The organism is Enterobacter sp. K510 (genome assembly GCF_055804875.1).
Genome location: NZ_JBNRLQ010000003.1, coordinates 336,616 through 394,286, shown reverse-complemented (window position 1 = coordinate 394,286; position 57,671 = coordinate 336,616). Strand labels below are relative to the sequence as shown.

Sequence of the window (57,671 nt, the reverse complement as noted above, 5' to 3'; positions counted from 1 at the left end):
CGCCAAACACAATATCGGCGACCTGCGCCACTTCCTGCGCGCTGGCGGCGGCATTGATGCCGTATTGATCGTGCAGCGCAGCGACTTTATCGGGAGAGGGGGTATACACCCAAATCTGGCCCGGCAGCACCTGGCCGCTGGCGATCAAACCGCCGAGGATCGCTTTACCCATGTTGCCGCAGCCGATAAAACCAATTTTTTTGTCCATCACGTCACTCCCTGGTTTTTTATTGATTGGGTTTATAGCTTAACGTGGATCCGCGCACAGGGCTAAAGCTTCCTTGTAGTCTTTGCGGGCAGAGACGATTCAGGCGAGAATAAGGCGTAATCGTTTATCAGGAGTCAATATGGTGATTTGGGTGGATGCCGATGCGTGTCCGAACGTAATCAAAGAAGTATTATTTCGCGCCGCTGAGCGCACGCAAACCCCGCTGACGCTGGTGGCGAATCAGTCGCTGCGCGTGCCGCCGTCACGCTTTATCCGTACCCTGCGGGTGGAGGCGGGCTTCGACGTGGCAGATAACGAAATCGTGCGGCTGTGCAATCCCGGCGATCTGGTGATCACCGCTGACATTCCGCTGGCGGCGGAAGTGATCGCTAAAGGCGGTGCAGCGCTGAACCCGCGCGGCGAACGCTATACCGAAGCCACCATTCGTGAACGCCTGACGATGCGTGATTTTATGGATACCCTGCGCGCCAGCGGCGTACAGACCGGCGGGCCGGATTCGCTCTCTCAGCGCGATCGTCAGCACTTTGCCGCCGAACTGGATAAATGGCTGCTGGAGGTTAAGCGCCGCCGTGAAAGCAATCAGGGCAGCTGAAAGCTTGTCAACGGACGACGCATTCAGTAAGGTGGGCGTGCCATTTTATCTTTACACTTTAAAGTGCAATTTTTCTCGCTAAAATCACTGTTACCGCTGTTTTAAATTTCTCTGTAATTATTTATTTACATTTGCTGGCAGCAGATAAGCATTTTTGTTACATCATATCTCGTTCTGCATTGGGCGGAACCAGGGGGATCACCAGGTCATGACGTTACCCATCTTTCTAACTGGCGCACGCGGTTGCGGAAAAACCACCATCGGCGTTCAGCTCGCCCGGGTCCGCGACTGCCAGTTTGTCGATACCGATCGCGTATTACAGGATCAGGCGCAAATGACCGTCGCCAGTATCGTTGAAAAAGAGGGCTGGTCAGGATTTCGCGCACGGGAAACCGCCACCCTGCAAAGCGTCACCGCGCCATCGACAGTGATCGCCACCGGCGGCGGGATTATCCTCAGCGAATTTAACCGTCAGTTTATGCGCGAACAGGGCATCGTGATTTATCTCTGCGCCCCGGTGGACGTACTGGCGCAGCGCCTTGAAGCCACGCCGAAAGCCACTCAGCGCCCGACGCTGACCGGTAAACCCATCAGCGAAGAAGTGAGCGATATTCTGGCCGAGCGCGATGCGCTTTATCGCGAGGCGGCGCACTATGTGGTTGATGGCGCTCAGGATCCGGAAAGCGTAGTGGCAGAAATCCAGACGGTATTATTACTGGCGCGCGCAAGCTAAACCTGATGCGCTACCTTTGGCTATACTCCAGGTACGACTGATAAAAACTGATAAAAAAGGAAGTGCTATGCCAACAAGACCGCCGTACCCAAGAGAAGCGCGTATCGTGACCGTTGAAAAAGGAAATCAGGAAGAAACCGTGACCTGGTATCAGTTACGATCCGATCACCCTAAGCCCGATTCGCTGATCAGCGAGCATAATACCGAGCAGGAAGCGCTGGATGCCAAGCGCCGCTACGAAGATCCTGATAAATCCTGATCCCTTTCCCCCGCGCCGCGGGGGAAATTTTATAAACCTTTCGGGAAATAACAGACGTTTATGTAAGCGTTTACAAAAATAGTCACGCTCCGGTCATATCTGCTGCTACGCTTTTTTCTGCGACGATCATTGCCGGTTTTACTCCCGCCCTCTGGCGTGAGCAATTGTCAGTCCTGAATAACTGAAGTGAAGAAGGCGGAAAGAACCATGAGTGCGACTCTGGCCATCCTCACCATTGGTGTGGTGCCCCTCAATGCTGTGCTGCCGCTCTTAACTGAGCACATTGCTGAAGATCAGATCACCCACGTTAGTTTGATGGGCAAGATGGATCCTGAAGATGCCCTTGAAGATTACGCCGCCGCGCCGGGCGAGGACGAGATCCGCGCACTGCTGAACAATGGCGAGGTGGTAAAAGTCTCGCGCCAGAAGGTGAAGCGCGATCTGCAAAGCGTCATCGAACTGCTCGATAAGCAGGGCTATGATGTCATCCTGCTAATGTATAACGATAAAATCGAAGGGCTGAAATCCCGCAACGCTATTTTGCTGGAGCCGCAACGCATTATTCCGCCGCTGGTCGCCTCCATTATTGATGGTCATCAGGTGGGCGTGCTGGTGCCGATGGCAGAGATGCTTGGCGAACAGCAGCAAAAATGGCAGGCGCTTTCAAACGAGCCGCTGTACGCCATTGCCAGTCCACAGGACACTATCGGCTCGCAGCTGGTGGACGCAGGTAGAACGCTCATCGATCAGGGCGCTGACGTGCTGATGCTCGACTGCCTCGGTTTTCACCAGGCGCACCGTGATCTGCTGCAAAAATCCCTCGACGTTCCCGTTCTGCTCTCTAACGTGCTGGTCGCCCGTCTTGCCTCTGAGCTGCTGATGTAACAGCGATTTTACGTGACAGTCATAAAGCCTGGCCCCTATAGTGGATTTCCATACACTACACAGATAAGGGCCAGTCTATGCTTCAGAGTAATGAATACTTTTCCGGTAAAGTGAAATCCATTGGTTTTACCAGCAGCAGCACTGGCCGTGCCAGCGTCGGCGTGATGGCGGAAGGCGAATACACCTTCGGAACCGCCCAGCCGGAAGAAATGACGGTGGTCAGCGGCGCGTTAAACGTGCTGCTGCCTGGAGAAACGGAGTGGAAAACCTATGCGGCGGGTGAAGTGTTCAATGTGCCCGGCCACAGCGAATTCCATTTACAGGTGGCCGAGCCGAGCGCTTATCTTTGCCGCTATCTGTAATGCAGCGATCTGTCCCCTCAGGCGAGGGGGCAGATCGACAGGATCAGCGCTGCGCTTCGCCGCCTAATCCTTCCACCAGATTCTGAATTAACGCCGCCAGTTCCCCGGTCATCAGGATAAAGTCAGCATCAAAGCGCTGGGCATAATCCTCGCGATCAATGTCTTCATTCTGATCGCGCAGCTCATCGGAAAACTTCAGGCGTTTGATAGAGCCATCGTCGCACATCATAAACTGAATACGCTGCTGCCAGTCGAGCGCAAGCTTAGTGACCAGCTTTCCGGCTTCAATATGCACGGCGATTTCATCGCAGACGAGATCCTGCTTTTTACAGCGGATCACGCCGCCATCTTCAAGGATCGCTTTCAGTTCGGCTTCATCCTGCAACTGGAATCCCTGCGCCGCGCTGCCGGAGCGTACCCATTCGGTCAGCGTCAGTTCAATTGGATTTTCCAGCGTCAGCGGCACCACCGGCAGGGAGCCGAGGCTTTTACGCAGCAGCGCCAGCGTATCTTCCGCTTTTTTGGCGCTGGCGCAGTCCACCATGATCAGGCCGTTAACCGTATCGATCCACATCATCGTCTGGCTGAAGCGGCTGAAGGCGCGCGGCAGCAGCGAATGCAGCACTTCATCTTTCAGCGAATCTTTTTCGGTCTTCTTCAGCTTGCGGCCCTGATCGGCTTCAAGTTTGGCAATTTTGGCTTCCAGCGCCTGTTTGATCACCGGCGACGGCAGGATCTTTTCTTCTTTGCGGGCGCAAATGATGATCTGGCCATTATTGGTATGGGTCAGTGCATCACTGTGCGAACCCATCGGCGGCACCCAACCGGTTTTCGCCATATCCTGGCTACCGCAAGGTGTAAAGGTTAGCGCGGCTAACTGTTTTTCCATCTCTTCAGCGCGCAATGAAACATCGCGGCTAAGACGGTAAACCATCAAATTTTTGAACCACAGCATGATAATTTTCACGGCCTTGTCGTTAAATGCAGCGGGCATGATAACGAATTGTCACTTTCGATGCATTGCTAATACGGGGCAGGGATCCTACTCTGTTGATATTCCGCGAAAAACAAGGAGATTTCCGTGCGTATAGGAATTGATTTAGGTGGTACAAAAACAGAAGTGATTGCGCTCAGCGACAGCGGCGAACAGCTGTTCCGCCACCGTCTGCCAACGCCAAAAAACGACTACGGGCAGACGATTGAAACCGTTGCCACGCTGGTTGAGCTGGCCGAAAAGGAGACCGGGCAAACCGGCACCGTCGGCATGGGGATCCCCGGCTCCATTTCGCCCTATACCGGGATGGTAAAAAACGCCAATTCCACCTGGCTTAACGGTCAGCCCTTCGATAAAGATCTCAGCAAGCGGCTTAACCGTGAAGTACGGCTGGCGAACGACGCCAACTGCCTGGCGGTATCCGAAGCCGTCGATGGCGCAGCGGCGGGGGCGCAAACCGTCTTCGCGGTGATCATCGGCACCGGCTGCGGTTCCGGCATCGCCCTTAACGGCCATTCACACATTGGCGGCAACGGCACTGCGGGGGAGTGGGGCCACAACCCGCTGCCGTGGATGGACGAGGACGAACTGCGCTATCGCGATGAAGTACCGTGCTACTGCGGTAAACAGGGCTGTATCGAGACCTTTATTTCTGGCACCGGTTTTGCCACCGATTACCACCGCTTAAGCGGACAGTCGCTGAAAGGCAATGAGATCATCCGGCTGGTGGGCGAGCAGGATCCTATCGCCGAACTGGCGCTGAGCCGCTACGAACTGCGGCTGGCGAAATCACTGGCGCACGTGGTGAATATCCTCGATCCGGACGTGATCGTGCTGGGCGGCGGCATGAGCAATGTCGATCGTCTGTACAAAACCGTGCCAACGCTGGTGAAAAACTGGGTATTCGGCGGTGAATGCGAAACGCCGATCCGCAAAGCGGTACACGGCGATTCCAGCGGCGTGCGTGGCGCGGCCTGGCTGTGGCCGCAAAATTAATTACTGCACGGCAGCCGCCCCATGACCTTTCAGGCGGCTGTAGAACACCAGTGAGATCATGGCCGATAACGACAGCAGAGCTGCCGGTAAGGCCACATACTGATACGTCAGCCCGGCGGTCAGCATCATCCCGCCGCAAAACGCCCCTACCGCGCTGCCCAGATTAAAGGCCATTTGTCCACCTGCCGCTCCCAGCATTTCACCGCCTTTGGCGTTTTGCAGCAGCAGGATTTGCAGCGGCGCAGACAGGGCAAAGAGTCCGGCGCAGCTGATAAAGGCCAGGCTCAGGGACGCGGTTTTGTTCCACGCGAAGAAGAAGATCAGCGCCAGCGCAATGGCAATCACCAGATCGGTCGTCATGGCGATGCGCAGCGGCGTAAACCAGCGCGACAGCTTGCCGCTCAGCATATTACCCAGCACCATCCCCAGTCCCACCAACATCATGATCGCCGGCATGGTGGTTTCTGCGTAGCCGGAGACGAAGATCATCAGCGGTTTGATATAGCTGAACCAGGCGAAAACCCCGGCGTTGCCGAACAGGGTGGCGGCAAAAATCAGCCAGGGCGCAGGGGATTTGAGGAAGCGAAACTGCGCGGAGAGGGTAGTTTTGGCCTCGTCAGCGATATCCGGGATCCACATCAGGATCGACACCATCACCGCAATGTTAAAGGCCGCAATCAGCCAGAAGGTATAGCGCCAGCTGAATTCATGGCTCAGCCAGGTGCCAATCGGCACGCCGATCAGATTGGCAATGGTCATGCCGGAGATCATCCCTGCGACGGCGGCGGTAACGCGTCCCGGCTGCGCGACTTTGGTGAGAATGATCGCCCCGACGCCAAAAAACGCGCCGTGGGGAAAACCGGACACCAGTCTGCCAATCGCCAGCATTACATAGGACGAGGAGAGGGTGAAAATCACGTTGCCCGCCAGACACAGCAGCGCCAGAAACACCATGATATGTTTCAGCGAAAAGCGGTTAGAGAACAGGGCGATGATCGGCGCGCCCAGCACCACCCCCAGCGCATACCAGGAGATCATATGGCCCGCGGCGGGAATGCTGATCTGCACATCCTTCGCCAGCTCCGTCAGCACGCCCATAATGCCGAACTCTGCCATTCCCAGCCCGAACGTCCCGAGCGCCAGCGAAACAATGACTTTTTTGATACTACCCGACACGGCAATCATCCTTAAGAAAAACCCCCGCCCGGCTGGACGAGGGGAAACGCCTTATTCTACGGCCCAGGCTTTATCCAGCTTGCTGTAACCCAGCCCGTTAATTTTACGTACTTTGATCTGCACCGGGATGCGCTCTTTCATCGCCTCGACATGGCTTATCACGCCGATGGTTTTGCCGGTGGCGTTAAGGGCGTCCAGCGCATCCAGCGCGGTGTCCAGCGTTTCGCTGTCCAGCGTGCCGAACCCTTCATCAAGGAACAGCGAATCAATACGCGTTTTATGGCTGACCAGATCCGACAGCGCCAGCGCCAGCGCCAGGCTGACGAGGAAACTCTCGCCGCCGGACAGGGTACGGGTATCGCGCACCGCGTCCGCCTGCCAGGTATCCACCACTTCCAGCTCCAGCGCTTCGCTGGCCTTGCGCTTGAGCAGGTATCGCCCGTGCAGGCGGGTGAGCTGATTATTCGCCAGCCACACCAGATTATCGAGCGTCAGCCCCTGGGCGAATTTACGGAATTTATCGCCTTCTTTCGAACCGATCAGCGCATTGAGATATGCCCAGTCTTCCACATTTTCCGCGTTTTGCTGGATGCTCTGCATCAGCGCTAACTGCCGCTGGCGGTTTTCGGCGTCCTGTTTCAGCTGCTGGCGGATCTCGCCCTGGCGGGTGGTGTTTTCCCGCAGCTGCTGTGCCACTGCTGAAAGCTGCGCGACCAGCGCGTCGATATCGGCGTCGTCCGCCAGCGTCGGTGGACGGGACGCCAGATGCTGCGCCAGCGCGCTTTCGGCCTGGCTATAAAGTGTGCTTTGCTGCTGATGCGCCCGCTCAAGCTGCTGCTGACGCTGCTCCAGCGCCTGCCGCTGCGCATCGTCCAGCAGCGCGCCCAGGAAAGCGGCCTCGTCCGCAAAAGGACTGGCGGCCAGCGCCGCGCTGAACTGTGAGCGCGCCTGTTCCTGCTGTCTGTCGAGCTGATGTATCTGCTCCTGCAACAGGCGCAGCTGGCCTTCCAGTGTACTGGCCTCGCTGTAAAGCGTCTGCCAGTTGCCCAGCGCGGCGGCGTGTTGGTGCTCCGGAAGGGGCGGCGGCGTGGTGCCGTCATCGGCGAGCGTTGCCAGCAGGCTGTCGAGGCGGCTCAGTTGTTCCCGCAGCTGTGGCAGTTTGTCATGCTGCTGCTGCCAGCGCTGCGACTCTTCCTGCCGCGCCGCCAGCCAGGCCGCTTCGTCGCTCACCGCCGGGCGCGTCAGGCCTAGCTGAGCCAGCGCGGTATCCAGCGCGTCGCGCTGCCGGGCGATCTCCGCCGTCAGCTGCGCATCCCGCTGTTGTTCTTTATGCAGCCTTGCTTCCAGGGTTAAGCGTTCATTCAGCTGGCGCAGCTGCTGCTCATGCTGATCCTGCTCCGCCAGCCAGCCGCTCACGTCGTCCTGCGGCGTCAGCGCGATGTTCAGCGCCGCGCACTGCTGCTGCCAGCGGGCGTGAAGCGTGGCGCTTTCCTCCTGAATCGCGGTAAGGGCCGCGGCGAGTTTGTCCCGGTGCTGACGCTGGGTATCAAGCTGGCCTTTCAGGGCAAAACCCTGTTCGCGCAGGCTTTCCACCTCTTTTTTCAGCGCCGCCAGCCGCTGCTGATTTTCGCCCGGCTGCAATGCCTGATAGGCCGCCACGGCAGGATGCGACGTGGATCCGCACAGCGGGCAGGGGGTGTCCGGTTGCAGGTTCGCGCGTTCCGCTTCGAGGCGCAGGATCAGCTTTTCCTGCTCCACCAGCTTTTCCACATCGCTTTCATGCTGGCGCTTGTCTTTATATTGCTGACGAATAGCCCCAAGCCGCAGATCCCAGGCGGCGATCTGCGTGTCCATCTCCGCCAGTTCCTGCTGCTGTTGCGCCTGACGTTTTGCCAGCGCAACAAACTGCGGGTGCAGCATTGCCAGCTGTTGACGCCCGCTGCGGCCCGCTAAGTGCTGTTGTAAATGAGCGCTTACTTCTTCCAGATTCAGATTCAGCGGGGAAGGCGGCAGGGCGGCGAGCGCCTGTTCTGTTGTACGGATTGTATTTTGCAGCTCCGCCCGCTGTTTTTCATCCCGCTGCTGCTGGGCAAAGGTCAGACGCCAGCCCGCCAGTTCCGCGCTCCATAAGCGAAAATGATCGTTTTCGCTGAGCCACTGCTGCACCTGCGCCACATCGTTTTTCAGGGTGGTAGCGGTAATATTCGCCAGTTGCCAGGTCTGTTGCAGCCCGGTGCGCACCTGTTGTAAGCGAGTATTCACATTTTCGTGCTGGCCCTGCGCGAGGCGTAACGCCTGCTGGCGCTCCTGTAACTGCTGCCAGTGGGGACGTAATTTTTCCGCAGGCAGGGCGCGGGTCAGCTTTTCCAGTTCCGGGGCGGCGGCCTCTAATGCCGCATGCGCGGCGGTCAGCGCCTCGTGCGCCCGCTGGCGTTCGCCGCTCAGCCGGTGGCTTTCACTCAGCCACTGATGATGTCCCTGCGCCTGCTGCTGCCCGGCGAGCAGCTGTTTTTCTTCGTCAGTAAGTGCCTGCAAACCTGCGCTGAGCGTCTGTGCCTGTTCGTCGCTTAACAGCTGCACGCCGTCGGCCTGGGCCTGGAGTTTTTCCAGCTCCAGTCGTGCGGTTTTATGCTTTTCGAAGACCATCGCGGAGATCTGACCGTAGATCTCGGTGCCGGTCAGCTCTTCCAGTAGTTCGGCGCGCTCGCGGGGTTTGGCATTGAGGAAGGCCGCAAACTGGCCCTGGGAGAGCAGCATCGAGCGGGTGAAACGACCATAGTCCAGCCCGGTCAGGGTGGCGGTCAGATCCAGTTTGTCTTTCACTTTATCGGCAAGGATTTTGCCATCGGCGCACAGCGCCAGCTCCACGCGCGGCGCCTGCAAATTACCGTCCGGTTGATTGCGGGCGCGGTTCTGGCTCCAGAAAGCGCGGTAAGCCACGCCTTTGACCTCAAACTCCACTTCCGCCAGACATTCAGCGGTATCGCGGGTCATCAGATCGTTTTGCGACTGGGAGACGCTGCTCAGACGCGGCGTTTCGTGATACAGCGCCAGACAGATGGCGTCGAGCAGGGTGGTTTTGCCCGCCCCCGTCGGCCCGGTGATGGCAAACAGCCCATTACTGGCGAACGGCTCGGCGGTGAAATCGATTTTCCATTCCCCTTTCAGGGAGTTGATATTTTTCAGGCGCAGACTGAGGATCTTCATGCGTCGTCTTCCTCCGTCAGGGCGTCAACGGTTTGCGCGAACAGCGTCTGTAATCGCGCGTTTTGCGCCTCGTCGAGGCTTTCCAGCGCCAGCCGACGCTCAAAGACTTCTTCCACCTTCAGTTCACTCAGGGTTTCGCGCAGTTCGCTCGCCAGCAGGCGTTCGCGCTGCTCCCGGCTGCGGCGCACCAGCAACACTTCCACCGGCAGATCCCCGGTAAGCGCCTGGATTTTCCGTTGCGCGTCCGCCAGGTATTCATCGGTGGTGATTTCAATATCCAGCCACACCGGCGGGCTGACCGGCTGGTCGCGCCATTGCTCAAGCTGTTCGCCAATAGCCGCCAGATCGCCTTTGATCACCGCCAGTTGCTGAGTAACCGGCACCGTCAGCGGCGTCACCTCCGCCAGCCTGCCGTCGCTGAAGGTCACCAGGTTGACGCTTTTCGGCCTGCCGGTTTCATCAAAACTTAACGCGATGGGCGAGCCGCAATAACGGATATGTTCCTGACCGCCCACCAGCTGCGGACGGTGAATATGGCCGAGAGCAAGATAATCCACCGGCGGGAAGTTCTGTGCCGGGAAAGCGTCCAGCGTGCCGATATAAATGTCACGTACCGCGTCACTTTTGCTGGCTCCGACGGTGGTCAGATGGCCGCTGGCAATAACCGGCAGCCTCTGCTCCCCGCGCAGGGCACAGGCTTCTTCATACTGCTGCTGGTAATACGCTGTGATGCTGGTCAGCAAAAGCTGTTGTTTCTGGCTGCCCGATAACCCGGCCTGGCTTAACACGATGTCGCGCGGGCGTAAAAACGGCACCGGGCAGAACACCGCGCCCGGCGTGCCGTCCCGGCGTTTGAGCATAAAGGGCGCGCTGCCAGCGGTGGCGACCACAGTGGTATTTAAAAAGGCGAGAATTTCGCGGGATTCGTTAAGCGTGGCGACGGAATCGTGGTTACCCGCCAGCACCACCAGGTGACAGCCGGTTTGCTGCAAATTCACCACAAAGCGGTTGTAGAGTTCGCGGGCGTAGCTCGGCGGCGAGCCGGTATCAAAAATGTCGCCTGCGACAATAATCACATCCACCTGCTGTTCTTCCGCGGTTTTCAGCAGCCAGTCAAGAAAGGCGGCATGTTCAGCGGCCCGGCTTTTGCTGTAAAAGTTTTGACCCAGGTGCCAGTCAGAGGTGTGAAGAAGACGCATAACGATCCCATGGCAAAAAAGCGTGAAGCCGATTATAAACGTTAAGCGGCGTGAAGATAGTTATCGGTTTTTTCACGAGTGTCATAAAACAATGGCTTGAGTCATCAGGCAGTCATCATTTTCATAAATCTGTCATAAATCTGACGCATAATGCCACCGCAACATATACTGGCGACTTAATAAATACAGGGCAAATTATGGCGAGACGCATTCTGGTCGTGGAAGATGAAGCTCCAATTCGTGAAATGGTATGCTTTGTCCTCGAGCAAAACGGCTTCCAGCCTGTCGAAGCGGAAGATTATGACAGCGCGGTGAACCAGTTGAATGAACCCTGGCCCGATCTCATTTTGCTCGACTGGATGCTACCGGGCGGTTCCGGTATTCAGTTTATCAAACATGTGAAGCGTGAAGCCCTGACCCGTGATATTCCGGTGATGATGCTTACCGCCCGCGGCGAGGAAGAAGATCGCGTACGTGGTCTGGAAACCGGGGCGGATGATTACATCACCAAGCCGTTCTCGCCAAAAGAGCTGGTGGCGCGTATTAAAGCCGTGATGCGCCGCATCTCGCCGATGGCGGTGGAAGAGGTGATCGAAATGCAGGGCCTGAGCCTGGATCCCACTTCCCACCGCGTGATGACCGGCGAAAATCCCCTCGATATGGGGCCTACCGAATTTAAGCTATTACACTTCTTTATGACCCATCCGGAGCGTGTCTACAGCCGGGAACAGTTGCTGAACCATGTGTGGGGCACCAACGTTTACGTTGAAGATCGCACGGTTGACGTGCATATTCGCCGCCTGCGTAAAGCGCTGGAACATAGCGGCCACGATCGTATGGTACAGACCGTCCGCGGCACGGGTTATCGTTTTTCGACCCGTTTCTAACATCTGAAGGGAGTGTGACGCGTGCTGGAACGGCTGTCATGGAAAAGGCTGGTGCTGGAGCTGGTGCTGTGTTGCATCCCGGCGCTGGTGCTCGGCGCCATATTTGGTTATCTGCCGTGGTTTTTGCTGGCGGCCGTCACCGGATTACTGGTCTGGCATTTCTGGAACTTACTGCAACTCTCCTGGTGGCTCTGGGTGGACAGAAGCATGACGCCGCCGCCGGGCCACGGTAGCTGGGAGCCGCTGTTATACGGGCTGCACCAGATGCAGATGCGTAACAAAAAACGCCGTCGCGAACTGGGCAGCCTGATCAAACGCTTCCGCAGCGGCGCGGAGTCGCTGCCGGACGCCGTGGTGCTTACCACCGCAGAAGGCGTGATCTTCTGGTGTAACGGTCTGGCGCAGCAACTGCTGGGCCTGCGCTGGCCGGACGATAACGGCCAGAACATCCTTAACCTGCTGCGTTATCCCGAATTCACCCAGTACCTGAAGCGTCAGGAATTCCTTAAGCCCCTCAATCTGGTGCTGAATAATGGCCGCCATCTGGAAATTCGCGTCATGCCCTACAGCGATCAGCAACTGCTGATGGTGGCGCGTGATGTCACGCAGATGCATCAGCTGGAAGGCGCGCGCCGTAACTTCTTCGCCAACGTCAGCCATGAACTGCGCACGCCATTGACGGTATTGCAGGGCTATCTGGAGATGATGCAGGAGCAGACGCTGGAAGGCGCGCCCCGTGAAAAAGCGCTGCATACCATGCGCGAGCAGACCTCACGTATGGAAGGGCTGGTGCGCCAGCTGCTGACGCTCTCTAAAATTGAAGCCTCGCCGGTGCAACTGCTGAACGAAACCATTGATGTGCCGATGATGCTGCGGGTGGTGGAGCGGGAAGCGCAAACCCTCAGCCAGCAAAAGCAGACTATTGAGTTCCACATCGACAGCTCGCTGAAAGTGCTGGGCAGTGAAGATCAACTGCGCAGCGCCATCTCCAACCTGGTGTATAACGCGGTCAACCATACGCCGCCCGCCACCCATATTGTGGTGAGCTGGAAGCGCGTACCCCACGGCGCAGAATTTTGCGTTGAAGATAACGGACCGGGGATCGCGGCCGAGCACATTCCGCGCCTGACGGAGCGTTTCTACCGGGTGGATAAAGCGCGATCCCGGCAGACCGGCGGCAGTGGGCTGGGGCTGGCCATCGTTAAACATGCGGTCAATCATCACGACAGCCGCCTCAATATTACCAGCACGCCAGGGCAGGGCACGCGTTTCAGTTTTATTCTGCCGGAACGTTTGATCGCCAAAAACAGCGCCTGACGCCCCGACTGTCAGCTTATCTTTCCGCAGGCCAGCTAATGCTGGCCTGTTTGCGTTCCGGTTCACCTTTTTCTGACCGATTATTGTACGGCTGATGATTTTTTGTTCGCATGATAAGCCATGTGTTTTTCTTATACATAGCGTTTTGAACTGGTAACCATATAGGTAGCAGCAGATCCATCTGGTTTTACGATCCCGTCTTGCCTTTAAACGTTATAAGCGTTTAAATTGCGCCCCTGATACTGTCATACCGACTGTATTTGCGTGGTAAATCGAAAAACTATTCTTCGCCACGTCATGCGGGAAGCATATCCCGCTGAAATTGAGAGAAATTGCCGTCGTATTGTTCCAAAGGCACTGGCGAACATTTCATCGTTTCCAACACCACATCCACAGGCAGCACACGTTTATGACTCATCGCTTAAAACCACGAGACATCATGGCTCTGGGCTTTATGACTTTCGCCCTCTTTGTCGGCGCAGGTAACATTATTTTTCCGCCAATGGTCGGTTTGCAGGCGGGTGAACACGTCTGGACGGCGGCGTTCGGCTTTCTGATCACCGCCGTAGGCCTGCCGGTGCTGACTGTAGTCGCGCTGGCGAAAGTGGGCGGCGGCGTGGACAGCCTCAGTATGCCGATCGGCAAAGCGGCGGGCGTGCTGCTGGCCACCGTCTGCTATCTGGCGGTCGGGCCGTTGTTCGCTATTCCGCGTACCACAACCGTCTCTTTTGAAGTGGGGATCGCCCCGCTGACCGGCGATGGCGCGATGCCGCTGATGATTTACAGCCTCGTCTATTTTGCGCTGGTGATCCTGGTATCGCTCTATCCGGGCAAACTGCTGGATACCGTGGGTAACTTCCTCGCGCCGATGAAAATCATCGCCCTGACGGTGCTGTCCGTTGCCGCGCTCGTCTGGCCGGCAGGCCCGATCAGCAGCGCGATGGATGCCTACCAGAATGCCGCGTTCTCTAACGGCTTTGTGAACGGCTATCTCACCATGGATACGCTGGGCGCGATGGTCTTTGGCATCGTCATCGTTAACGCCGCCCGTTCGCGCGGCGTGACAGATTCCCGTCTGCTGACCCGTTACACTATCTGGGCTGGCCTGATTGCCGGTGTGGGTCTGACGCTGCTGTATCTGGCGCTGTTCCGCCTCGGCTCTGACAGCAGCACGCTGGTAGAACAGTCTGCCAACGGCGCGGCTATTCTTCATGCTTACGTTCAGCACACCTTTGGCGGCGCAGGCAGCCTGCTACTGGCGGCGCTGATTTTCCTCGCCTGTCTGGTGACGGCGGTTGGCCTGACCTGCGCCTGCGCGGAGTTCTTCGCCCAGTATCTGCCGTTCTCTTACCGTACGCTGGCCTTTGTGCTTGGCGGCTTCTCGATGCTGGTGTCTAACCTTGGCCTGAGCCACCTGATCCAGATTTCCATACCGGTGCTGACCGCCATTTATCCGCCGTGTATCGCACTGGTTGTATTAAGCTTTACCCGTTCATGGTGGCATAATTCGTCGCGCATCATCGCGCCGGCGATGTTCATCAGCCTGGCCTTTGGTATCCTTGACGGTATCAAAGCTTCCGCCATTGGCGGTGTGTTGCCAGCCTGGACCCAGCGTTTACCGCTGGCGGAGCAGGGGCTGGCATGGTTAATGCCAACGATTGTGATCGTGGTACTGGCCGTGATCTGGGATCGTGCCGCAGGGCGTCAGGTGACTTCCCGCGCACACTGATCAACGGTTGCTTGTCATAACCACGGGGCTTACCATCCCGTGGTTTTTTTATTTTTGTTATGGCACGGGAAACAATGGAAAGTACTAACAAGCTAAAGCGGGGGTTAAGCACCCGACACATCCGCTTTATGGCGCTCGGTTCGGCAATAGGCACGGGCCTGTTCTATGGTTCGGCGGACGCCATCAAAATGGCCGGGCCGAGCGTGCTGCTCGCCTATATTATCGGCGGCGCGGCAGCCTATATCATCATGCGCGCGCTGGGCGAAATGTCGGTACATAACCCGGCGGCCAGTTCGTTCTCACGCTATGCCCAGGAAAACCTCGGCCCGCTGGCGGGCTACATTACCGGCTGGACCTACTGCTTTGAGATCCTGATTGTCGCCATCGCCGATGTCACGGCGTTCGGCATCTATATGGGCGTCTGGTTCCCGACGGTGCCGCACTGGATCTGGGTGCTGAGCGTGGTGATGATTATCTGCGCCGTCAACCTGATGAGCGTGAAGGTATTCGGCGAGCTGGAGTTCTGGTTCTCGTTTTTTAAAGTCGCCACTATTATCGTGATGATCGCGGCGGGCTTTGGCATCATCATCTGGGGCATTGGCAACGGCGGCGAACCGACCGGCATCCACAACTTATGGAGCAACGGCGGCTTCTTCAGCAACGGCTGGCTCGGCATGGTGATGTCACTGCAAATGGTGATGTTTGCTTACGGTGGCATCGAAATCATCGGCATTACCGCCGGGGAAGCGAAAGATCCACAGACCTCTATTCCGCGCGCCATCAACTCCGTGCCGATGCGTATCCTGGTGTTTTATGTCGGCACGCTCTTTGTGATCATGTCCATCTACCCGTGGAACCAGGTGGGCACCAACGGCAGCCCGTTCGTACTGACCTTCCAGCATCTGGGCATCACCTTTGCCGCCAGTATCCTCAACTTTGTGGTGCTGACCGCGTCGCTGTCGGCGATTAACAGCGATGTGTTTGGCGTCGGCCGTATGCTGCACGGCATGGCCGAACAGGGCAGCGCGCCGAAGATGTTCGCGAAAACCTCGCGCAACGGCATTCCGTGGGTGACGGTGGTGGTCATGACGGTGGCGCTGCTGTTCGCGGCCTGGCTGAACTACATCATGCCGGAGAACGTCTTCCTGGTGATCGCCTCGCTGGCGACCTTCGCCACCGTGTGGGTGTGGATCATGATTTTGCTGTCGCAGATCGCTTTCCGTCGCCGTCTGCCGCCGGAAGAAGTGGCGGCGCTGAAGTTTAAAGTGCCGGGCGGCGTACCCACGACCATCGCCGGTCTGCTGTTCCTGGTGTTTATTATCGCGCTGATTGGCTGGCATCCGGAAACCCGCATTTCGCTGTACGTGGGCTTTGCGTGGATTGCGCTGCTGCTTATCGGCTGGATGTTTAAGCGCCGTTACGACCGCAAAACCGCCTGATCTCCTGAACTTTTGCCGGGTGAGCGTCCTGCCGCCCGGCAATGCCGCAGCATCTCCTCCTCCCCCATGCTCCTCCCCCAATTATCAGCAGTATGATGAGTGAACTTTCACTATGCTGTGGCAAGGTGGCGTCATTTTTCAGCAAGGGGTAAAGCGATGTTGAACGCCTGGCATCTTCCGGTAGCGCCGTTTGTAAAACTCAATAAAGATCAGCTTTTTATAACCTTTTGGCTGGCGGGCAACGATTTGCCTGCGCAGGTTAAACTGCGCACGGAAAAGGACAACGAAGAGACGTCCATCCTGATGCACCCGCTGCGCAGTGCACCGTACCCCGGCGTAACCGCCTGGCGCGCCGCCATCGACGTGTCCGAAGGACAACCGCGCCGTCGCTACAGCTTTAAACTGCTGTGGGCGGATCGCCAGCGCTGGTTTACGCCGCAGGGCTTCAGCGATTTCCCGCCCGCACGGCTGGAGCAGTTTGCCATCGATTGCCCGGATAATGGCCCGCAGTGGGTGGCGGATCAGGTGTTTTATCAGATCTTTCCCGATCGCTTTGCCCGCAGCCAGCCGCGTACGCCGGAGCAGGACAACGTCTATTACCATCACGCCGCCGGGCAGGAGATCGTGCTGCGCGACTGGGATGAACCCCTCACCGGTGAGGCGGGCGGATCGACTTTTTACGGCGGCGATCTGGATGGCATCAGCGAAAAGCTGCCCTATCTGAAAAAGCTTGGCGTCACGGCGCTGTACCTCAACCCGGTGTTTGTCGCCCCCAGCGTACACAAATACGATACTGAAGATTATCGCCACGTCGACCCGCAGTTCGGCGGCGATCAGGCCCTGCTGCGGCTGCGTGCTAACACGCAGCGCGAAGGCATCCGTCTGGTGCTCGACGGCGTGTTTAATCACAGCGGCGACTCCCACGCCTGGTTTGACCGGCATAATCGCGGCACCATCGGTGCCTGCCATAATCCGGCCTCCGAATGGCGGGAATGGTACAGCTTTTCCGACGACGGCCACGCCCTCGACTGGCTTGGCTATGCCAGCCTGCCAAAGCTGGATTATCAGTCGGCCTCGCTGGTGGAGGAGATTTACAAAGGCGAAGACAGCATTGTGCGCCACTGGCTGAAAGCGCCGTGGAATATGGACGGCTGGCGGCTCGATGTGGTGCATATGCTGGGTGAAGCAGGCGGCGCGCGTAATAACCTGCTGCACATCAGCGGCATCACTCAGGCGGCGAAAGAGACGCAGCCGGAAGCCTATATTGTGGGTGAGCATTTTGGCGATGCGCGGCAATGGTTGCAGGCGGATGCCGAAGACGCGGCGATGAACTACCGGGGCTTTACCATTCCGCTGTGGGGCTTCCTCGCAAACACCGATATTTCCTACGATCCGCAGCATATCGATGCCGCCACCTGCATGGCGTGGATGGATAACTACCGCGCCGGGCTGTCGCATCAGCAACAGTTGCGCATGTTTAACCAGCTCGACAGCCACGATACCTCGCGTTTTAAAACGCTGCTTGGCAAGGACATCGCGCGGATGCCGCTGGCGGTGGTCTGGCTGTTCAGCTGGCCTGGCGTGCCCTGTATCTATTACGGCGATGAAGTGGGGCTGGATGGCAACAACGATCCCTTCTGCCGTAAGCCGTTCCCGTGGGACAAAGAAAAACAGGACGCCACGCTGTTTGCCCTCTATCAGCAGATGGCGACGCTGCGCAAGAAAAGCCGCGCCCTGCGCCACGGCGGCTGCCAGGTGCTGCATGCGGAAGGCGACGTGGTAGTCTTTGTGCGCGTCTTCCGGCATGAACGCGTGCTGGTGGCGATCAACCGCGGCAAGGCCTGCGAGGTGGTGCTGACGGATTTACCACTGGTGGACGTCCCGGCCTGGCAGTGCAAAGTGGGCACCGGCACCATCGAGGATAATGTGCTGTCGCTACCGGCGATCTCCGCCACGCTGTGGCGCAATCGCTGAACCCGTTGCAACATTTTTATCAGCATTGAAAAGAAATGTAATATCCTTTCGGGAGTGATCACCGAACCGAAGGTAAAACCATGGATGAGCTTTTGCTGGTTGCCGGTCTTGTTCTCTTTTTTGCGCTGATTGTCGCCCCTGCGCTGGCGGTCAGAGCCTGGCGAAAAAGCAGCGATACGCAGCGGGAACTGGGCGTATTGCGTGAACGGCTGACGGCGCTGGAGCAGCAGCTGGCGGGGCAGGCAAGTGCGCCTGCGCCGCAGCCGCTGCCTGAACGGATAGCGGAGCCGGAACCTGTTCCTGCGCCTGTCATTATACCTGCGGCACCACCGCCCGCTGTCGATCCCTGGGCGGCGAGCGTGCCGGAGCCTGAGCCGGTTGCCGTCACCCCGGCGGCGGTCAGCAAACCCGTATCCGCAGAACCGCGCGGCGGCATGATCACCTCGCTGGTGGGCTGGTTTATGCGCGGCAATCCGCTGGCGAAACTCGGCATTCTGCTGCTGTTCTTCGGGCTGGCGTTTCTGTTCCGCTATTCCGTCGAGCGCGATCTCTTCCCGCTGGAACTGCGTCTGTGCGTGGCGGCGCTGGCGGCGGTGGTGCTGCTGGCGCTCGGCTGGCGACTGCGCCACAAACAACCTGTTTATGCGCTGATTTTGCAGGGCGGGGCCACCGGCGTGCTCTATCTGACGGTATTCGGCGCGTTCCGGCTCTGGCAGATGCTGCCGATGGCGCTGGCCTTCGCCTTGCTGCTGCTGATCTGTGCGGTAAGCGTCGGGCTGGCGGTGTTACAGCGTGCGCTAAGTCTCGCGATGCTCGCCAGCCTCGGCGGTTATCTTGCGCCGTTGCTGCTCTCCACCGGCGGCGGCAGCCACATCGGGTTGTTCTCTTTCTACCTGTTGCTCTCCTGCGGCATTCTGGCTATCAGCGTCTGGCAGCACTGGCGGGTGCTGAATCTGCTCGGTCTGCTGTTTACCTTTGGCGTCGGCGGCCTGTGGGGACTGTTTAGCTACCGACCGGAGTTCTACCTCAGCTGCCAGCTGTTCCTGATCGCCAATATTCTGCTGTTTGGCGTCCTGAGCGTTGGACTGTCGCTGCGGGCGCAGGGCGGCAGTAAGCGCATTATTGACGGCGTACTGCTGTTCGCGCCGCCGTTGCTGGGATTTGGTATGCAGTACGCCATCACGCAGGATTTCGCCTATGGACCGGCGTTTTCCGCCCTCGGCTTCGGCGCGTTTTATCTGCTGCTGGCGTGGCTGGTACTGCGCCGTAAACCTGAACTCGGGCGACCGCTGGTGCTGGCGGCGCTTGCGCTCGGCGGGGCTTTTGTCACGCTGGCCATCCCGCTGGCGCTTTCCGCCCGCTGGACGTCAATGGCCTGGGCGCTGGAAGGGCTGGGCATTCTGTGGCTTGGCGTACAGCAACAGCAACGGCGGATGAGCTACAGCGGCACAGGTTTACTGTTGCTGGCAATGGGCAGCGCCCTGTGGGCGATGCAGGATCTGCTTCCGGCGCTGTCGCAGCTGATGATTTTTGCGGTGCTGAGCCTGACATGGATCGCCGCCGCCTGGCTGTGGCGCGGCCTGAACTCGCAGGGCAGCCACGGCCTGCTGGCAGGCGGTATTCTCTTCTGGCTGCTGGCGCTGCACGGGCTGTCAGCGCTGAACTTAATCCGCTTCATGAACGAGTTGCCGGGCATACTGGCGCTGATCGCCCTCAGCGTGCACGGCTGGCGGGTTGTCGGCCAGCGGCTGCGCTGGCGTGCGCTCAGCGATAGCGTCTGGCTGCTGTGGCCCCTGATGCTGGCGACGCTGGTCTGGCAGATCGCAGCCCAGGGCGCGATCCTCAGCGCTGGCTGGCAGAACCTCGCCTGGGGTCTTGCGCTGCCGTCCGCTTTCTGGCTGCTTTATCAACAGCGCACGCCGCCTGTGCCCTATTTTTCGCAGGGGCTGCACCTGTCGCTGTTCTGGATGATCCTCGCCGCGCTGGCGGCAGAGCTGTGGTGGTATACCGATGCGCTGCCGTGGGGGATGTTCCCGTGGCAGGCGGGGCTGGCGATGACCGCGGCGGCCGCGGTGATCCTGCTGGTACGCGCCGGGATCAAGCGTTCGCTGTGGCCGCTGCGCGTCTGGCCGCAGTGGTACGGCACCCTGGCGCTGGCGCCGCCGGGGGGTTTCCTGCTGGTGCTGCTGCTTCTGACCAATATCGACGATGGCGTGGTGATGGAACAGGGCTACCGGCCATTGCTCAATCCGCTGGAAGAGGGCGCGGCCTTTGCTTTACTGGCGCTGTTCGCGCTGGCGCGGCTGTGCGCCCGCTATTTCCCGGCGCAGGGGCGTGAGATCCATAAACGTGTGCCGCTGGTGCTGGCGGCACTCGCCTTCTGGTGGCTGAACGGCCTGCTGTTGCGCAGCCTGGCCTGGTATGGCGATATCGACTGGTCGGTGAGCGCGCTCTGGTCGTCCCGGCTGGTGCAGACCTGTTTCGCGCTGTTCTGGATGCTGGTGGCGCTGCTGGTGATGCTGCGCGCTGCCCGGCAGGCGTCGCGGCATGAATGGCTGGGCGGTGCGGCGCTGCTTGGCGTGGTGATTGTGAAACTGATGCTGGTGGACAGCGCGGGCGGCGGCGGACTGGCGCGCGCGGTGGCCTTTATCGGCGTGGCGGTGCTGGTGCTGATCGTGGGTTATTTCTCGCCGCTGCCGCCGCGGATACAACAGACGCATAACGAGGAACAAGGATAATGACAATCATCAGACGGATACTTTTTTGTGCGTTGCTGGGCGCGGCGCTGCCGGGCTGGAGCCAGGACGCGACGCCGGAAAAACCGCAGGATTATGCCTGGGGCGCGGGGCTGGAGACGACCACGCCGTCGCCGCTGTATCAGGTGACCTTGCCGGAGCGCATCTATACCGACAGCGTCGCCCCCGATCTGCGCGATGTGCGGGTTTTTAATCAGCAGGGTAACGCTGTGCCCTTTACGCTGATCCCGGCGGTGCAGAAACAGACGCCGCCGCGCACGGTGCCGCTGCGCCTGTTCGCCCTTGATGCGGTACCGGAAAATAATGCCTCGTCAGAAAGCCTGTGGTTGCGCTCGCAGGACGGGATCGAAATCCGTCTGGAGGGAGAAGGGCGGAAAACAGCAGGGAAGAGTTATCTGTTAACCCTGCCTGACACGCAAAAAGACGACTTTCCGCTTTCACAGCTGAAGCTGGCCTGGAGTGCCGCGCCCGCCAACTGGCAGGGGCGCGCGGATGTGTACTTCAGCAGCGATCTGAAAAACTGGACGCTGGCGGGCCGGGATATGCCGCTGATGGATCTTGCCTCCGGCAACGATCGCCTGTTGCTGGACACGCTGGATTTCAGCAGTTCAGCCTACCCGACGGAAATGCGTTATGTGCTGGTGGTGTTCAACGATGCCGCGCACGCGCCTGCGCTGACCGGCGCGACAGCGGTTGAGCAGGTTTACAGCGATACGGCGGTGAACATCCACCTGAATGCGGTGGCGAAAACGGTCTCCCCGGCGGTACAGGAGTTCTCCTGGCAACGGCCACAGCCGCTGGTGTCGGTGATGATTGAAGCCCGGCACGGGCGCGTACTGCCGCTGGCGATCGAGTACCGCAGCGGGGAAAAGGCAGCATGGCAGCCGCTGGCGAAAAGCGTGATTTATCAGCTGAACGGCAAAGCGCCGGAGCCGCTGAAAACCAGCGGGCTGGTGCAGGCGATCCGCGTTACGGCGGTTAATGGCCAGCTGGAGGATGGTATCGCCCAGGTGACCGGCGAGCGCGCCAGCCAGACGCTGATCTTTAATGCGCAAGGTAAAGGGCCGTTTTTACTGGCCTGGGGGAATGGCGCTGCACAACCGCAGGCGATGGAGGTGGAGATGCTGGTGCCTGCCGCGCTACGTCAGGAGAATGCGCAACTGCCGGACGCGCTGGTACAGGATCGCGTGGTGCTGGGCGGCGACGCGCGGCTGACGGCGGTGGATCCGGCGCAGCAGCAAAGCCAGTGGAAGAAGATGCTGGTGTGGGCGGCGCTGGTGCTGGGCGTGCTGGTGCTGGTCTGGGTGGGGCTTGGGATCTGGCGCGAGGTACGGCAGAAGTCGGTATAAAAATAAAAATGCCGGGTGGCGCTGACGCTTACCCGGCCTACGGTCTGCGGAACAATGGTAGGCCCGGCAAGCGCAGCGCCGCCGGGCATTACGTCTCCAGAACCCTGTAGGCCCGGTAAGCGCAGCGCCACCGGGCATTACGTCATCAGAACCCCCAGGCCCGGCAAGCGCAGCGCCACCGGACTAAGCCCCTTACAGGCTGGTGAGGTTTTCGCTCAGGTATTTCGCCACGCCGTCCGGCGACGCGTTCATCCCTTCTTTGCCTTTTTCCCACTGCGCCGGGCAGACTTCACCGTGCTCTTCGTGGAATTGCAGAGCGTCAACCATACGCAGCATTTCGTCGACGTTACGGCCCAGCGGCAGATCGTTCACCACCTGATGACGCACAATACCGTTAGCATCGATCAGGAAGGAGCCGCGCAGCGCCACGCCCGCGTCCGGGTGTTCAATGCCGTAGGCTTTCTGGATTTCACGCTTGATGTCGGCCACCATCGCGTATTTCACCGGGCCAATGCCGCCTTTGTCCACCGGCGTATTACGCCAGGCGTTGTGAACAAATTCAGAGTCAAAAGAAACGCCCACCACTTCCACGCCGCGCTTCTGGAATTCTTCGTAACGCTTGTCAAAAGCGATCAGTTCTGACGGGCAGACGAAGGTGAAGTCCATCGGCCAGAAAAACAGTACCGTCGCTTTGCCCTGGATATGCTGTTTGAAGTTAAAGTTTTCCACAATTTCGCCATTGCCAAGCACGGCGGCGGCGGTAAAGTCCGGAGCCGGACGAGTAACCAGTACCATCATAATTCTCCTGTGTGATTGTAGGGGTAAGGCCGCTATCAAGATAATCACCTGCCGGTAAAGCGCAAGCACTAAAGCTGTTTGTTTTTCGCCTGCGCCATCATGCGGGGATAGAACTGAAAGAACAGCTTTTCCAGCGCCTGATAATGCATATCCAGATCCTGCCACGAATCGCGCAGCGCATCGAGGCGGGGCCGCCGCGTCGCCATGCCGTTCAGCACCTGCTGAATAAAATCCATCTCCCGGTAGCGCTCAAGCCATCGCTCTGACCACAAATAATCATTCAGATTAACGAAGCGCGCCGGCGAGGAGGGCAGAATGGTGGCGACCTGCGCGTGGGCATAGCTGACAAATTCGCTCAGCGGCATGTCCGGCGACATCTGCAACCAGTGGCGCGACAGAAAATGGTCCCACATCACGTCCAGCGTAATGGGCGCGACCCGGCGCGTCTGCGGGCGAAACCACTCCCGCGCCTCGCGGACTTCCGGCAAATTATCGGTCAGCACGTCAATGCGGCGGTGCATGCGAATGCCGTCGACAATCTCAGCCGGATAGCTATCCTGCGGGTTGCCGCGAACGAAATCGCCCAGCAAATTACCGGGAAGCGAGCTTTCTGCGAGGTGCGCAAGATGCAGGTGTGCGAGGAAGTTCATTGTTAGTTAATCCATAAAGAGGCGTAGCTGTTGCAGCGGAAGCACCGTAGCACTAGACTATCCCGCCTGTTTTTCAGTCTGAGTGTAAGCCATGCGCGTTGCCGATTTTTCCTTTGAATTACCCGAATCCCTGATCGCCCATTACCCTGTGCCTGCGCGCAGTAGTTGCCGCCTGTTATCGCTGGACGGGCCGACGGGCGCGCTGACGCATGGTACTTTCACCGATCTGCTCGACAAGCTCAACCCCGGGGATCTGCTGGTCTTTAACAATACCCGCGTGATCCCGGCGCGTCTGTTTGGCCGTAAAGCCAGCGGCGGTAAAATCGAAGTGCTGGTTGAGCGGATGCTCGATGATAAACGTATTCTGGCACATATTCGCGCCTCTAAAGCGCCGAAGCCGGGTGCGGAACTGCTGCTAGGCGACGATGACAGTGTTAAAGCCACCATGGTGGCCCGTCACGATGCGCTGTTTGAAGTTGAGTTTAACGATGAACGCCCGGTGCTGGATATTCTCAACGCCATCGGCCATATGCCGCTGCCGCCCTATATCGATCGTCCGGATGAAGACGCTGACCGCGAACTTTACCAGACCGTCTACAGCCAGAAGCCGGGCGCAGTCGCCGCGCCGACTGCGGGCCTGCACTTTGATGAGCCGCTGCTGGCGCGTCTGCGTGAGAAAGGCGTGGAGATGGCGTTCGTAACGCTGCACGTTGGCGCGGGCACCTTCCAGCCGGTACGCGTGGACAGCATTGAAGATCACATCATGCACTCTGAATATGCTGAAGTGCCGCAGGAAGTGGTTGACGCGGTGCTGGCGGCGAAAGCGCGCGGCAATCGCGTGGTGGCGGTCGGCACCACCTCGGTGCGCTCGCTGGAAAGCGCCGCGAAAGCGGCCAAAAACGATCTCATCGAGCCTTTCTTCGGCGATACGCAGATCTTTATTTATCCTGGCTATCAGTACAGCGTGATTGACGCGCTGGTGACCAACTTCCACCTGCCGGAATCCACCTTGATCATGCTGGTATCGGCCTTTGCCGGTTATAAAGCCACCATGCACGCCTATAAAGAAGCGGTAAAAGCGGAATATCGCTTTTTTAGTTACGGGGATGCAATGTTTATCACGTACAATCCGCAGGCAATTTCTGAGCGCGTCGGGGAATAGTTCCGCGGCGCTTTGATTGACGCGTTGGACTGTTTTTCCGGCGTATGGAGAAAAAATGAAATTCGAATTAGATACGACAGACGGACGCGCCCGCCGTGGCCGCCTGGTGTTTGATCGCGGCGTGGTGGAAACACCGGCCTTTATGCCCGTGGGCACCTACGGCACCGTAAAAGGCATGACGCCGGAAGAAGTGCAGGACACCGGCGCACAGATTATCCTCGGCAACACCTTCCACCTGTGGCTGCGTCCGGGTCAGGAGATCATGAAGCTGCACGGCGATCTGCATGACTTTATGCAGTGGAAAGGCCCGATTCTGACCGACTCCGGCGGTTTCCAGGTCTTCAGCCTCGGCGATATTCGTAAGATCACCGAAGCGGGCGTGCATTTCCGCAACCCGATCAACGGCGATCCGATCTTCCTCGATCCGGAAAAATCCATGGAGATCCAGTACGATCTCGGCTCCGACATCGTGATGATCTTCGACGAATGTACGCCATACCCGGCTGACTGGGACTACGCCAAGCGTTCCATGGAAATGTCCTTACGCTGGGCGAAGCGCAGCCGCGACCGTTTCGATTCGCTGCAAAACAAAAATGCGCTGTTCGGTATTATCCAGGGCAGCGTTTACGAAGATTTACGTGATATCTCCGTCAAAGGTCTGGTAGAGATTGGCTTTGATGGCTACGCTGTCGGCGGTCTGGCTGTGGGTGAACCTAAAGCAGACATGCACCGTATTCTGGAGCATGTGTGCCCGCAGATCCCGGCAGACAAACCACGATACCTGATGGGTGTGGGTAAACCCGAAGATCTGGTGGAAGGCGTACGTCGCGGCATTGATATGTTTGACTGCGTGATGCCGACGCGTAATGCGCGTAACGGCCATCTGTTTGTCACCAATGGCGTGGTGAAAATCCGTAACGCGAAGTACAAGAGCGATACCGGCCCGCTTGATGAAGAGTGTGATTGCTATACGTGTCGCAATTATTCACTCGCTTACTTGCATCATCTTGACCGTTGCAACGAAATACTGGGCGCGCGTCTTAATACCATTCATAACCTGCGCTATTACCAGCGCTTAATGGCTGGTTTACGCAAGGCTATCGAAGAGGGTAAATTAGAGAGCTTCGTGACCGATTTTTACCAGCGTCAGGGTCGTGATGTTCCACCTTTGAACGTTGATTAATTTTAATAATGAGGGAATTTGAATGAGCTTTTTTATTTCTGATGCCGTAGCAGCAACGGGCGCACCGGCGCAGGGCAGCCCGATGTCTTTGATCCTGATGCTGGTTGTATTTGGCCTGATCTTCTATTTCATGATCCTGCGCCCACAGCAAAAACGTACCAAAGAGCACAAGAATCTGATGAACTCCATCGCTAAAGGCGATGAAGTGCTGACCAACGGTGGCCTGGTGGGTCGCGTGACCAAAGTAGCGGAAACTGGCTACATTGCTATCGCCCTGAATGACACCACTGAAGTGGTTATCAAACGTGACTTCGTAGCTGCCGTTCTGCCGAAAGGCACGATGAAGGCGCTGTAATCTTTCGTTTTCCCAAAGGGAAGTGCCGTGTTAAACCGTTATCCTTTGTGGAAGTACATCATGCTGGTCGTCGTGATTATCGTCGGCCTGCTATACGCACTTCCCAACCTGTATGGTGAGGATCCGGCAGTTCAGATCACTGGTGCGCGCGGCGTCGCCGCCAGTGAGCAAACGCTGATCCAGGTCCAGAACACCTTAAAACAAGAAAAAATCACTGCTAAGTCTGTGGCACTGGAAGAGGGCGCTATTCTTGCGCGTTTCGACTCCACCGATACGCAGCTGCGCGCGCGTGAAGCGCTGCTCAGCCTGTTGGGTGACAAATATGTCGTGGCGCTGAACCTTGCACCTGCTACTCCGCGCTGGTTATCCTCCATCAAAGCAGAGCCGATGAAACTCGGTCTGGATCTGCGTGGTGGCGTGCACTTCCTGATGGAAGTGGATATGGACACCGCGCTCGGCAAACTGCAGGAACAAAATACCGACAGCCTGCGTAGCGATTTACGCGAAAAAGGCATTCCTTACACCAACGTGCGTAAGGAAGATAACTATGGCGTGAGCATTGTGTTCCGCGACAGCGCAGCGCGCGATCAGGCGATTACTTACCTGACTGCCCGTCACCGCGACATGGTGATCACCAGCCAGAGCGGCAACGCCCTGCGCGCGGTCATGACCGATGCGCGTCTGAGCGAAGCGCGTGAATATGCGGTACAGCAGAACATCAACATCCTGCGTAACCGTGTCAACCAACTGGGTGTCGCCGAGCCGCTGGTACAGCGTCAGGGCGCAGACCGCATCGTGGTTGAACTGCCGGGTATTCAGGACACCGCGCGTGCGAAGGAAATTCTTGGCGCAACCGCGACCCTCGAATTCCGTCTGGTGAACACCAACGTCGATCAGTCGGCGGCGGCGTCTGGCCGTGTACCGGGCGATTCAGAAGTGAAACAGATGCGCGAAGGCCAGCCGGTTGTGCTGTACAAACGCGTGATCCTGACCGGTGACCATATCACCGACTCCACTTCCAGCCAGGATGAGTACAACCAGCCGCAGGTTAACATCTCGCTCGACAGCGCAGGTGGTAACATCATGTCTAACTTCACCAAGGACAACATCGGCAAACCGATGGCGACCCTGTTTGTGGAGTACAAAGACAGCGGTAAAAAAGATGCGAACGGTCGTTCCGTACTGGTGAAACAGGAAGAGGTGATTAACGTCGCCAACATTCAGTCTCGCCTCGGCAACAGCTTCCGTATTACCGGCATCAATAATCCTAACGAAGCGCGTCAGCTGTCGCTGCTGCTGCGTGCGGGTGCGTTGATTGCGCCGATTCAGATCGTTGAAGAACGTACCATTGGCCCGACCTTAGGTATGCAGAACATCACCCAGGGTCTGGAAGCCTGTCTGGCGGGTCTGGCGGTCTCCATCATCTTCATGCTGTTCTTCTATAAGAAGTTTGGCCTGATCGCCACCACGGCACTGATCGCCAACCTGGTGCTGATTGTCGGCATCATGTCCCTGCTGCCAGGGGCGACGCTGACCATGCCGGGTATCGCGGGGATCGTCTTAACCCTTGCGGTAGCGGTGGATGCGAACGTACTGATAAACGAACGTATCAAAGAAGAGCTGAGCAACGGGCGTAGCGTCCAGCAGGCGATTGACGAAGGTTATCGCGGCGCGTTCAGCTCCATTTTTGACGCCAACGTCACGACGCTTATTAAGGTCATCATCCTGTATGCCGTAGGCACCGGGGCCATTAAAGGCTTCGCCATTACTACCGGTATCGGTGTGGCGACGTCAATGTTTACCGCGATCGTCGGCACCCGTGCCATCGTAAACCTGTTGTACGGCGGCAAACGCATCAACAAGCTGTCTATCTGAGGAGTGCGTTGTGGCACAGGAATATACTGTTGAACAATTGAACCACGGCCGTAGAGTCTGGGACTTTATGCGCTGGGATTACTGGGCCTTCGGTATCTCCGGTTTTCTGCTGATCCTGTCAATTATCATTATTGGCGTGAAAGGCTTTAACTGGGGTCTGGATTTTACCGGCGGTACGGTTATCGAAATCTCGCTGGAAAAACCGGCCGATATGGATCAGATGCGTGAAGCGCTGGAAAAAGCCGGCTTTGCCGATCCGCTGTTGCAGAACTTTGGCAGCAGTCGCGACATCATGGTGCGTATGCCGCCTGCCGAGGGTGAAACCGGTGGTCAGGTGCTGGGCAGCAAGGTCGTGAGCGTGATTAACGAAGCGACCAGCCAGAATGCCGCGGTGAAACGTATCGAGTTCGTCGGCCCGAGCGTGGGTGCGGACCTGGCGCAGACCGGTGCGATGGCGCTGATGGTAGCGCTGATTTCCATCCTGGTTTACGTCGGCTTCCGCTTTGAGTGGCGTCTGGCGGCCGGTGTGGTTATCGCGCTGGCGCACGACGTTATCATCACCATGGGCGTACTGTCGCTGTTCCATATCGAAGTGGATCTGACGATTGTCGCCTCGCTGATGTCGGTGATCGGTTACTCGCTGAACGACAGCATCGTGGTCTCGGACCGTATTCGTGAAAACTTCCGCAAGATCCGTCGCGGAACGCCGTACGAAATCTTTAACGTGTCCCTGACCCAGACGCTGCACAGGACGTTGATCACTTCAGGAACCACCTTAGTGGTGATCCTGATGCTCTACCTCTTTGGCGGCGCCATGCTGCAGGGCTTCTCACTGACCATGCTGATCGGTGTGTCCATCGGTACTGCATCGTCGATTTATGTCGCGTCAGCGCTGGCGCTGAAACTGGGCATGAAGCGTGAACACCTGCTGGTGCAGAAAGTCGAGAAAGAAGGCGCGGACCAACCGTCAATTCTGCCGTAAACCGACGCTCTGCGTTGAAAACCGCAGCCTCAGCGCTGCGGTTTTTTTTCGCCTGCGTTTTACGGGCAAAAAAAAGCCAGCGGTTAAGCTGGCTTTTCGATGGGGCTGACAGACAAATCAGAAGTTATAACCTGCCACCAGGTAACCACCCCAGCCGGTAGAGCGGACGTTTTCTTTCATCCATACCAGGTCTGCATCATCATTCCACTGACCGCCGTTGTGCCAGTAACGCGCTACTACCGAGTAGTGCCAGTGATCGTAGCTCAGGGACAGAATGTGGCTGGAGGCGATGGAGTCGTTGGTACGCTGCTTGATGCCGTTCATCGCATAGCTGCTCTTATCGCCCAGGTCCGAGCCCCAGTCAAAGTTGGTGAAGCCGATGTAGCTCAGGTTACCGCCCCACAGTTGGGTGATCGGCACGAAGTATTTCACTTTGAAACGGTAGCCGTCCCACTCGTTTTCGTTCTCCGCCAGGTAGTTCTGCCACTGGTATTTCGCATATACGTTCAGTGACAGGCTCATCGGCAGGCCGGTATCGATGTCGGTACCGAGACCCATGTACCAGGTGCTCTGACGGCCAGAGGCGTTGCGGCCCATGTCGTAGATGTAGTTGTTCGCGAAATACCACTCTTTGAACGGACCGAAGCTCAGATCGGCGCCGGTCAGCTTATCGATAGAGAAACGCGGTTCGATTTCCATAAACAGCGGCGAACCATGGTTCCAGATCCCGCGGGCATCGGTGTTACCACCGAAGAATACCGGCGCATCCAGGTAACCATAGAAATCAAACCAGTCTTTTTTGGCAAATGCTTCATATTCCAGGTAGGTATCGTTACGGATCTGCGGTCCAAAACGGGTGTGATAGCTGCCTACCACGTTCACGCTCTGGTGCCACCAGTCGGAAACGAACTCCGGCTTGTCATTTTCTGCCGCATTGACTGCGAATGAGGAGGAGAGAGCCAGTGCTGCACCGGCGACGAGTAATGTTTTTTTCATAGTTTAGCCACTGATTAGGTTCCCTTGCGGGAGCGAAAGAACGCGCGTATTGAGTTTCTAAATGTTTCGTATTTCAGCGAGCCTATTATAAGTATCCATGCTCACAAAAATATGTGTTGTTTCACATATCTATTACGCACGTAATCGATTGCGTTCACGTTTGCGTATATAAAACGCAGGGATTGTACTGAGATTCATCTGTCTTGCAAATATTTCGTGGAAAAAGGCGGGAAGGGAGGGAAAAGGGCGAGTGGCTCGCCCTTGAACAGGATCACTGATTGGTGGCGGGCTGAATATCGTGGACACGCACAAAGCCCAGCTGGTCCGGCGTGATGCCGTTAAGCTGCAGCGGCAGATCAACGTCGCTCGGCGCCAGGGTGCTGGCCGGGGCGTTAATCAGCTGGTTTTGCACGTTCACTTCCTGATAATCGTTGGTGGTGCCCTGGATCTGACCCCATTCCACCGTACCGCTAAACGCTGGCAGCGGATCGTTCGATTCGCCCTGAATGCGCAGCGTCACGCGCGTGCCGTTCGCATCAGGAGCGATGTTCACCAGCGACATCTTCAGCATACCGATCTGGCTGTGCAGAAGGGCAGGGGTATTCGCGCCAGGCAACAGGTAGACACCGCTGCTGGATTTGGCGTTCAGCGCATTTTGCTGGGTGATTTTCACCGTCTCCTGATTCAGCTTACTCATTTCTTTGTTAAGCGTGCTGACACTTTGATGCAACTGGCGGACTTCGCTCTGCTGCGCGCAGGCGCTGAGGGTAAACAGGCTGCCGACCAGCAAAATTTTCAGGTAACGTCTTGTCATCGTGTTGGTTTCCTTGCAAAGAGCATTGCCTGTAATAGTAGCCTGCACGAACCGGCTTGCCATCGATCCTTTATCTCAAAAGCGGTCTTGCCTTTGTTGTCACGGCAGATCAGGTTAAAATAGATTTCAGCTAATTTTAACGTCAGGACGCCGTATGCATTGCCCATTCTGTTTAGCCGTGGATACCAAAGTAATTGACTCCCGCCTGGTCGGTGAAGGGTCGTCCGTGCGCCGCCGCCGTCAGTGTCTGGTATGTAATGAACGCTTCACCACTTTTGAGGTGGCAGAACTGGTGATGCCGCGCGTGGTGAAAAGCAACGAGATCCGCGAGCCGTTTAACGAAGAAAAACTGCGTAACGGCATGCTGCGCGCGCTGGAAAAACGCCCGGTAAGCGCCGATGACGTTGAAATGGCGCTGAATCATATCAAATCCCAGCTGCGCGCCACCGGCGAGCGCGAAGTGCCGAGCAAAATGATCGGCAACCTGGTGATGGAGCAGCTGAAAAAGCTCGATAAAGTCGCCTATATCCGCTTCGCCTCGGTTTACCGCAGCTTCGAAGACATCCGCGAATTTGGCGAAGAGATCGCCCGCTTACAGGATTAAGCTCATGCACGATGAGATGTACATGGCGCGGGCGCTGAAACTGGCGCAGCGCGGTCGTTTTACCACCCATCCTAATCCCAACGTCGGCTGTGTGATTGTCAAAGACGGCGAGATTGTCGGCGAAGGCTATCACCAGCGGGCGGGCGAGCCCCATGCTGAAGTCCATGCCCTGCGTATGGCGGGCGAAAAGGCGCGTGGCGCCACCGCCTATGTCACCCTGGAACCCTGTAGCCATCACGGACGCACGCCACCCTGTTGCGAAGCTTTGATTAACGCGGGCGTGACTCGTGTAGTGGCGGCGATGCAGGACCCCAATCCGCAGGTTGCCGGGCGCGGCCTGTATCGCCTGCAACAGGCAGGCATTGAGGTCAGCCACGGGCTGATGATGAGCGAGGCGGAAAATCTTAACAAAGGTTTTCTGAAGCGTATGCGCACCGGGTTTCCTTACGTGCAGCTGAAGCTGGGCGCGTCGCTGGATGGCCGCACCGCCATGGCCAGCGGCGAAAGCCAGTGGATCACCTCACCGCAGGCAAGGCGCGATGTGCAACGTCTGCGCGCGCAGAGTCATGCTATCCTCACCAGCAGCGCGACGGTGCTGGCGGATAATCCGCAGCTTAACGTCCGTTGGGACGAACTCCCGGCGGACGTACAGGCGCAGTACCCGCAGGCGCAGTTACGCCAGCCGCTACGTATTGTGGTCGACAGCCAGAACCGCGTCACGCCGGAACACCGTCTGATCCAGCAGGCGGGTGAAACCTGGTTTGCCCGCACGCAGCAGGACTCGCGGTCGTGGCCGGACAACGTTCGCCACATCCAGGTGCCTGAACACAACGGCCATCCCGACCTGGTGCTGATGATGATGCTGCTGGGCCGCGAACAGGTTAACAGCATCTGGGTGGAAGCCGGGGCATCCCTTGCGGGCGCGCTGCTTCAGGCCGGGCTGGTGGACGAGCTGGTGGTGTACCTCGCCCCGAAACTTTTAGGCAGCGACGCCCGCGGTCTGTGCGTACTGCCGGGCCTTGAGGCATTAGCCGATGCGCCGCAGTTTACATTCAGTGAAATTCGTCAGGTTGGACCTGATATTTGCCTGCATTTGACCACTGCGTAATGCCCTCGTAAAAGGGAAGCAGTGCGCAAAGTATTATGATAAAATCCGCCCCCCTGCGGGGCCAAATGAACCCGTAAAGGAAGAGTATGAACATTATTGAAGCTACCGTTGCTGCCCCGGACGCTCGCGTCGCCATCACCATTGCGCGTTTCAACAACTTCATCAATGACAGCCTGCTGGACGGTGCTATCGACGCACTGAAGCGTATCGGTCAGGTTAAAGATGAAAACATCACCGTGGTTTGGGTTCCAGGTGCTTATGAGCTGCCGCTGGCGGCTGGCGCACTGGCAAAAACCGGTAAATATGATGCGATTATCGCGCTCGGCACGGTTATCCGTGGCGGTACCGCCCATTTCGAATATGTGGCGGGTGGCGCAAGCAATGGTCTGGCTCATGTCGCTGAACAGAGCGAAATCCCGGTAGCCTTTGGTGTGCTGACCACTGAAAGTATTGAACAAGCCATCGAACGCGCCGGTACCAAAGCCGGTAACAAAGGTGCAGAAGCTGCCCTTACCGCGCTTGAGATGATTAATGTATTGAAGGCCATCAAAGCCTGATTTTTTTGTAAGGGGAATTTCCGTGAAACCTGCTGCTCGTCGCCGCGCCCGTGAGTGTGCCGTCCAGGCGCTTTACTCCTGGCAGTTGTCCCAGAACGACATCGCCGATGTTGAATACCAGTTCCTGTCTGAACAGGATGTCAAAGATGTCGACATCGCGTATTTCCGCGAACTGCTGTCCGGGGTGGCGACTAACAGCGCATATCTCGATGGACTGATGAAGCCCTACCTGTCCCGTCTGCTCGAAGAGCTGGGCCAGGTCGAGAAAGCGGTACTGCGTATCGCGCTGTTTGAACTCTCTAAACGTGCGGATGTGCCGTATAAAGTGGCCATCAACGAAGCTATTGAACTGGCAAAAACGTTTGGCGCAGAAGACAGCCATAAGTTTGTCAACGGCGTGCTGGATAAAGCCGCACCCGCGATCCGCCCCCACAAAAAGTAATTTGCTGGTCCGCGCGGCGAAGTGCAGTTGCCATTTCGCCGCCTCCCCAGTCTCCTGTTTATCATTCTGCTGAGGCATAGCGTATGGCATGCGGCGAGTTTTCCCTTATTGCCCGTTATTTTGACCGCGTAAGACGCGCGCGTCTGGATGTCGAAACCGGCATTGGCGACGATTGCGCACTGCTCAATATTCCTGACAAGCAAACGCTGGCAATCAGCACCGATACCCTGGTTTCGGGCAACCATTTTCTTCCGGATATTTCCCCTGTCGATCTGGCGCACAAAGCGCTGGCCTCCAACCTGAGCGATCTTGCGGCTATGGGCGCGGATCCGGCGTGGCTGACGCTGGCGATCACGTTGCCGGACGTCGATGAAGCCTGGCTGGAAGCCTTTAGCGATAGCCTGTTCGAACAGATTAATTACTACGATATGCAGCTGATTGGCGGCGACACCACCCGTGGGCCGCTGTCGATGACGCTGGGTATCTACGGCTATGTGCCTGCGGGCCGCGCGCTTAAGCGTTCGGGCGCGAAGCCTGGCGACTGGATCTATGTGACTGGCACGCCAGGTGACAGCGCGGCAGGTCTGGCGATCCTGCAGGATCGGCTGCATGTTGATAATGAGCAGGACGCGCAGTGGCTGGTGAAACGCCATCTGCGTCCGACGCCGCGCATTCTGCACGGGCAGGCGCTGCGCGATCTGGCCAGTGCGGCGATCGATTTATCCGACGGGCTGAGTTCCGATCTCGGGCATATCGTGAAAGCCAGCGACTGCGGCGCGATGCTGGACATGGACGCCATGCCGTTCTCTGACGCCATGCGCCGTCACGTTGAGCCGGAGCAGGCGCTGCGCTGGGCGCTGGCGGGCGGCGAAGATTATGAACTCTGCTTTACCGTGCCGGAACGCAACCGGGGGGCGCTGGACGTGGCCATTGGTCATCTTGGCGTGCCCTTTACCTGCATCGGCCAGATGAGCGCCGATGTGGAAGGCATCCAGTTTACCCGCGACGGAAAACCGGTATCGTTTGATTTAAAAGGATACGATCACTTTGCAACCTCGTAAGGATAGTGCGAAAAGCCGTCTTAGCATGCGTAACCCCTGGCATCTGCTGGCCACCGGTTTTGGCAGCGGCTTAAGTCCGATTATGCCTGGCACGGCGGGTTCCATTGCGGCGATCCCGTTCTGGTATCTGATGACTTTTCTGCCGTGGCAGCTCTATTCGCTGGTGATCATGCTGTCGATCAGCATCGGCGTTTATCTGTGCCATCAAACGGCGAAAGATATGGGCGTGCACGATCACGGCAGCATCGTCTGGGATGAGTTCATCGGGATGTGGATCACGCTGATGGCGCTACCCACCCATGACTGGCAGTGGGTGGTGGCCGGTTTTGTGCTGTTCCGCTTTTTTGATATCTGGAAACCGTGGCCGATCCGCTGGTTTGACCGCAACGTGCACGGCGGCATGGGCATTATTGTCGACGATATTATCGCCGGGATTATCGCGGCGGCGGTGCTGTATGTGATCGGTCATCACTGGCCGATTGGCATTATTTAGCCGTTTTCCCCGGCCTGATCTTTTCAGAACAGGCCGGGGCAGCGATTATTTAAATCCCACCACGGCATGCTGTTTATACGGCATTTCCATTTCGGCGATCTGCTCCGGCGTCAGTTGCAGATCAACCGCCTGTAACAACTCTTCCAGCTGCTCTTCCCGTGACGTGCCGATAATAGGCGCGGCCACGCCCGGCTTACTCAGCAGCCAGGCCAGCGCCACCTGCGCCCGCGTTGCGCCCACTTCTTCCGCTACCGCGGCCAGGCGCTCCGCGATCTGCGCATCGCTTTGTTCGCTGTCGTCATAGAGTTTTTTACCCACTTCATCGGACACCAGCCGCGCCGTGGTTTCACCCCAGGGGCGCGTCAGCCGGCCACGGGCCAGCGGGCTCCACGGGATCACCGCGATGCCTTCCTGATAGCACAGCGGCAGCATGTCGCGCTCTTCTTCGCGGTAGATCAGATTGTAATGGTTTTGCATGGTGACGAAACGCGCCCAGCCGTGCTGTTTTTGCAGATCCAGCGCCTGGGTGAACTGTTCGGCGTGCATGGACGACGCGCCTATGTAGCGCGCTTTACCGGCTTTCACCACGTCGTTCAACGCTTCCAGGGTTTCTTCAATGGGCGTGTTGTAATCCCAGCGATGGATTTGCAGCAGATCGACATACTCCATGCCGAGGCGGCGCAGACTGTCATCAATGGAACGCAGGATCTGCGCCCGCGACAGGCCTTCGGTGAGATCGCCCGACGGATAATAGACTTTGGTGGCGACCACCACGTCGTCGCGGCGGGCAAAATCTTTCAGCGCGCGGCCGACGATCTCCTCGCTGCTGCCATCGGAATAGCTGTTTGCCGTATCGAAAAAGTTGATGCCGCCTTCCAGGGCGCGCTGAATAATCGGGCGGCTGCTCTCTTCAGGCAGGGTCCAGGCGTGATTGCCCCGATCCGGCTCGCCAAAGGTCATACAGCCCAGACAAAGACGGGAAACCTTAAGGTCCGTTTTTCCTAATGTATTGTATTGCATGGTTCCACTCCTGCTACGGGTACGAGATTACCTAAGCATAGCAGGAGCGGAAGAGGGAGTTAGGCGAGCCAGCGTTTGATGCTGGCTTCAATACCGGCAGCGTCCAGACCAATGGCGGCGCGCGCCTCGTCCTGCGTGCCCTGAGGAATAAAATGATCCGGCAGACCGAGGTTGAGCACCGGCACCAGGGTACGGTTCGCCATCAGCACTTCGTTCACGCCGCTGCCTGCGCCACCGATGATGGCGTTTTCTTCCAGCGTCACCAGCGCTTCATGGCTGCGGGCCAGCGACAGGATCAGCGACTCGTCCAGCGGCTTCACAAAACGCATGTCCACCAGCGTGGCATTGAGCGATTCCGCGACCTGTGCCGCATCCGCCAGCAGAGTGCCGAAGTTTAAAATCGCCACTTTTTCGCCCTGACGTTTCACCACGCCTTTACCCAGCGGCAGCTTTTGCAGCGGCGTCAGTTCCACGCCCAGCGCATTACCGCGTGGATAACGCACCGCGCTTGGGCCATCGTTGTAGTGATAGCCGGTAAACAGCATCTGGCGACATTCGTTTTCATCGCTCGGCGTCATGATCACCATTTCCGGGATACATCGCAGGAAAGAGATGTCGAACGCGCCCTGATGCGTCTGCCCGTCAGCACCGACGATGCCTGCACGGTCAATGGCGAACAGCACCGGCAGCTTCTGGATGGCGACGTCGTGGATCACCTGATCGTAAGCCCGTTGCAGGAAGGTGGAGTAAATCGCCACCACCGGCTTGTAACCGCCAATCGCCAGACCCGCCGCGAAGGTCACAGCGTGCTGTTCGGCGATCGCCACGTCAAAATAGCGATCCGGGAACTTACGGGAAAACTCCACCATACCAGAGCCTTCACGCATCGCTGGCGTAATGGCCATCAGTTTGCTGTCTTTGGCCGCCGTTTCGCACAGCCAGTCGCCAAAAATTTTGGAGTAGGACGGCATGCCGCCGACGCTTTTCGGCAGCGTTCCTTTAGCCGGATCGAATTTCGGCACCGCGTGGAAGGTAATGGGATCTTTTTCCGCCGGCTCATAACCACGGCCTTTTTTGGTCATGATATGCAGGAACTGCGGGCCTTTCAGGTCGCGCATGTTTTTCAGCGTTGTCACCAGACCCAGCACATCGTGACCGTCCACCGGGCCGATATAGTTAAAGCCCAGCTCTTCAAACAGCGTGCCCGGTACCACCATGCCTTTAATATGCTCTTCGGTACGTTTGAGCAGCTCTTTGATCGGCGGTACGCCGGAGAAGACTTTTTTGCCGCCTTCGCGCAGCGTGGAATAGAGTTTGCCGGACAGCAGCTGCGCCAGATGGTTATTCAGCGCGCCGACGTTCTCGGAAATCGACATTTCGTTGTCGTTGAGCACCACCAGCATATCCGGCCGGATGTCGCCCGCGTGGTTCATCGCCTCAAAGGCCATGCCCGCGGTGATCGCGCCATCGCCGATCACACAGACGGTGCGACGCTGCTTGCCTTCTTTCGCCGCCGCAACGGCGATGCCGATCCCGGCGCTGATCGAGGTGGACGAATGACCGACGCTCAGCACGTCGTATTCGCTCTCGCCGCGCCACGGGAAGGGGTGCAGCCCGTCTTTCTGACGGATGGTATCGATCTTGTCACGCCGTCCGGTGAGGATTTTATGCGGATAAGCCTGGTGGCCCACGTCCCAGATCAGCTGATCGAAAGGCGTGTTATAGACATAATGCAGCGCCACGGTCAGCTCAATGGTGCCAAGCCCGGAGGCAAAGTGCCCGCTGGAGCGGCTCACGCTGTCGAGCAGGTAGCGACGCAGTTCGTCGCACAGCTTCGGCAGGCTCTCTTTCGGCAGCAGACGTAACTCCGGGGCGGAGTCAACCAGTGCCAGTGTCGGGTATTTGGCTATATCAAAACTCATCGGCCACTCGTCTTACTCGTCATAATTCAGCGGGCAGTTTGCCGCCCTCTGCGTTATCAGGAGCATATAAAAAGTTTATTTATCACGCTGGATTATGTAATTCGCCAGTGCTTCCAGTGCCGTGGTATCCAGTGACTGGGCGGCCAGCGCGTCTAGCGCATGGCGGGCATCGTCAATCAGGTCACGGGCTTTTGTCTGAGCCTGCTCTAAGCCCAGTAGTGCGGGGTAGGTGCTTTTACCTAAATACTGATCGGCACCCTGGCGTTTGCCAAGGGTCGCAGTATCACCCACCACATCCAGAATGTCATCCTGAACCTGGAACGCCAGACCGATGCTTTCGGCGTAGCGATCGAGGATCGGCAGCGCAGCGCGTCCTTTATCACCGGCGCTTAACGCGCCCAGGCGCACCGCAGCGCGGATCAGCGCGCCGGTTTTATGCCGGTGAATACGTTCAAGCTCCGCCAGACCAACCTGTTTGCCTTCCGCCTCAAGATCCAGCGCCTGTCCGCCGCACATGCCTGCGACGCCACTGGCCTGCGCCAGTTCAGACACCATGGCAAGGCGATCGCGTGCGTCGACTTCCGGCATGGGCGTATCCGCGAGGATAGAAAACGCCAGCGTTTGCAGCGCATCGCCCGCGAGGATCGCATTCGCTTCGCCGAATTTAATATGGCAGGTCGGCTGACCGCGACGCAGATCGTCATCATCCATCGCCGGGAGATCGTCATGCATCAGCGAATAGGCGTGAATACATTCAATGGCGGCGGCAGGGGCATCGAGCGTGGATGCGCTCACGCCAAACATCTGGCCCGTGGCATACACCAGGAAAGGCCGCAGCCGTTTGCCGCCTAACAGTGTGCCATAGTGCATGGCCTCAACCAGTGGAGTGTTCTGAAAGGGCTGGGGAGAAATAAAGCGGCGCAGGGCGTCATTCGCCTGCTGCACGCAGATTTCAAGTTGCTGTGCAAAATCCATGTTTACTCGGCGTCCGGAGTGAAAGGCGTCAGCGGGGCGTCGTCATTATCAGAGAGCAGGATCTGCACGCGCTGCTCTGCCTGTTGCAGTTTTACCTGTCCCTGACGGGCCAGCTGCACGCCGCGCTCGAATTCATTTAATGCTTCTTCCAGCGGTAAGTTGCCGCTTTCAAGACGGGTGACAATCTGTTCCAGCTCATTGAGCTCCGTTTCGAAACTGGCCGGTGCGTCATTTTTCTTTGGCATGTGAATGTCTGACTCTCTCATTTATTCGGCCCCGCTATGGTAGCGGAGTGGCGCAACTTAGCAAATAAGGCGTAATGGTCATGCAATATGCGCAGGTTGACCACGATGGTGGTATACTTCCGCGCCTGGATGCAGCCGCAGGTATGGGCTGCTGTATATTTCTCTCAACAGATCGCTTGCCTGATCTGCCAACGAACCATTGCCGCCATGAAGTTTATCATTAAATTGTTCCCGGAAATCACCATCAAAAGCCAATCTGTGCGTTTGCGCTTTATTAAGATGCTGACCGGAAATATTCGTAACGTTTTAAAACATTATAACGACGACACGCTCGCTATCGTTCGCCACTGGGATCATATTGAAGTCCGCTCCAGAGACGAAAACCAGCGTCTGACTATTCGCGATGCCCTGACCCGCATTCCGGGGATCCACCATGTGTTGGACGTGGAAGATGTGCCTTTCACTTCGCTGCATGACATTTTTGAAAAAGCGCTGGCGCAGTATCGCGACCAGCTGGAAGGCAAAACCTTCTGCGTGCGCGTTAAACGCCGCGGTAAACATGAGTTTAGCTCTATTGAAGCAGAGCGCTACGTGGGCGGCGGACTTAATCAGCATATCGAATCGGCGCGGGTAAAACTGACGCACCCGGATGTGACCGTACATCTGGAAATTGAAGATGACCGTTTGCTGCTGGTGAAAGGCCGCTACGAAGGCATCGGCGGTTTCCCGATCGGTACCCAGGAAGATGTGCTGTCGCTGATCTCCGGCGGTTTCGACTCTGGCGTGTCCAGCTATATGCTGATGCGTCGCGGCTGCCGCGTACACTACTGCTTCTTTAATCTTGGCGGCGCGGCGCATGAAATCGGCGTGCGTCAGGTGGCGTACTACCTGTGGAAACGTTTTGGCAGCTCGCACCGCGTGCGCTTTGTCGCCATTAACTTTGAGCCGGTCGTGGGCGAGATCCTCGAAAAAGTGGAAGACGGCCAAATGGGCGTGGTGCTCAAACGCATGATGGTGCGCGCGGCGTCAAAAGTCGCCGAACGTTATGGCGTGCAGGCGCTGGTGACCGGCGAAGCGCTGGGCCAGGTGTCGAGCCAGACGCTGACCAACCTGCGTCTGATTGATAACGTTTCCGACACGCTGATCCTGCGTCCGCTGATCTCTCACGATAAAGAACACATTATCGATCTGGCGCGTGAAATCGGCACCGCTGACTTTGCCCGTACCATGCCGGAATACTGCGGCGTGATCTCGAAAAGCCCGACCGTAAAAGCGGTGAAAGCGAAAATCGAAGCGGAAGAAGAGAACTTTAACTTCGCCATTCTTGACGAAGTGGTCGCCGCGGCGAGCAATATCGACATCCGTGAAATTGCCGAGCAAACCCAGCAGGACGTGGTGGAAGTGGAAACCGTCACCGGTTTCGGCCCGAACGAGGCGATCCTCGATATTCGTTCCATCGACGAGCAGGACGATAAGCCGTTGCAGGTTGAAGGTGTGGAAGTGGTATCTCTGCCATTCTACAAACTCAGCACTAAATTCGGCGATCTCGACCAGAGCAAAACCTGGCTGCTGTGGTGCGAGCGCGGCGTGATGAGCCGCCTGCAGGCGCTGTATCTGCATGAGCAGGGCTTTAAAAATGTGAAGGTTTATCGCCCGTAATTGCCCTGAATGCCCGGTAGCGCAAGTTGCCGGGCACAGATTCTGGACTGCCGGAGGTGCTTTTGGAAAAGCAGCATAAATATCTGGAGATTAAGGAAAAGCTTAAAAACGATATTCTCGCTCACAAGTATCTTATTGGCGAGAGCATTCCCTCCGAGCGCGACATTGCCCGCGAATATCAGGTCACGCGGGTTACCGTGCAAAAAGCGATGGCCAGCCTGGTACAGGATGGATTTATCGAGCGCATCCACGGTAAAGGGATGTTTGTCCTGAAGAATACCGACACCAACATCTATATTCTCAACAATGAAAAAAGCGACAGCATTTTAGGCTTTTCCCGTGAGTTTCAGAGCAAAGTGAAGGTCACCAGCCAGTTGCTGACCTTCGAAGTGATCGATGCCGATCACAGGGTTGCCCGCCATCTGGATATTGCGCCAGGGGAAAAAATCTATTTTATCCGCCGTATCCGCCTGCTGGATGATATTCCCGTATTGATCGAAGAGAGTAATATTCCACTTAGCGTGATACCGGAGATCCCGGAAACAGTGCTGCGCCACGGATCGCTGTATCGCTATATAGAAGACTTTACTCATCGCAAGATCAAAGATGCCGATTCGATCATCGAAGCGGCGTTATTTGATGAGCAAATGGCAGCTTTGCTGAATATAGCTCCCGGCCTGCCAATGCTGAAAATCACCGAAGTCACGCGGCTGGATAACAAAACTGCGTTTAACTTCTCGCTCAGCTATAACCGCGCAGATATCTTCCGGGTGAAGAATATGCGCATTGAGCGTTAAGGCGTTTGATTACAGCTGGCTACTTGCCGCCCGATCGATCATCAATGTGATACTGGGATGATCCTTAACCAGCGTGGCGGGTATCTCAGTGCCGATCTCTGCCTGAAGGGTCTTCGCCACAATCGTGCTTTTTTTCTCACCGCTGGCCATCAGAATAATGCGTTTTGCAGCGCGGATCGTTTTAATGCCCAGAGAAATGCCCTGCTTGATATTGAGTGGCTTGCCGAAATATTTCACCGACACCGCCTGAGTAATAGCGTCAAGATCGACAACGTGGCATGACTTATCGGGAGAGACACCCGGTTCGTTAAAGCCGATATGTCCATTCATACCAATGCCTAAAACGATAATGTCGATCTGCTGGTGGGCTGCGATAAAGGCATCGACACGCAGGCATTCCGCTTGCGGATCGTGCGTCAGTCCGTCAAAAAAGCAAATTTGCTCGTCGCGAAGCGTCAGTTTGTCGAAAAAATGGTGCCAGACCATCTCCCGGCAACTGCCTTTATCGCTCCTTCCAAGGCTAAGCCATTCGTCAAGCCCGATGAAACTGGCGTGGCTGAAATCCACGCGCCCGGCATTGCTGGCGTTTACCAGCGCTTCAAATACGCCAAGCGGCGTATCACCACCCGCGATGCAGATAAGCGCATCGGGTTTAGCCGTCACGCTGGCGATAACCTGCTCTGCGACAGCCGCGCAAAGCTGCGGGTAATCCTCTTTTATTTCAACGTTCATTGCTGCTCCTTAGCTTTTGCGTATTGGGGTAAATAGCGTTCGTTTACTGCCAGATACTCATTGAGGATCTGTTCGGCAAGGGTGGTGGAGGGCATCAGCGGGTTAATCGACAGCGCCAGCAGCGCAGTGTCGTAATTACCGGTGACGGCAGCCTCTACGGTTAATTCTTCATAGGCTTTAACGCTCTGGATCAGGCCGCGAATTTTCACGGGCAGCGGGCCATAAGCGAGCGGGTGTGCGCCCTGACGGTCGATCACGGCGTTAGTTTCTAAAGTGACGTGATTGGGCAGATCGCCCGTAGTGCCATTATTCGTGGTGTTCACTACGTGGATCTCTTTTTTATCGTTATAGATGGCGCTGATAATCGAGCAGGCGGTATCCGAGTACCAGGCCCCGCCGCGTTGCTCAAGCTCTTTCGGTTTGCCGCTCAGCGTTTCATCCTGATAAAGCTCAAACAAGGTGCGTTCAATGGCACGGGTTTGTTCCCCGCGCGTGCCTTTAGTTTGTTGATCGGCGAGGGCGGCGTCCACCATTTCCCGGGTCAGGAAAAAGTATTTCAGGTAGGAAATAGGGTACATGTGCAAGGCTTTAGCAAAACGCGCGGAAAAGCCGATATCGGGGATGTTTTTCAGCGCATTAGTGGCGCTGCCCTGCGCCAGTTTTTCAATGAAATCCTCGGTGACCTCATTGCCATCAATATAAATGTGATCGGCAAAGATCAGGTGGTTTAACCCTATGAAGCGCGCCTGAACCTGCGATTTATTAACCTCGTAAGCTTTGGCAATATCCATCAGCATACTGTTTGCGCCGCTACAAATACCCAGCGTTTTGATCTTTGAGTTACGAGTAATGGCTTCGGTGACGATGCCCGCCGGGTTAGTAAAATTAATCAGCCAGGCGTTGGGACAATATTTCTCCATGTCGCGGCAAATATCCAGCAGCACCGGAATTGTTCGCTGCGCTTTCATAAATCCACCGGGGCCAGTAGTTTCCTGCCCGAGTACGCCATACTTGAGCGGAATTTTTTCATCATTAATGCGCGCATCAAGAAAACCAACGCGCAATTGGGTGGTAACGAAATCTGCGTCTTTGAGCGCTTCTTCTCTGTCCAGCGTGAGGTGAATAGTCATCGGAATACCCGCTTTTTCCACCATCCGCCTGGCCAGCCTGCCGACGATTTCCAGCTTTTCACGGCCCTCTTCAATATCCAGCAGATAGTAGTCGCTGACCGGTAATTCAGCGTAGCGTTTGATAAAGCCGTCGATAAGTTCCGGCGTGTAGCTGGAGCCACCACCGATGGTAACGATTTTAAGCTTTTTCATATTACGTCCTTTTAAAATACTGAGTCAGATACGGTGGCGTTTGCGTTTTCTGCGTCCTGCGCGGCGGCTTCTCTTTCCAGTTGCCGACGTTCGGCAATTTTGAAGAAAGGCAGATACACCAGTGCCGAAATAACGAGGGTGCAAACAGACCAAATCACCGCCGGAATATTGCCGCCCGTCACGAACCAGGCGGCAAAAAGAGGCGGCATCGTCCAGGGAATTTGCAGAACCGGTCGCCCGATGATGTCGAAATACATCAGGCTGTAGGTTGCAGTGCATAAGATCATCGGCGTTAAGGTAAAGGGGATCATCAGTAACGGGTTAAAGACGATCGGGCAGCCGAAAATCACCGGTTCGTTGATACAAAAAAGGGCAGAGGGCAGCGAAAGCTTGCCGACTGATTTGTACATTTTGCTTCGCGAACGCAGCATCGCCAGCACCAGACCCAGCGTTGCCCCCGTCCCGCCCAGGCACATAAAGACGATATAAAAGCCGTCGGCGGTGATATGCGGAATGGGCTGATGATTGAGATACGCCTGCGTGTTTTCGGCAATATATTTCAAAAAGATGGGGCTGGTGATGCCTGACAGAATATTGTCGCCGTGGATACCACAGCACCACAGCAAAGAAATGAGAAAGATCAGCACCAGCATGCCGGGCAGCGAGCCTAAGCCGCTTACCAGAGGGCTGACAAGCCAGGTAAAGAAGCTGTTGATATCGACATTCAGCATTACCCGCACAACCCACACCAGCATGATGACTACCGCTGCCGGGATCAGACTGACAAAAGATTGTGCAACCGCAGGCGGCACACCGTCCGGTAGTGTGATGACGATATTTTTCATCACAAAAACGCACATGATCTGCACGGTGACGATGGAAAGAATAATTGCGGAGAACAGTCCCGCCGCCCCGAGATTATCCACATTTAATTGATAATTATCGGACAACTGGGCAAGGAGAAAAACTACCGTTGCCACGGCGCTACAGGTAAGTGCGTTAAGCTGGTACGCTTTCGCCAGATTGTAACTGATGCCAATGGCCGAGATTAAGCCGATCGCGCCAAAGGTAACAGCGACCGGGGCGCTAAGTTTACTCGCCGTCGGGCCTAAAAAATCCGCCCAGCCAGGAACGGGAAGATTAGCCACAATAAGAAACAGACTGCCGGTGATAGTAAACGGCAGCGTCAGCGCAATCCCGTTACGCACCGCGACCAGGATTTTATTCTCACCTACCTGGATAAGAATCGGGACAACCTTGTCTTCAATAAAATGAATCACGTTAACTCCTCCCTGTAAGTCCGCATTGTTATACTGGTATATACCAGTTAGCTGAGTCTTTCATGGAGGCCCGGAGGCGTCAAGCCTGCCCCGGTTAGAGGCTGTTTTTTATATGTCTTTGATTTCTATTTTTTTTAAGGAAGGGTGTTTGCTATATATCACAGAAAATCACGTAAATTTTGATCAGGTGTGTGACAGGATGCACAAAGAAAAAAGCAGGGGAGAGGGCCCGACGCAGAGGTTCGTCGGGCCGGAAAGTTATTCGTCGGTATAATCCCGATAGCTGTAAATCCCAGCCGCCATTACCAGCTGTGACGCCACTTCATGGGCCTTTTCTCGCCCGACCAGCAGATCGATAATCTTTAATCCAAAATCAATGGCGGTGCCCGGCCCCTGGCTGGTCAGCAGGTTGACGCGCGGATCCCAAACCACACGTTTATCCTGCCACTGATCTTCCGGGATACGGTCCTTCAGCGCCGGGAAGCCGGTCATATTGCCGATGGAGAACAGATCGTGAGGAACCAGCACGGTGGCCGCGGCGGCGCAGATGGTGGCAACGATGCGGCCGGAAAGATGGAACTGCCGCACCGTCTCTACCAGCAGCGGACTGTCACGGAAACATTCGGCGCCTTTAATGCCGCCCGGCAGGACGATGATGTCAAAATCGCCGTCAGCCACTTCCACCAACGGCGCATCGGCAAGCAGTTTCACGCCGCGCGAGCAGACGATCCTCAGATCGCCGTCGCTGGCAACGCTGGCGGTGGTGACGTTGATGCCGCCACGCACCAGCAGGTCAATGGTGGTGACCGCTTCCATTTCTTCACTACCAGGGGCGAGGCATATCAGTGCTGAGGGGCTCATACTCACTTTCCTTACGCTTAACGAGTTCATAAAGTCGGGTGTTTTCCGGGACCGCAATACCGTGCGCGCGGGCGCGTCTGAGCAAATACCCGGTGATGTAATCAATTTCGGTATGACGCAGGGCGCGCACGTCCTGCAACATCGACGAGATGTTATCTTTAGTGCTGGCGATAATCTGGTTGACGTAAAGCAGCAAATCCTCAGCGGAAGTATGATGACCTTCACGCTCCATCACCGCCGCCACTTCGTGGCACAGCGTCTGGATTAAGGCCGGATGCGCCTGTAGCTCGCCGTTCGGGCAGTTCCACAGTGCGGTCAGCGGATTGATCACGCAGTTCACCGCCAGCTTGCGCCACAGCTCAGGGCGAATGGTGTTATGCCAGGCTACGTCCGGCAGCACGTCCTGAAGGGTATCCGCCAGATAGCTGTAATCCCCGTCCTGCTGGCGTGCAGGGCCAATGTGGGTGATACCACCCGCGACGTGCAGAATGACATTGCCATCGTGGCGGGCGGCGTGCGTGGTGGTACCCATCAGCAGAGGCTGGGAGATATTTTTCAGCTCATCCACCGTACCCATACCATTATGGATGAGGAGTATCGGCGTAGCGGCAGGTAATCTGGCGGCGAGGTTTCTTACCGGTTCTGACACCTGCCAGGCTTTAAGAGTCACCAGCAGCAGATCGCTTTGCGCCAGAAAATCAGGATCGTTCGCGGTTAAGGACGCGTTAAAAAGGGTGCCGTCTTCTTCGATCAGGTTTACGCTGCAATAAGGTTGAGGTACGCGAAGCCAGCCCTGGACTTCATGTCCATGCCTGCACAGCGCGCTCAGCCACAGCTGACCTAATGCCCCGCATCCGAGCACGGTAATTTTCATGGTTCCTCCTGGCCTGCAACACTTACGGGCATAACAAGTTGAGTTATGCTTCTTAGCAGGTATTATGCATCGCAATAAATAGAGAGGGAGAAGAAAAGATGCCATCTTTCGATATTGTCTCTGAAGTTGATCTTCAGGAAGTCCGCAATGCGGTCGACAATGCCAGCCGTGAAGTGGAGTCGCGTTTTGATTTTCGCGGCGTTGAAGCCACTTTCGAGCTGAACGAGGCGAATAAAACCATTAAGGTGCTGAGCGAATCTGATTTCCAGGTGAACCAGCTGCTGGATATTCTGCGTGCCAAACTGCTGAAACGCGGTATTGAAGGGGCGTCGCTGGACGTACCTGAAACTTTCGTGCACAGCGGCAAAACCTGGTTTGTTGAGGCGAAGCTGAAACAAGGCATCGAGAGCGCGACGCAGAAGAAACTCGTCAAACTGATCAAAGACAGCAAGCTGAAAGTGCAGTCGCAGATCCAGGGTGAAGAAGTGCGCGTGACCGGTAAATCACGCGACGATTTGCAGTCCGCGATGGCGCTGGTGCGCGGCGGCGATCTGGGGCAGCCGTTCCAGTTCAAAAACTTCCGCGATTAACTATCCCAGGCCCGGCGATACCCTTTTCGTCGGGCTTTTTTACTCCCTTCACCTGCTTCAGCCAATTAAGTAAACTAATCAATCTATTACGAATTTGAGAATGATGATAATCACATTCTAGGTGAAATCATCTTGTCAGCCTGGTCTGCACTGATTACTTTGCTAACTCGAATTAGCAAAGGGCGGGGCAGGGATGCCATCACATGAATTTAAGGCGCTGGCCCCGATATAATGGATAAATGGTGAGGCGCTATCATGTCAGCAGACAAAACAGGTTTATTACAGGATTTATGTCAGATTAAAAATGCCCGCAGCGGGCGGCTATCCAGCTGGGATCAAAGCGGGCGTAATCAGGATTACTGGATGATCCCCGCCGGGGAAACCGTTCGGTTAGCGGATATAAGTGGCAGCGGTTGTATTACCCATATCTGGATGACGCAATTTTGCCGCAAAATAAAAGGCCCCGGATTGATTGATCCGACGCAGGGACAATATGTCGCGCCCATTAATGAAATCAATAACGCCCTTGGCGTAAGCTGGGAGCAACATGATGAAGCTTACTATCGTAAGGTACTGCTGAAATTTTACTGGGATAACCAGGTGCAACCGTCCGTTATCGTGCCGCTGGGGGATTTTTTCTGTGTCGGGCATTCGGTTCCGGCCAGCTTTACCTCGCTGCCCTTCACTGTCTCTTGTCGGCCCGACGAAAATTACCGGCCCGGCGCGACGGCGGCGTTTAACTGCTATTTACCCATGCCCTTTAACGAGCGCGCGATTATTGAAGTCGAAAACCAGAATGATTTGCCCTACGGACAGTATTTCAATATCGATTTTGAATGCTATCCGGAAAAGCATGCCGACGATATTGCTTATTTTCATGCCTGGTGGAAGCGTGAAAATCCCTGCCAGGGCTGGGGGCCTGAACTGCAGGTTAACAGCCCGGAAGTCAATATTCCTTGCCTGAGCGCGGAGAATAATTATGAGCTTCTGAATATTGAGGGGGAAGGGCATTATATCGGCTGCAATTTATCGGTGCGCCATCGGCAGGAAACCTGGTGGGGCGAAGGCGATGAGATGATCTTTATTGATGATGATCCGCTGTGGCCGCCTTCAATTCATGGCACAGGGACAGAAGATTATTTTAATCATGCCTGGGGAATGCAGGACTGTTCCGCCCCTTTTAATGGTTCCTCACTACACGATTCTCATTTGCCAGGGTTTCAGACCAGCTACCGCTTTCATATTACCGATCCAGTGCATTTTAAAAAACGCATCCGGGTGACCATGGAGCATGGTCATGGTAATCATCTTTCTGACGACTGGGCGTCGACCGTATACTGGTATCAAAAGCTGCCCTCGCCCGTATTGTCGATGCAACCGGTGGCGGAGCGTATTCCGGCAAGGGCAGGAGAAGCCTTTGCCCCGCTGTCTGAGGTAACGCTGAATGCAGAAATGCAGGCGCAAAAACAGTGCGCGGCGCAGCGTCTTGAAAACTGGCAAACGCTTCGCCAGCAGGAAGTGGATAAGAAAATCGCCGCCACGCGTGAGAAGTCCATTAACAATAAAATTATCTCACCATTTTCTGAATAACTAAACAGCGGTATGCGCATTATTGCGGTATGCCTGGCGGGTTCCCGTCAGGCAGAAGATGTGCATACCTGAGCCACCTGAAATCACGTTACCGGAAGAGTTTTATCATGACTACACGCTTATCGGTTCTTGAAAAAAGCGCTTATGGCGCGGGTGATATGGCACTCACTATTTCTATTATTTCCGCATCCATACTTATCTATGCTTTCCTGATCCAGGTCGTCGGATTATCGCCCGTTGACGCAGGCTGGATATTAATGATTGTGCGCACCATTGATGCTATTTCCGATCCGCTGATGGGAATATTAACCAGTAAATTCCGTACCCGTCTGGGACGTTATCGTCACTGGTTGATGATTGGCGCAATACCTTTCGGTATTTCACTCTGGCTGTTATTTACTTCTTTTGGCGAAACCTATAGCCAGAAAATGGCCTGGTCAACCGGCGTCTATATATTTAACAGCCTTGCCTTTACGGTGCTGGCGATCCCCTATATTTCATTGATTGGCGTGATCACCGCCGATCCACAGGAGCGCCTGAACGCTAACGCCTTTCGGTTCCCGATGGCGAAGGTAGCCACGCTTATTGTTTCAACCTTTGTGCCGTACTGGGTGACCCAGGGCAGCGATGCGCGCAGCAGTTACGCAACAGCCTTTGCAGTAGTGGGGGCGGTAAGCGTCGTTATCATGCTGTTCTGCGCGTTTAATGTGAAAGAGCGGGTGATCACTACGACACCTGCAGAGCCTTTACGCCGCCAGGTGAAAGGCTTGCTGCAAAACGATCAATGGCAGATTATCAGCCTCGCGATGGTCGTGCTGTTTGTCGGCTTTCTGGTGAATGGCAGCGTCGCGATTATGTACGGCAAAGAGTTTGCCGGTGCGACGGACGGGTATGGGATTGCGATATTCATGAGTATGGGATCGGTAGGAGGCATCCTTGGGCCGTTGATCTCTACCTGGCTGACGCGTCATTACTGCAAGATAAAAGTATTTAAGTATTCCATGTATGGCTCGGCGGTGATGTCGTTATTGGCCTGGTGGCTGGTAGGGGCGAACAGCTTCTGGAGCGCGACGTTCTTTTATTTGCTCTGTTCTGTAGTGTCACAGATTAATACGCCGATCCTCTGGTCTTCTATTACTGAAGCTTCAGATTATGGCTTATGCAAAACAGGTATTGATGCTTCCGGTCTGGCGATTGGTATGATTTCTTTCTGCCAGAAATTCGGTATGGGGATCGCCGGGCCGATCACCGGCTATTTGTTGGCCTGGGTGGGCTACACCAGTGAGGGCGCGCAAAGTGCGTCAGCGATCGCAGGGTTATCCTGGATCATGCTGCTGGTGCCAGCGCTGTTTTATTTACTCACCGGCCTCATTATGCATTTCTACGTGATCAACAACGCTTACTATTCCGCGATGATGCAGAATGGCCGCAATGATCAAGCGACCATACTGTGTGAAATGCCTCAGTAAAAAAGCCCCGCAGCTGACAGGGCGGGGCGCTTGATTTAAGACCGGCGCTTGCGGGTGATCAGCGTCATCGGCACTCTGACGGTCTCATTAAAGGGATCGCCGGTAAGCGCGCGCTGCATCATATTGAAGGCTTTTTCCGCCCAGGCGTCTTCGTCCTGTTGCATTGACCAGACATTATTTGCCAGGAAACTCAGCATCGGGTGTTCATCAAAAGTGCCGATATCAATATCCGGGGAAAGCTCACCAAAGCGGGTACGCAGCGCATCGATAGCCCCCTCCAGTACCGGCAGCGATGAGGCGATAAATACCTCCGGCTGCCCATGTTGTGCAAGCAACCGATTCATGATCGCTCTGCCGCCTTCCGGCGTGTTTTCTGCTCCTTTGATGACCCAGTTACTGTGGTCTATGCCCTGTTTTTTCAGCGCCTGGAGGTATCCATCCAGCCGATCGCTGATGCTCGGTAACTCGGCATCGCCTGCCAGAAACCAGACGGGTTTTTTGCCTGACGCCAGCAGATTCTCGGTCAGCGTCTGACTACCTTGCGCATTTTGGCTTTCAACCAGCGCGTTGTTGCTGAACCTGAAATCGCGATCCAGTAGTACCATCGGTTTTTTTACCTGGCGCAGATGATGCTGTTGGTTTTCCAGCGAGGAGGGAACAATGAATAAGCCGTCTATGTTGCGGGCGATCAGCGCTCGTACCAGTTTGTTTTCGTACTCAATATCGTCATAGGTACAGCTGATGGTTAACTGGTAGCCGGAGCGGCGACAGCGCAACTCCAGCTTTTCAGCCAGGGTGGCAAAGAAGACGTTTGAAATGTTCGGCACAATAAAACCGAGCGTGTCGGTTTTATTGAGTTTCAGACTTCGTGCCGAATGGTTAAGTACATAACCATAACGGTCTACATACTCCCTGATGCGCGCCTGAGTCTTTACGCTGATACGGTACTGCTCCGCTTTTCCGTTCAACACTAACCGCACGGTCGTGACTGACAAATTCAGTTCGTTGGCGATTTGTTCGACTGTTTTGGCCACTACAGTATGCTCCGGACAGGTCTTTAGAGAATAGTGATGAGGCCATAATAGAACGATTATCAGGCATTGTCTTTATGCATCAGTCGGTTAAGCGCTTGCTGATGTTCCCACATTTGTAGATAAACCTGATATTTACGGTCATGAAAGGACTTACGCGCCGGATTTGCCACAACTCTGCTGCCGGGCCTCACCATCTGTTGCGTCGCCGCGGCAAGATCCGGGAATGCCTGACAAGCCACCGCGCCGCTAATCGCAGACCCCAAGGTTACGGCATCTTCTTCCTGCAATAGATGGATATCATAACCTGTAGCATCGGCATACTCACGCATCCATAGCGGGTTATGCGTAGCGCCGCCGCACAGCGCCAGCCGCGCAATGATATGCCCCTGTTTCTGCATGACCTCAATAATATGGCGTGTGCCGTAGGCGATGGCCTGAAGCGTGGCGAGGTACTGCCGCGCCACGCGGGATTCACCGCGTTCCAGCTGTAACCCGCATATACTGCCGCGCGCGTCTGGTCGGGCGCGGGGAGAGCGGTTGCCGTGATGATCGGCCAGTATGTGCAAATCCGCTGTGGGCTCATTTTCGCGGGTTTCCAGTGCGGCCACCCACTCGTTAACCAGCGTAACCGGATGGCACCCACGCTGATGAGCCTGAGTAATTAGCTCTGTTCCTGTGCTGCACTCTTGCAACGTCCAGTCCACTAACGCGCCCGCAGCGCTTTGCCCGCCCTCGGTCAGCCAGTACCCTGGCAACATGGCTGACCAGTATGGTCCCCATACGCCGGGCGTCATGATGGCCGCTTCGCTACAAATCAGATGGCAGTTAGATGTGCCGCTTATCAGTGCCAGGGTACCCTGAGGTTGCCGTCCGGTTAAGGCTACGCCGCCGGCATGGGCGTCAATCATACCGCTGGCGACGACGACCTGCGTAGACAGCCCCAGCGCCTGAGCCGCCTCCGGCGTTAAGGTTCCGGCGCGAGCGGCGGGCGGCAGGATGCGCGGCGGAATTTTATCCCTCAGGGCTTCCAGCCCGGCGGCAGCCAGCAGCGTGTCGCTGAAACGCTGTTCATGAGCCAGATAATTCCATTTGCAGGTCAGGGTGCACAGGCTGGCGACATCCTCCCCTGTGGCCTTCCAGACCATAAAATCCGCCAGATCCAGTAAACGGTGCGCGTGTTGCCAGGTTTGCGGATGATGGTTCTTGAGCCAAAGTGCTTTCGGCAGTTCCATTTCAATACTGACTTCGCCGCCCGTATATTTAAGAGCGCGATCGCCAGTGGCGTTGATCAACTGCGTTTCCCTCGCCGCGCGGTGATCCATCCACATAATGATGTTGTGATCGTCAGCTTCGCCAGGCGATACGGCAAGCCCGTTGCCGTTTTTATCGATAGCCACCAGCGAACAGGTGGCATCAAAACCAATCGAAACTATCTGCCCGGCGTCAAGGCCAGCACTGGCGACAGCCTCTCTAACCGCCTCGCAACTCTGCTGCCAGATCTCAGCGGAGGACTGCTCTACCCGCGCCTCGGCGGGACGAAACTGTGAGATAGCGCGAGTGGCGAAAGCCAGCCGCTGGCCGTTTGCGTCAAATACCCCAGCGCGCACGCTGGCTGAACCTATGTCTATGCCAAGGAAAAAACAGGTCGTCATTTTCTGCTCCAGAAAGTCAGGGTTACATCCCTGTGGTTAAACCGCTCGTGAGGATCCTCACAAAACCCGGCGAAAAATGTTGTGATGAAAATCAGAAAAACTCTATGCTAATTCGAGTTAGCAAAAGGATTTGACGCCAGGGGCGTTGAGGGCAATCACATATCTGTAAGGATGAGATCTCATTATGAAAGGTAAAAAGGTTCTTCCGAAGATTGGCATTCGTCCTGTCATTGACGGGCGGCGGATGGGCATTCGCGAATCGCTGGAAGCGCAAACGATGAATATGGCGTATGCCACCGCGAATCTGTTGCAGGCAAAACTGCGTCACGCCTGCGGCAGTGAAGTGGAGTGCATAATCGCTGATACCTGCATCGCCGGGCTGACAGAGTCCGCGGCCTGTGAGGAGAAATTCTCGGCGCAGAACGTCGGGCTGACTATCACCGTCACGCCCTGCTGGTGCTATGGCAGTGAAACCATTGATGTTGATCCGTTGCGCCCAAAAGCGATCTGGGGGTTTAACGGCACGGAGCGACCCGGCGCTGTTTATCTGGCGTCAGCGTTGGCGGCACATAATCAGCAGGGCATTCCGGCCTTTTCGATTTACGGCCAGGATGTACAGGACAGTGACGACACCGCCATCCCGCCGGATGTGGAAGAAAAATTGCTGCGTTTTGCACGTGCAGGCCTGACGGTGACCAGCATGAAGGGCAAAAGCTATTTAGCTTTAGGCGGCGTTTCAATGGGAATTGCGGGGTCACTTGTCGATCATGATTTTTTTGCGTCCTGGCTGGGCATGAGGGTGCAGTCCGTTGATATGACCGAACTCCGCCGCCGTATCGATCAACATATTTATGATGAAGATGAACTGGCCCTTGCGCTGGCATGGGCGACGGAGAAATTCCGCTTCGGAGAAGACCGAAACGCGCAGCACAATCAGCGTAACGAAGCACAGCAGCGGGAGATCCTGCGGGAAAGTTTACTGATGGCTATCTGTATCCGCGACATGATGCAGGGCAATCCGGTGCTGGCCCAGGCAGGCTTTTGTGAAGAGGCGCTGGGCTATAACGCTGTCGCAGCCGGGTTTCAGGGGCAGCGGCACTGGACGGATCAATACCCGAACGGCGACATGGCAGAAGCGCTGCTGAACAGCTCATTTGACTGGAATGGCATCCGCCAGCCCTACGTTGTGGCCACGGAGAACGACAGTCTGAATGGCGTCGCGATGCTGATGGGGCACCTGATGACGGGCACGGCGCAGATCTTCGCTGATGTGCGCACCTATTGGTCGCCGGAAGCGGTTGAACGAGTAACGGGCGAGACGCTCAGCGGCGTGGCGGAGCAGGGGATTATTCATCTCATTAATTCCGGTTCGGCGGCGCTCGATGGCACCGCGCAGCAGACGGACATCAAAGGAAATCCTACCCTCAAGCCCCATTGGGAAATCAGCACCACGGAGGTAGACGCCTGTCTTAATGCCACTCGCTGGTGTCCGGCGGTACATGAGTATTTTCGCGGCGGCGGCTTTTCGTCACAGTTTGTCACCCGCGGCGGGGTGCCTTTTACCATGACGCGCGTAAATATGGTGAAAGGGATCGGGCCAGTACTGCAAATTGCTGAAGGCTGGAGTGTTGAGCTACCGGAAGCGATCCATGCGGTACTGGAACAACGCACAGACCCGACCTGGCCCACCACCTGGTTTGCGCCGCGTCTTACGGGCCGTGGCCCGTTCCGTGATGTCTGGTCAGTGATGTCTGGCTGGGGCGCAAATCACGCTGTACTGACGGCGGGCCATGTCGGTGCGGATTTCATTACGCTGGCCGCCATGTTGCGTATTCCGGTCAGCATGCACAATATTGAGGAGGAGCAGGTGTGGCGACCGTCTGCGTGGGCGGCGCACGGAATGGATCCGGAAGGGCAGGATTACCGCGCCTGCCGCAACTACGGACCGCTGTACAGGCGCTAAGGAAAAGCAAACCGGTTAGCCCCGGTCAGGTCTGGTCGGGGCTTAACGTGCCAGCAGCGCCTGTTCGATCTCAAAGCGATTCGTCACTTTGCTGTCGATTTTGATGTATACGCTGCGCTCATCCTGCACCACCAGCACCTCGCTCACCCCGGGCAACGCGCGTAACTGCTCGCCCAGCGTGTCATCTGCGGGAACATCCGCCGGAATTTCCACGCGCAGACTGCTGACGTAAGCCGGTTCGCTCATGGTCAGGGATACCAGCAGCCAGAGGGTCGCCAGCAGCGCGCCAGCCAGAAATACCGTCTGCGAATCAAACATACCGTCCACCCAACCCGCCATCGAGCCGCCAATAGCCACACCCAGGAACTGGCTGGTGGAATAGATACCCATCGCCGTGCCTTTATAGCCCGCCGGGGCTTCTTTACTGATCAGCGAGGGTAGCAGCGCTTCCATCAGGTTAAAGGCAAGGAAGAAGATCTGTACGCCCAGCACCTGCTCCCAGAAATGCGGTCCGGCACCCCACAGCATGATTTCCGCGATCAAAAGCAGCGCGACGCAAAAGACAAACACTCGCTTCATGCGGCGTTTCACTTCAGCGTAAATAATAAAAGGTACGACGCAGACAAAAGAAATCAGCATCGTCACCAGATAGATTTTCCAGTGATCCGCGGTGGCAAAGCCCGCGGCTTCAAGCTGGCCGGGCAGGGCAACGAAGGTCGACATCAGCAGAATGTGCAGGCACATGATGCCAAAGTTAAGCTTCAGCAGCTTCGGACTGGCGATAACTTTGCTAAAACAGCCTTTTACCATGCCCGATTCGCGGTTCAGTACATGGTTTTTGCTGTCCGGCACCACCCATAGCGTCAGGGCGATACCGGCGGTTGCCAGCGCGGCGATCATCCAGAACAGCGCATGCAGGCCGAGCTTATGGGTGATGATGGGGCCGAGCACCATGGCGATGGCAAAGGTCACCCCAAAACTGACGCCAATAAACGCCATCGCTTTGGTGCGGTTCTGTTCGCGGGTTAAATCGGAGAGCAGCGCCATCACGGCGGCGGCAATAGCGCCTGAGCCTTGCAACGCACGGCCAAGAATAATGCCCCAGATCGAATCCGAAAGAGCGGCCACCACGCTGCCAATCACAAAAATAGCCAGCCCGCCGACAATCAGCGGTTTGCGTCCAATACGATCGGACAATAATCCAAAGGGGATCTGAAAAACGGCCTGCGCCAGTCCATAAATACCAATAGCGAAACCAATCAGCGCTTCGCTTGCGCCCTGCAAAGCCATACCGTAAGTGGTGAGAACGGGCAGGACCATAAACATGCCGAGCATACGCAACGAGAACACAGTCCCTAAACCCCAGGTGGCGCGTAACTCGCCTGGCGTCATTTTATAATCGTTCATTTCCACCTCAAATTCTAAAGCCGGGCATAGTGTAGTGCGGGGGCAGGGCAGGGTAAAGCGGGGTATTTTACAAATAAAAAAGGGTGCCGTAGCACCCTTTTAGGTATTAATGCGTTACCAGACGTAAGTAAGCAGGCTGTGAGAATCCGGGACCATAAAGTCGACGGACATCATCACCGACAGCGAGGTAATGGCGACGATAGAAAAGACGAACAGCTTACGCGCCCAGACTTTATCATCTTCCACTTTATAACCACGCAGCGCCATGCCGAGCCACCAGACGCTTACCGCCGCAGCCACCACCAGATATTTATATCCGGCATAGCCACCCAGAGTGAGCATCAGCGTCGCCACAGCGAAGGCGATGATATACAGCGTGATATGGTTTTTGGCAACCGAGATGCCTTTCACTACCGGCAGTACCGGGATGTTCGCCGCCTGATAATCCTTAAAGCGGAAAATCGCGATGGCGTAGGAGTGGGGCATCTGCCACAGGCTGAAAATCGCCAGCAGGATCAGCGCGCCACTGTCAAAATCACCGGTTACCGCGCAGTAGCCAATCACCGGCGGCGCAGCGCCGGAGAGAGAGCCAATCAGCGTGCCATAAACGGAGTGGCGTTTCATGTACAGGCTGTAAACGCCGACATAAACCACAAACCCCATCACGCCCAGCCAGCAGGCCAGCGGGTTAGCACCAAACCACAGCAGCATAAAGCCAGCAATACCCAACAAGGTGGCATACACCAGCGACATTTTCGGCGAAATCAGGCCCTTGACCAGTACCCGGTTCTTCGTGCGCTCCATTTTGCGGTCAATATCACGGTCGATGTAGTTGTTAAATACACAACCGGATGCGACTACCAGTGACACGCCAATCAGCGTAGCAGCGAAAAGGGGATAGTCGATGCTGCCCTTGGAGGCCAGCAGGAACCCCCCGATCACGGAGATCAGGTTACCGAAAATGATGCCTGGTTTCGTTACTTGCAGGTATTGCTTAATCATACTCGCCGCTCTTAGTGAACCATCATGTTGTTGTTCAGGCTCCACATAATCCAGATGGATCCTGCAACCACTATGGCGATAATCAGCACGGTAAAGACAAAGGCCACCAGGTTC

53 protein-coding genes (2 of these 53 only partly in view) are annotated in these 57,671 nt (G+C 56.4%); 30 read left to right on the top strand and 23 right to left on the bottom strand.

Going from position 1 to position 57,671, the window contains the following annotated elements; genetic code table 11:
- Nucleotides 1-208: the start of a pyrroline-5-carboxylate reductase gene (gene proC, locus ACQUTD_RS07275; protein WP_072567496.1), read on the bottom strand. It extends 602 nt beyond the left edge of the window; only the first 208 of its 810 coding nucleotides appear in the window; its start codon is at nt 206-208; its stop codon lies off the left edge, out of view.
- Between the two features lie 139 nt (nt 209-347).
- On the opposite strand from proC, the gene ACQUTD_RS07270 reads away from it, so the two are divergent.
- The 5 genes from ACQUTD_RS07270 (at nt 348) to ppnP (ending at nt 3,060) form a co-directional block, all read left to right on the top strand.
- Entirely contained in the window at nt 348-821 is a 474-nt protein-coding gene (locus tag ACQUTD_RS07270; protein WP_072567497.1) for a YaiI/YqxD family protein, read from the top strand.
- 208 nt (nt 822-1,029) lie between these two features.
- Nucleotides 1,030-1,554 carry a shikimate kinase AroL gene (gene aroL / locus ACQUTD_RS07265; protein ID WP_318363209.1) on the top strand — a complete coding sequence of 175 codons (525 nt, stop codon included), beginning with the start codon at nt 1,030-1,032 and terminating at the stop codon, nt 1,552-1,554.
- Nucleotides 1,555-1,621: 67 nt separating this feature from the next.
- A complete protein-coding gene (gene yaiA / locus ACQUTD_RS07260; RefSeq protein WP_072567499.1) occupies nt 1,622-1,813 on the top strand; it encodes a protein YaiA in 192 nt (63 codons plus the stop codon).
- Nucleotides 1,814-2,020: 207 nt separating this feature from the next.
- A complete protein-coding gene (locus ACQUTD_RS07255) occupies nt 2,021-2,698 on the top strand; it encodes an AroM family protein (protein ID WP_072567500.1) in 678 nt (225 codons plus the stop codon).
- Between the two features lie 77 nt (nt 2,699-2,775).
- Nucleotides 2,776-3,060: a pyrimidine/purine nucleoside phosphorylase gene (gene ppnP / locus ACQUTD_RS07250; RefSeq protein ID WP_072567501.1), complete on the top strand. Its 285-nt coding sequence runs from the start codon at nt 2,776-2,778 to the stop codon at nt 3,058-3,060.
- 43 nt (nt 3,061-3,103) lie between these two features.
- On the opposite strand, the gene rdgC is transcribed toward ppnP, so the two are convergent.
- Nucleotides 3,104-4,015 carry a recombination-associated protein RdgC gene (rdgC, locus tag ACQUTD_RS07245; protein WP_072569400.1) on the bottom strand — a complete coding sequence of 304 codons (912 nt, stop codon included), beginning with the start codon at nt 4,013-4,015 and terminating at the stop codon, nt 3,104-3,106.
- Nucleotides 4,016-4,141: 126 nt separating this feature from the next.
- Between rdgC and mak the strand changes: the two genes are divergently transcribed.
- Nucleotides 4,142-5,050 (top strand): fructokinase, encoded by a 909-nt coding sequence (gene mak / locus ACQUTD_RS07240; RefSeq protein ID WP_473274042.1) that lies wholly within the window; start codon nt 4,142-4,144, stop codon nt 5,048-5,050.
- Here the strand turns inward: mak and araJ are convergent, their stop codons facing one another.
- The 3 genes from araJ to sbcD form a co-directional block, all read right to left on the bottom strand.
- The gene (gene araJ, locus ACQUTD_RS07235) at nt 5,051-6,214 is read right to left on the bottom strand and encodes an MFS transporter AraJ (protein WP_473274377.1); all 1,164 of its coding nucleotides are present in this window, start codon (nt 6,212-6,214) and stop codon (nt 5,051-5,053) included.
- A 63-nt stretch (nt 6,215-6,277) separates the two neighbouring features.
- Nucleotides 6,278-9,433, bottom strand: coding sequence for an exonuclease subunit SbcC (sbcC, locus tag ACQUTD_RS07230; RefSeq protein WP_473274044.1), 3,156 nt, complete (start codon nt 9,431-9,433; stop codon nt 6,278-6,280).
- On the bottom strand, nt 9,430-10,632 hold the full coding sequence (gene sbcD / locus ACQUTD_RS07225; protein WP_473274045.1) for an exonuclease subunit SbcD: 1,203 nt from the start codon (nt 10,630-10,632) through the stop codon (nt 9,430-9,432). The genes sbcC and sbcD overlap by 4 nt, the downstream gene beginning before the upstream one ends.
- Nucleotides 10,633-10,829: 197 nt before the next feature.
- On the opposite strand from sbcD, the gene phoB reads away from it, so the two are divergent.
- The 7 genes from phoB to ACQUTD_RS07190 all read left to right on the top strand — a co-directional run bounded on the left by phoB (nt 10,830) and on the right by ACQUTD_RS07190 (nt 22,083).
- Entirely contained in the window at nt 10,830-11,519 is a 690-nt protein-coding gene (gene phoB, locus ACQUTD_RS07220; RefSeq protein ID WP_072567506.1) for a phosphate response regulator transcription factor PhoB, read from the top strand.
- Nucleotides 11,520-11,540: 21 nt separating this feature from the next.
- Nucleotides 11,541-12,836 carry a phosphate regulon sensor histidine kinase PhoR gene (gene phoR, locus ACQUTD_RS07215; protein ID WP_072567507.1) on the top strand — a complete coding sequence of 432 codons (1,296 nt, stop codon included), beginning with the start codon at nt 11,541-11,543 and terminating at the stop codon, nt 12,834-12,836.
- A 409-nt stretch (nt 12,837-13,245) separates the two neighbouring features.
- A complete protein-coding gene (gene brnQ, locus ACQUTD_RS07210) occupies nt 13,246-14,565 on the top strand; it encodes a branched-chain amino acid transporter carrier protein BrnQ (protein ID WP_318363215.1) in 1,320 nt (439 codons plus the stop codon).
- A 74-nt stretch (nt 14,566-14,639) separates the two neighbouring features.
- A complete protein-coding gene (proY, locus tag ACQUTD_RS07205; protein ID WP_099458748.1) occupies nt 14,640-16,004 on the top strand; it encodes a proline-specific permease ProY in 1,365 nt (454 codons plus the stop codon).
- Between the two features lie 156 nt (nt 16,005-16,160).
- A complete protein-coding gene (gene malZ / locus ACQUTD_RS07200; RefSeq protein WP_473274046.1) occupies nt 16,161-17,978 on the top strand; it encodes a maltodextrin glucosidase in 1,818 nt (605 codons plus the stop codon).
- Nucleotides 17,979-18,058: 80 nt separating this feature from the next.
- Entirely contained in the window at nt 18,059-20,716 is a 2,658-nt protein-coding gene (locus ACQUTD_RS07195) for a DUF2339 domain-containing protein (protein WP_473274047.1), read from the top strand.
- Complete coding sequence (locus ACQUTD_RS07190) at nt 20,716-22,083, top strand: DUF3999 family protein (RefSeq protein WP_473274049.1); 1,368 nt, start codon at nt 20,716-20,718, stop codon at nt 22,081-22,083. The genes ACQUTD_RS07195 and ACQUTD_RS07190 overlap by 1 nt, the downstream gene beginning before the upstream one ends.
- 192 nt (nt 22,084-22,275) lie before the next feature.
- Here ACQUTD_RS07190 and ACQUTD_RS07185 read toward each other — a convergent pair whose 3' ends face one another.
- Together ACQUTD_RS07185 and acpH are read right to left on the bottom strand one after the other, a co-directional pair.
- Nucleotides 22,276-22,878, bottom strand: coding sequence for a peroxiredoxin C (locus ACQUTD_RS07185; RefSeq protein WP_318363333.1), 603 nt, complete (start codon nt 22,876-22,878; stop codon nt 22,276-22,278).
- 71 nt (nt 22,879-22,949) lie between these two features.
- Nucleotides 22,950-23,531 carry an ACP phosphodiesterase gene (gene acpH / locus ACQUTD_RS07180; RefSeq protein ID WP_473274050.1) on the bottom strand — a complete coding sequence of 194 codons (582 nt, stop codon included), beginning with the start codon at nt 23,529-23,531 and terminating at the stop codon, nt 22,950-22,952.
- Between the two features lie 91 nt (nt 23,532-23,622).
- Here acpH and queA point away from each other — a divergent pair, with 91 nt between their 5' ends.
- The 5 genes from queA to secF are packed head-to-tail and all read left to right on the top strand — an operon-like array spanning nt 23,623 to nt 29,088.
- Nucleotides 23,623-24,693: a tRNA preQ1(34) S-adenosylmethionine ribosyltransferase-isomerase QueA gene (gene queA, locus ACQUTD_RS07175; RefSeq protein WP_072567514.1), complete on the top strand. Its 1,071-nt coding sequence runs from the start codon at nt 23,623-23,625 to the stop codon at nt 24,691-24,693.
- 55 nt (nt 24,694-24,748) lie between these two features.
- On the top strand, nt 24,749-25,876 hold the full coding sequence (gene tgt, locus ACQUTD_RS07170; protein WP_072567515.1) for a tRNA guanosine(34) transglycosylase Tgt: 1,128 nt from the start codon (nt 24,749-24,751) through the stop codon (nt 25,874-25,876).
- Nucleotides 25,877-25,898: 22 nt separating this feature from the next.
- Nucleotides 25,899-26,231, top strand: a complete 333-nt coding sequence (gene yajC, locus ACQUTD_RS07165) for a preprotein translocase subunit YajC (RefSeq protein WP_002890398.1) — start codon at nt 25,899-25,901, stop codon at nt 26,229-26,231.
- A 27-nt stretch (nt 26,232-26,258) separates the two neighbouring features.
- Entirely contained in the window at nt 26,259-28,106 is a 1,848-nt protein-coding gene (gene secD / locus ACQUTD_RS07160; RefSeq protein WP_072567516.1) for a protein translocase subunit SecD, read from the top strand.
- A gap of 10 nt (nt 28,107-28,116) precedes the next feature.
- Entirely contained in the window at nt 28,117-29,088 is a 972-nt protein-coding gene (gene secF, locus ACQUTD_RS07155; RefSeq protein ID WP_072567517.1) for a protein translocase subunit SecF, read from the top strand.
- Between the two features lie 117 nt (nt 29,089-29,205).
- On the opposite strand, the gene ACQUTD_RS07150 is transcribed toward secF, so the two are convergent.
- Nucleotides 29,206-30,084 (bottom strand): nucleoside-specific channel-forming protein Tsx, encoded by an 879-nt coding sequence (locus ACQUTD_RS07150; RefSeq protein WP_072567518.1) that lies wholly within the window; start codon nt 30,082-30,084, stop codon nt 29,206-29,208.
- A 271-nt stretch (nt 30,085-30,355) separates the two neighbouring features.
- Nucleotides 30,356-30,898 (bottom strand): SadB/YajI family lipoprotein, encoded by a 543-nt coding sequence (locus tag ACQUTD_RS07145; RefSeq protein ID WP_083580893.1) that lies wholly within the window; start codon nt 30,896-30,898, stop codon nt 30,356-30,358.
- Nucleotides 30,899-31,052: 154 nt separating this feature from the next.
- Between ACQUTD_RS07145 and nrdR the strand changes: the two genes are divergently transcribed.
- The 6 genes from nrdR to pgpA all read left to right on the top strand — a co-directional run bounded on the left by nrdR (nt 31,053) and on the right by pgpA (nt 35,163).
- Entirely contained in the window at nt 31,053-31,502 is a 450-nt protein-coding gene (gene nrdR / locus ACQUTD_RS07140) for a transcriptional regulator NrdR (protein ID WP_072567520.1), read from the top strand.
- 4 nt (nt 31,503-31,506) lie between these two features.
- Nucleotides 31,507-32,610, top strand: coding sequence for a bifunctional diaminohydroxyphosphoribosylaminopyrimidine deaminase/5-amino-6-(5-phosphoribosylamino)uracil reductase RibD (gene ribD, locus ACQUTD_RS07135; RefSeq protein ID WP_473274052.1), 1,104 nt, complete (start codon nt 31,507-31,509; stop codon nt 32,608-32,610).
- Nucleotides 32,611-32,696: 86 nt separating this feature from the next.
- Entirely contained in the window at nt 32,697-33,167 is a 471-nt protein-coding gene (ribH, locus tag ACQUTD_RS07130) for a 6,7-dimethyl-8-ribityllumazine synthase (protein ID WP_072567522.1), read from the top strand.
- A 22-nt stretch (nt 33,168-33,189) separates the two neighbouring features.
- Complete coding sequence (gene nusB, locus ACQUTD_RS07125) at nt 33,190-33,609, top strand: transcription antitermination factor NusB (protein ID WP_072567523.1); 420 nt, start codon at nt 33,190-33,192, stop codon at nt 33,607-33,609.
- Between the two features lie 83 nt (nt 33,610-33,692).
- Nucleotides 33,693-34,670, top strand: a complete 978-nt coding sequence (gene thiL / locus ACQUTD_RS07120; protein WP_473274053.1) for a thiamine-phosphate kinase — start codon at nt 33,693-33,695, stop codon at nt 34,668-34,670.
- Nucleotides 34,651-35,163, top strand: a complete 513-nt coding sequence (gene pgpA, locus ACQUTD_RS07115) for a phosphatidylglycerophosphatase A (protein ID WP_072567525.1) — start codon at nt 34,651-34,653, stop codon at nt 35,161-35,163. The genes thiL and pgpA overlap by 20 nt, the downstream gene beginning before the upstream one ends.
- Before the next feature lie 45 nt (nt 35,164-35,208).
- Here pgpA and ACQUTD_RS07110 read toward each other — a convergent pair whose 3' ends face one another.
- The 4 genes from ACQUTD_RS07110 to xseB form a co-directional block, all read right to left on the bottom strand.
- The gene (locus ACQUTD_RS07110) at nt 35,209-36,183 is read right to left on the bottom strand and encodes an aldo/keto reductase (protein ID WP_473274055.1); all 975 of its coding nucleotides are present in this window, start codon (nt 36,181-36,183) and stop codon (nt 35,209-35,211) included.
- Between the two features lie 59 nt (nt 36,184-36,242).
- The gene (gene dxs / locus ACQUTD_RS07105; RefSeq protein WP_318363225.1) at nt 36,243-38,105 is read right to left on the bottom strand and encodes a 1-deoxy-D-xylulose-5-phosphate synthase; all 1,863 of its coding nucleotides are present in this window, start codon (nt 38,103-38,105) and stop codon (nt 36,243-36,245) included.
- A gap of 75 nt (nt 38,106-38,180) precedes the next feature.
- Nucleotides 38,181-39,080, bottom strand: a complete 900-nt coding sequence (ispA, locus tag ACQUTD_RS07100; RefSeq protein WP_321988710.1) for a (2E,6E)-farnesyl diphosphate synthase — start codon at nt 39,078-39,080, stop codon at nt 38,181-38,183.
- Nucleotides 39,081-39,082: 2 nt separating this feature from the next.
- Nucleotides 39,083-39,325 carry an exodeoxyribonuclease VII small subunit gene (xseB, locus tag ACQUTD_RS07095; RefSeq protein ID WP_072567529.1) on the bottom strand — a complete coding sequence of 81 codons (243 nt, stop codon included), beginning with the start codon at nt 39,323-39,325 and terminating at the stop codon, nt 39,083-39,085.
- 207 nt (nt 39,326-39,532) lie between these two features.
- Between xseB and thiI the strand changes: the two genes are divergently transcribed.
- Together thiI and ACQUTD_RS07085 are read left to right on the top strand one after the other, a co-directional pair.
- A complete protein-coding gene (gene thiI / locus ACQUTD_RS07090) occupies nt 39,533-40,984 on the top strand; it encodes a tRNA uracil 4-sulfurtransferase ThiI (RefSeq protein WP_473274379.1) in 1,452 nt (483 codons plus the stop codon).
- 62 nt (nt 40,985-41,046) lie between these two features.
- A complete protein-coding gene (locus tag ACQUTD_RS07085) occupies nt 41,047-41,781 on the top strand; it encodes a UTRA domain-containing protein (RefSeq protein WP_473385623.1) in 735 nt (244 codons plus the stop codon).
- Between the two features lie 9 nt (nt 41,782-41,790).
- Here ACQUTD_RS07085 and ACQUTD_RS07080 read toward each other — a convergent pair whose 3' ends face one another.
- From ACQUTD_RS07080 to panE, 5 genes are all read right to left on the bottom strand, one after another.
- Nucleotides 41,791-42,513 carry a 6-phosphogluconolactonase gene (locus ACQUTD_RS07080; protein ID WP_473274057.1) on the bottom strand — a complete coding sequence of 241 codons (723 nt, stop codon included), beginning with the start codon at nt 42,511-42,513 and terminating at the stop codon, nt 41,791-41,793.
- Entirely contained in the window at nt 42,510-43,835 is a 1,326-nt protein-coding gene (locus ACQUTD_RS07075; RefSeq protein WP_473274058.1) for a family 4 glycosyl hydrolase, read from the bottom strand. The genes ACQUTD_RS07080 and ACQUTD_RS07075 overlap by 4 nt, the downstream gene beginning before the upstream one ends.
- 11 nt (nt 43,836-43,846) lie before the next feature.
- Nucleotides 43,847-45,115, bottom strand: a complete 1,269-nt coding sequence (locus ACQUTD_RS07070) for a PTS transporter subunit EIIC (protein WP_473274060.1) — start codon at nt 45,113-45,115, stop codon at nt 43,847-43,849.
- 258 nt (nt 45,116-45,373) lie between these two features.
- Complete coding sequence (gene yajL / locus ACQUTD_RS07065) at nt 45,374-45,976, bottom strand: protein deglycase YajL (protein WP_473274061.1); 603 nt, start codon at nt 45,974-45,976, stop codon at nt 45,374-45,376.
- Nucleotides 45,939-46,850, bottom strand: a complete 912-nt coding sequence (panE, locus tag ACQUTD_RS07060; RefSeq protein ID WP_473274064.1) for a 2-dehydropantoate 2-reductase — start codon at nt 46,848-46,850, stop codon at nt 45,939-45,941. The genes yajL and panE overlap by 38 nt, the downstream gene beginning before the upstream one ends.
- A 98-nt stretch (nt 46,851-46,948) precedes the next feature.
- Between panE and ACQUTD_RS07055 the strand changes: the two genes are divergently transcribed.
- The 3 genes from ACQUTD_RS07055 to ACQUTD_RS07045 all read left to right on the top strand — a co-directional run bounded on the left by ACQUTD_RS07055 (nt 46,949) and on the right by ACQUTD_RS07045 (nt 50,499).
- Complete coding sequence (locus ACQUTD_RS07055) at nt 46,949-47,440, top strand: YajQ family cyclic di-GMP-binding protein (RefSeq protein WP_072567532.1); 492 nt, start codon at nt 46,949-46,951, stop codon at nt 47,438-47,440.
- Between the two features lie 255 nt (nt 47,441-47,695).
- A complete protein-coding gene (locus ACQUTD_RS07050; RefSeq protein ID WP_072567533.1) occupies nt 47,696-49,030 on the top strand; it encodes a glycoside hydrolase family 172 protein in 1,335 nt (444 codons plus the stop codon).
- A gap of 107 nt (nt 49,031-49,137) precedes the next feature.
- Complete coding sequence (locus tag ACQUTD_RS07045) at nt 49,138-50,499, top strand: glycoside-pentoside-hexuronide (GPH):cation symporter (protein WP_473274066.1); 1,362 nt, start codon at nt 49,138-49,140, stop codon at nt 50,497-50,499.
- 35 nt (nt 50,500-50,534) lie between these two features.
- Here ACQUTD_RS07045 and ACQUTD_RS07040 read toward each other — a convergent pair whose 3' ends face one another.
- Both ACQUTD_RS07040 and ACQUTD_RS07035 read right to left on the bottom strand, forming a co-directional pair.
- A complete protein-coding gene (locus ACQUTD_RS07040) occupies nt 50,535-51,533 on the bottom strand; it encodes a substrate-binding domain-containing protein (protein ID WP_473274067.1) in 999 nt (332 codons plus the stop codon).
- 59 nt (nt 51,534-51,592) lie between these two features.
- Entirely contained in the window at nt 51,593-53,185 is a 1,593-nt protein-coding gene (locus ACQUTD_RS07035; protein ID WP_318363234.1) for an FGGY-family carbohydrate kinase, read from the bottom strand.
- 184 nt (nt 53,186-53,369) lie between these two features.
- Between ACQUTD_RS07035 and ACQUTD_RS07030 the strand changes: the two genes are divergently transcribed.
- A complete protein-coding gene (locus ACQUTD_RS07030) occupies nt 53,370-55,148 on the top strand; it encodes an L-fucose isomerase (RefSeq protein ID WP_318363235.1) in 1,779 nt (592 codons plus the stop codon).
- Nucleotides 55,149-55,190: 42 nt separating this feature from the next.
- On the opposite strand, the gene ACQUTD_RS07025 is transcribed toward ACQUTD_RS07030, so the two are convergent.
- The 3 genes from ACQUTD_RS07025 to ACQUTD_RS07015 all read right to left on the bottom strand — a co-directional run.
- Nucleotides 55,191-56,555: an MFS transporter gene (locus ACQUTD_RS07025; RefSeq protein WP_473274068.1), complete on the bottom strand. Its 1,365-nt coding sequence runs from the start codon at nt 56,553-56,555 to the stop codon at nt 55,191-55,193.
- Nucleotides 56,556-56,669: 114 nt separating this feature from the next.
- Nucleotides 56,670-57,557: a heme o synthase gene (gene cyoE / locus ACQUTD_RS07020; RefSeq protein ID WP_072567539.1), complete on the bottom strand. Its 888-nt coding sequence runs from the start codon at nt 57,555-57,557 to the stop codon at nt 56,670-56,672.
- Nucleotides 57,558-57,568: 11 nt separating this feature from the next.
- On the bottom strand, nt 57,569-57,671 hold the final stretch of the coding sequence (locus tag ACQUTD_RS07015; protein WP_072567540.1) for a cytochrome o ubiquinol oxidase subunit IV. 227 nt of this gene lie beyond the right edge of the window; 103 of the gene's 330 nt are visible here — the last part of the coding sequence; its start codon lies beyond the right edge, outside the window; its stop codon occupies nt 57,569-57,571.

Bases quoted from the DNA above. Each gene is read 5' to 3' on its own strand.
- ACQUTD_RS07270 (WP_072567497.1), top strand. From the start codon at position 348: ATGGTGATTTGGGTGGATGCCGATGCGTGTCCGAACGTAATCAAAGAA.
- aroL (WP_318363209.1), top strand. From the start codon at position 1,030: ATGACGTTACCCATCTTTCTAACTGGCGCACGCGGTTGCGGAAAAACC.
- yaiA (WP_072567499.1), top strand. From the start codon at position 1,622: ATGCCAACAAGACCGCCGTACCCAAGAGAAGCGCGTATCGTGACCGTT.
- ACQUTD_RS07255 (WP_072567500.1), top strand. From the start codon at position 2,021: ATGAGTGCGACTCTGGCCATCCTCACCATTGGTGTGGTGCCCCTCAAT.
- ppnP (WP_072567501.1), top strand. From the start codon at position 2,776: ATGCTTCAGAGTAATGAATACTTTTCCGGTAAAGTGAAATCCATTGGT.
- rdgC (WP_072569400.1), bottom strand. From the start codon at position 4,015: ATGCTGTGGTTCAAAAATTTGATGGTTTACCGTCTTAGCCGCGATGTT.
- sbcC (WP_473274044.1), bottom strand. From the start codon at position 9,433: ATGAAGATCCTCAGTCTGCGCCTGAAAAATATCAACTCCCTGAAAGGG.
- sbcD (WP_473274045.1), bottom strand. From the start codon at position 10,632: ATGCGTCTTCTTCACACCTCTGACTGGCACCTGGGTCAAAACTTTTAC.
- phoB (WP_072567506.1), top strand. From the start codon at position 10,830: ATGGCGAGACGCATTCTGGTCGTGGAAGATGAAGCTCCAATTCGTGAA.
- brnQ (WP_318363215.1), top strand. From the start codon at position 13,246: ATGACTCATCGCTTAAAACCACGAGACATCATGGCTCTGGGCTTTATG.
- proY (WP_099458748.1), top strand. From the start codon at position 14,640: ATGGAAAGTACTAACAAGCTAAAGCGGGGGTTAAGCACCCGACACATC.
- malZ (WP_473274046.1), top strand. From the start codon at position 16,161: ATGTTGAACGCCTGGCATCTTCCGGTAGCGCCGTTTGTAAAACTCAAT.
- ACQUTD_RS07195 (WP_473274047.1), top strand. From the start codon at position 18,059: ATGGATGAGCTTTTGCTGGTTGCCGGTCTTGTTCTCTTTTTTGCGCTG.
- ACQUTD_RS07190 (WP_473274049.1), top strand. From the start codon at position 20,716: ATGACAATCATCAGACGGATACTTTTTTGTGCGTTGCTGGGCGCGGCG.
- ACQUTD_RS07185 (WP_318363333.1), bottom strand. From the start codon at position 22,878: ATGGTACTGGTTACTCGTCCGGCTCCGGACTTTACCGCCGCCGCCGTG.
- acpH (WP_473274050.1), bottom strand. From the start codon at position 23,531: ATGAACTTCCTCGCACACCTGCATCTTGCGCACCTCGCAGAAAGCTCG.
- queA (WP_072567514.1), top strand. From the start codon at position 23,623: ATGCGCGTTGCCGATTTTTCCTTTGAATTACCCGAATCCCTGATCGCC.
- tgt (WP_072567515.1), top strand. From the start codon at position 24,749: ATGAAATTCGAATTAGATACGACAGACGGACGCGCCCGCCGTGGCCGC.
- yajC (WP_002890398.1), top strand. From the start codon at position 25,899: ATGAGCTTTTTTATTTCTGATGCCGTAGCAGCAACGGGCGCACCGGCG.
- ACQUTD_RS07150 (WP_072567518.1), bottom strand. From the start codon at position 30,084: ATGAAAAAAACATTACTCGTCGCCGGTGCAGCACTGGCTCTCTCCTCC.
- ACQUTD_RS07145 (WP_083580893.1), bottom strand. From the start codon at position 30,898: ATGACAAGACGTTACCTGAAAATTTTGCTGGTCGGCAGCCTGTTTACC.
- nrdR (WP_072567520.1), top strand. From the start codon at position 31,053: ATGCATTGCCCATTCTGTTTAGCCGTGGATACCAAAGTAATTGACTCC.
- ribD (WP_473274052.1), top strand. From the start codon at position 31,507: ATGCACGATGAGATGTACATGGCGCGGGCGCTGAAACTGGCGCAGCGC.
- ribH (WP_072567522.1), top strand. From the start codon at position 32,697: ATGAACATTATTGAAGCTACCGTTGCTGCCCCGGACGCTCGCGTCGCC.
- thiL (WP_473274053.1), top strand. From the start codon at position 33,693: ATGGCATGCGGCGAGTTTTCCCTTATTGCCCGTTATTTTGACCGCGTA.
- ACQUTD_RS07110 (WP_473274055.1), bottom strand. From the start codon at position 36,183: ATGCAATACAATACATTAGGAAAAACGGACCTTAAGGTTTCCCGTCTT.
- dxs (WP_318363225.1), bottom strand. From the start codon at position 38,105: ATGAGTTTTGATATAGCCAAATACCCGACACTGGCACTGGTTGACTCC.
- ispA (WP_321988710.1), bottom strand. From the start codon at position 39,080: ATGGATTTTGCACAGCAACTTGAAATCTGCGTGCAGCAGGCGAATGAC.
- xseB (WP_072567529.1), bottom strand. From the start codon at position 39,325: ATGCCAAAGAAAAATGACGCACCGGCCAGTTTCGAAACGGAGCTCAAT.
- thiI (WP_473274379.1), top strand. From the start codon at position 39,533: ATGAAGTTTATCATTAAATTGTTCCCGGAAATCACCATCAAAAGCCAA.
- ACQUTD_RS07080 (WP_473274057.1), bottom strand. From the start codon at position 42,513: ATGAACGTTGAAATAAAAGAGGATTACCCGCAGCTTTGCGCGGCTGTC.
- ACQUTD_RS07075 (WP_473274058.1), bottom strand. From the start codon at position 43,835: ATGAAAAAGCTTAAAATCGTTACCATCGGTGGTGGCTCCAGCTACACG.
- yajL (WP_473274061.1), bottom strand. From the start codon at position 45,976: ATGAGCCCCTCAGCACTGATATGCCTCGCCCCTGGTAGTGAAGAAATG.
- panE (WP_473274064.1), bottom strand. From the start codon at position 46,850: ATGAAAATTACCGTGCTCGGATGCGGGGCATTAGGTCAGCTGTGGCTG.
- ACQUTD_RS07055 (WP_072567532.1), top strand. From the start codon at position 46,949: ATGCCATCTTTCGATATTGTCTCTGAAGTTGATCTTCAGGAAGTCCGC.
- ACQUTD_RS07050 (WP_072567533.1), top strand. From the start codon at position 47,696: ATGTCAGCAGACAAAACAGGTTTATTACAGGATTTATGTCAGATTAAA.
- ACQUTD_RS07045 (WP_473274066.1), top strand. From the start codon at position 49,138: ATGACTACACGCTTATCGGTTCTTGAAAAAAGCGCTTATGGCGCGGGT.
- ACQUTD_RS07035 (WP_318363234.1), bottom strand. From the start codon at position 53,185: ATGACGACCTGTTTTTTCCTTGGCATAGACATAGGTTCAGCCAGCGTG.
- ACQUTD_RS07030 (WP_318363235.1), top strand. From the start codon at position 53,370: ATGAAAGGTAAAAAGGTTCTTCCGAAGATTGGCATTCGTCCTGTCATT.
- ACQUTD_RS07025 (WP_473274068.1), bottom strand. From the start codon at position 56,555: ATGAACGATTATAAAATGACGCCAGGCGAGTTACGCGCCACCTGGGGT.
- cyoE (WP_072567539.1), bottom strand. From the start codon at position 57,557: ATGATTAAGCAATACCTGCAAGTAACGAAACCAGGCATCATTTTCGGT.